Source organism: Campylobacter sp. MIT 12-5580 (genome assembly GCF_005406235.1).
Classification (GTDB): domain Bacteria; phylum Campylobacterota; class Campylobacteria; order Campylobacterales; family Campylobacteraceae; genus Campylobacter_D.
This window is the reverse complement of record NZ_NXLK01000003.1, coordinates 57,672-115,342: the sequence shown is the minus strand read 5'-3', so window position 1 is coordinate 115,342 and position 57,671 is coordinate 57,672. Positions and strand designations below refer to the sequence as shown.

The 57,671-nt window shown below is 34.8% G+C and carries 54 protein-coding genes and 1 tRNA gene (2 of these 55 cut by a window edge); 31 read left to right on the top strand and 24 right to left on the bottom strand.

The features are described 5' to 3' along the window. Both nusA and CQA38_RS04150 read left to right on the top strand, forming a co-directional pair. Positions 1-168, top strand: partial view of a transcription termination factor NusA gene (nusA, locus tag CQA38_RS04155; RefSeq protein ID WP_137632734.1) — the end only. The gene continues 939 nt to the left of window position 1, outside the view; 168 of the gene's 1,107 nt are visible here — the last part of the coding sequence; the start codon falls outside the window, past its left edge; the stop codon is at positions 166-168. 159 nt (positions 169-327) lie between these two features. Continuing rightward, the gene (locus tag CQA38_RS04150) at positions 328-789 is read left to right on the top strand and encodes a hypothetical protein (protein WP_137632733.1); all 462 of its coding nucleotides are present in this window, start codon (positions 328-330) and stop codon (positions 787-789) included. Between the two features lie 90 nt (positions 790-879). Here CQA38_RS04150 and lepA read toward each other — a convergent pair whose 3' ends face one another. Then, on the bottom strand, positions 880-2,670 hold the full coding sequence (lepA, locus tag CQA38_RS04145) for a translation elongation factor 4 (protein WP_137632732.1): 1,791 nt from the start codon (positions 2,668-2,670) through the stop codon (positions 880-882). A 3-nt stretch (positions 2,671-2,673) separates the two neighbouring features. Further along, the gene (locus tag CQA38_RS04140) at positions 2,674-3,135 is read right to left on the bottom strand and encodes a DUF1796 family putative cysteine peptidase (RefSeq protein ID WP_137632731.1); all 462 of its coding nucleotides are present in this window, start codon (positions 3,133-3,135) and stop codon (positions 2,674-2,676) included. Between the two features lie 158 nt (positions 3,136-3,293). On the opposite strand from CQA38_RS04140, the gene CQA38_RS04135 reads away from it, so the two are divergent. The 8 genes from CQA38_RS04135 to CQA38_RS04105 all read left to right on the top strand — a co-directional run bounded on the left by CQA38_RS04135 (position 3,294) and on the right by CQA38_RS04105 (position 14,947). After that, positions 3,294-4,565, top strand: coding sequence for a TolC family protein (locus tag CQA38_RS04135; RefSeq protein ID WP_137632730.1), 1,272 nt, complete (start codon positions 3,294-3,296; stop codon positions 4,563-4,565). After that, positions 4,562-5,299 (top strand): efflux RND transporter periplasmic adaptor subunit, encoded by a 738-nt coding sequence (locus tag CQA38_RS04130; protein WP_137632729.1) that lies wholly within the window; start codon positions 4,562-4,564, stop codon positions 5,297-5,299. Before CQA38_RS04135 ends, CQA38_RS04130 begins: the two co-directional genes overlap by 4 nt. Positions 5,300-5,302: 3 nt before the next feature. Beyond that, a complete protein-coding gene (locus tag CQA38_RS04125) occupies positions 5,303-8,323 on the top strand; it encodes an efflux RND transporter permease subunit (RefSeq protein WP_137632728.1) in 3,021 nt (1,006 codons plus the stop codon). 72 nt (positions 8,324-8,395) lie between these two features. Then, positions 8,396-8,524 (top strand): hypothetical protein, encoded by a 129-nt coding sequence (locus CQA38_RS09415; protein WP_283202090.1) that lies wholly within the window; start codon positions 8,396-8,398, stop codon positions 8,522-8,524. Next, positions 8,493-10,193 (top strand): glycosyl transferase, encoded by a 1,701-nt coding sequence (locus CQA38_RS04120; RefSeq protein WP_249355178.1) that lies wholly within the window; start codon positions 8,493-8,495, stop codon positions 10,191-10,193. Before CQA38_RS09415 ends, CQA38_RS04120 begins: the two co-directional genes overlap by 32 nt. A 144-nt stretch (positions 10,194-10,337) precedes the next feature. Further along, positions 10,338-11,129, top strand: a complete 792-nt coding sequence (locus CQA38_RS04115) for a sulfite exporter TauE/SafE family protein (protein WP_137632726.1) — start codon at positions 10,338-10,340, stop codon at positions 11,127-11,129. 57 nt (positions 11,130-11,186) lie between these two features. Further along, positions 11,187-14,021 (top strand): excinuclease ABC subunit UvrA, encoded by a 2,835-nt coding sequence (uvrA, locus tag CQA38_RS04110; RefSeq protein WP_137632725.1) that lies wholly within the window; start codon positions 11,187-11,189, stop codon positions 14,019-14,021. Continuing rightward, complete coding sequence (locus CQA38_RS04105) at positions 14,018-14,947, top strand: hypothetical protein (RefSeq protein WP_137632724.1); 930 nt, start codon at positions 14,018-14,020, stop codon at positions 14,945-14,947. The genes uvrA and CQA38_RS04105 overlap by 4 nt, the downstream gene beginning before the upstream one ends. Before the next feature lie 114 nt (positions 14,948-15,061). On the opposite strand, the gene CQA38_RS04100 is transcribed toward CQA38_RS04105, so the two are convergent. Then, positions 15,062-16,519 (bottom strand): ankyrin repeat domain-containing protein, encoded by a 1,458-nt coding sequence (locus CQA38_RS04100; RefSeq protein ID WP_137632723.1) that lies wholly within the window; start codon positions 16,517-16,519, stop codon positions 15,062-15,064. Positions 16,520-16,655: 136 nt separating this feature from the next. On the opposite strand from CQA38_RS04100, the gene CQA38_RS04095 reads away from it, so the two are divergent. From CQA38_RS04095 to motB, 7 genes are read left to right on the top strand one after another with little or no spacing between them, the layout of a single operon-like run. Further along, entirely contained in the window at positions 16,656-18,335 is a 1,680-nt protein-coding gene (locus CQA38_RS04095; RefSeq protein WP_137632722.1) for a hypothetical protein, read from the top strand. A gap of 23 nt (positions 18,336-18,358) precedes the next feature. After that, positions 18,359-19,498: a MalY/PatB family protein gene (locus tag CQA38_RS04090; RefSeq protein ID WP_137632721.1), complete on the top strand. Its 1,140-nt coding sequence runs from the start codon at positions 18,359-18,361 to the stop codon at positions 19,496-19,498. Between the two features lie 51 nt (positions 19,499-19,549). Then, positions 19,550-19,987, top strand: a complete 438-nt coding sequence (locus tag CQA38_RS04085; protein WP_137632720.1) for a VTT domain-containing protein — start codon at positions 19,550-19,552, stop codon at positions 19,985-19,987. Between the two features lie 3 nt (positions 19,988-19,990). After that, positions 19,991-20,317 (top strand): YnfA family protein, encoded by a 327-nt coding sequence (locus tag CQA38_RS04080; protein ID WP_137632719.1) that lies wholly within the window; start codon positions 19,991-19,993, stop codon positions 20,315-20,317. Between the two features lie 43 nt (positions 20,318-20,360). After that, entirely contained in the window at positions 20,361-23,000 is a 2,640-nt protein-coding gene (gene polA, locus CQA38_RS04075; RefSeq protein WP_137632718.1) for a DNA polymerase I, read from the top strand. Between the two features lie 15 nt (positions 23,001-23,015). Continuing rightward, the gene (motA, locus tag CQA38_RS04070; RefSeq protein WP_137632717.1) at positions 23,016-23,789 is read left to right on the top strand and encodes a flagellar motor stator protein MotA; all 774 of its coding nucleotides are present in this window, start codon (positions 23,016-23,018) and stop codon (positions 23,787-23,789) included. 13 nt (positions 23,790-23,802) lie between these two features. Then, complete coding sequence (gene motB, locus CQA38_RS04065; RefSeq protein WP_137632716.1) at positions 23,803-24,540, top strand: flagellar motor protein MotB; 738 nt, start codon at positions 23,803-23,805, stop codon at positions 24,538-24,540. Positions 24,541-24,751: 211 nt separating this feature from the next. Here the strand turns inward: motB and flhB are convergent, their stop codons facing one another. Beyond that, entirely contained in the window at positions 24,752-25,831 is a 1,080-nt protein-coding gene (gene flhB, locus CQA38_RS04060; RefSeq protein WP_137632715.1) for a flagellar biosynthesis protein FlhB, read from the bottom strand. A gap of 133 nt (positions 25,832-25,964) precedes the next feature. Continuing rightward, positions 25,965-26,561 (bottom strand): peroxiredoxin, encoded by a 597-nt coding sequence (locus CQA38_RS04055; RefSeq protein ID WP_137632714.1) that lies wholly within the window; start codon positions 26,559-26,561, stop codon positions 25,965-25,967. A 182-nt stretch (positions 26,562-26,743) separates the two neighbouring features. Between CQA38_RS04055 and ndk the strand changes: the two genes are divergently transcribed. From ndk to CQA38_RS04025, 6 genes are all read left to right on the top strand, one after another. Next, a complete protein-coding gene (gene ndk / locus CQA38_RS04050; RefSeq protein WP_034905851.1) occupies positions 26,744-27,157 on the top strand; it encodes a nucleoside-diphosphate kinase in 414 nt (137 codons plus the stop codon). Beyond that, positions 27,157-27,516, top strand: coding sequence for a DUF177 domain-containing protein (locus CQA38_RS04045; RefSeq protein WP_137632713.1), 360 nt, complete (start codon positions 27,157-27,159; stop codon positions 27,514-27,516). The genes ndk and CQA38_RS04045 overlap by 1 nt, the downstream gene beginning before the upstream one ends. Before the next feature lie 16 nt (positions 27,517-27,532). After that, positions 27,533-27,679, top strand: coding sequence for a 50S ribosomal protein L32 (gene rpmF, locus CQA38_RS04040; RefSeq protein ID WP_137632712.1), 147 nt, complete (start codon positions 27,533-27,535; stop codon positions 27,677-27,679). Beyond that, the gene (gene plsX, locus CQA38_RS04035) at positions 27,680-28,666 is read left to right on the top strand and encodes a phosphate acyltransferase PlsX (RefSeq protein ID WP_137632711.1); all 987 of its coding nucleotides are present in this window, start codon (positions 27,680-27,682) and stop codon (positions 28,664-28,666) included. Then, the gene (locus CQA38_RS04030; protein ID WP_249355188.1) at positions 28,656-29,636 is read left to right on the top strand and encodes a beta-ketoacyl-ACP synthase III; all 981 of its coding nucleotides are present in this window, start codon (positions 28,656-28,658) and stop codon (positions 29,634-29,636) included. Before plsX ends, CQA38_RS04030 begins: the two co-directional genes overlap by 11 nt. Positions 29,637-29,916: 280 nt before the next feature. Continuing rightward, positions 29,917-30,138 carry a hypothetical protein gene (locus tag CQA38_RS04025; RefSeq protein WP_137632709.1) on the top strand — a complete coding sequence of 74 codons (222 nt, stop codon included), beginning with the start codon at positions 29,917-29,919 and terminating at the stop codon, positions 30,136-30,138. Positions 30,139-30,522: 384 nt separating this feature from the next. On the opposite strand, the gene murD is transcribed toward CQA38_RS04025, so the two are convergent. Both murD and mraY read right to left on the bottom strand, forming a co-directional pair. Further along, positions 30,523-31,731, bottom strand: coding sequence for a UDP-N-acetylmuramoyl-L-alanine--D-glutamate ligase (gene murD / locus CQA38_RS04020; RefSeq protein ID WP_137632708.1), 1,209 nt, complete (start codon positions 31,729-31,731; stop codon positions 30,523-30,525). A 9-nt stretch (positions 31,732-31,740) separates the two neighbouring features. Then, positions 31,741-32,802, bottom strand: a complete 1,062-nt coding sequence (mraY, locus tag CQA38_RS04015) for a phospho-N-acetylmuramoyl-pentapeptide-transferase (protein WP_137632707.1) — start codon at positions 32,800-32,802, stop codon at positions 31,741-31,743. Positions 32,803-32,879: 77 nt separating this feature from the next. Between mraY and gpmI the strand changes: the two genes are divergently transcribed. Further along, positions 32,880-34,358, top strand: coding sequence for a 2,3-bisphosphoglycerate-independent phosphoglycerate mutase (gpmI, locus tag CQA38_RS04010; protein ID WP_137632706.1), 1,479 nt, complete (start codon positions 32,880-32,882; stop codon positions 34,356-34,358). Positions 34,359-34,406: 48 nt separating this feature from the next. Further along, complete coding sequence (fabG, locus tag CQA38_RS04005; RefSeq protein ID WP_137632705.1) at positions 34,407-35,150, top strand: 3-oxoacyl-ACP reductase FabG; 744 nt, start codon at positions 34,407-34,409, stop codon at positions 35,148-35,150. 22 nt (positions 35,151-35,172) lie between these two features. Here the strand turns inward: fabG and CQA38_RS04000 are convergent, their stop codons facing one another. After that, positions 35,173-35,439 (bottom strand): helix-turn-helix transcriptional regulator, encoded by a 267-nt coding sequence (locus CQA38_RS04000; RefSeq protein WP_137632704.1) that lies wholly within the window; start codon positions 35,437-35,439, stop codon positions 35,173-35,175. A gap of 95 nt (positions 35,440-35,534) precedes the next feature. On the opposite strand from CQA38_RS04000, the gene CQA38_RS09185 reads away from it, so the two are divergent. Next, positions 35,535-35,684 carry a hypothetical protein gene (locus CQA38_RS09185; protein ID WP_170999467.1) on the top strand — a complete coding sequence of 50 codons (150 nt, stop codon included), beginning with the start codon at positions 35,535-35,537 and terminating at the stop codon, positions 35,682-35,684. A gap of 205 nt (positions 35,685-35,889) precedes the next feature. Here CQA38_RS09185 and CQA38_RS03995 read toward each other — a convergent pair whose 3' ends face one another. From CQA38_RS03995 to CQA38_RS03980, 4 genes are all read right to left on the bottom strand, one after another. Beyond that, positions 35,890-36,555, bottom strand: coding sequence for a TenA family protein (locus CQA38_RS03995; protein ID WP_137632703.1), 666 nt, complete (start codon positions 36,553-36,555; stop codon positions 35,890-35,892). A gap of 66 nt (positions 36,556-36,621) precedes the next feature. Then, entirely contained in the window at positions 36,622-38,628 is a 2,007-nt protein-coding gene (locus tag CQA38_RS03990; protein ID WP_249355176.1) for an alkaline phosphatase family protein, read from the bottom strand. Beyond that, a complete protein-coding gene (locus tag CQA38_RS03985; RefSeq protein WP_137632702.1) occupies positions 38,625-39,236 on the bottom strand; it encodes a hypothetical protein in 612 nt (203 codons plus the stop codon). Before CQA38_RS03985 ends, CQA38_RS03990 begins: the two co-directional genes overlap by 4 nt. Next, positions 39,233-40,396, bottom strand: coding sequence for a sialidase family protein (locus CQA38_RS03980; RefSeq protein WP_137632701.1), 1,164 nt, complete (start codon positions 40,394-40,396; stop codon positions 39,233-39,235). The genes CQA38_RS03985 and CQA38_RS03980 overlap by 4 nt, the downstream gene beginning before the upstream one ends. A gap of 242 nt (positions 40,397-40,638) precedes the next feature. On the opposite strand from CQA38_RS03980, the gene acpP reads away from it, so the two are divergent. From acpP to CQA38_RS03960, 4 genes are all read left to right on the top strand, one after another. Then, entirely contained in the window at positions 40,639-40,875 is a 237-nt protein-coding gene (acpP, locus tag CQA38_RS03975; RefSeq protein ID WP_137632700.1) for an acyl carrier protein, read from the top strand. Positions 40,876-40,925: 50 nt separating this feature from the next. Continuing rightward, entirely contained in the window at positions 40,926-42,140 is a 1,215-nt protein-coding gene (locus CQA38_RS03970) for a beta-ketoacyl-ACP synthase II (protein WP_137632699.1), read from the top strand. Continuing rightward, the gene (locus CQA38_RS03965) at positions 42,141-43,079 is read left to right on the top strand and encodes an acetyl-CoA carboxylase carboxyltransferase subunit alpha (RefSeq protein ID WP_137632698.1); all 939 of its coding nucleotides are present in this window, start codon (positions 42,141-42,143) and stop codon (positions 43,077-43,079) included. A gap of 197 nt (positions 43,080-43,276) precedes the next feature. Continuing rightward, on the top strand, positions 43,277-44,914 hold the full coding sequence (locus tag CQA38_RS03960; protein ID WP_137632697.1) for a DUF2972 domain-containing protein: 1,638 nt from the start codon (positions 43,277-43,279) through the stop codon (positions 44,912-44,914). A 101-nt stretch (positions 44,915-45,015) separates the two neighbouring features. On the opposite strand, the gene CQA38_RS03955 is transcribed toward CQA38_RS03960, so the two are convergent. The 4 genes from CQA38_RS03955 to CQA38_RS03940 are packed head-to-tail and all read right to left on the bottom strand — an operon-like array spanning position 45,016 to position 47,801. After that, positions 45,016-46,863: a primosomal protein N' gene (locus CQA38_RS03955; RefSeq protein ID WP_137632696.1), complete on the bottom strand. Its 1,848-nt coding sequence runs from the start codon at positions 46,861-46,863 to the stop codon at positions 45,016-45,018. Next, positions 46,860-47,333 (bottom strand): prepilin-type N-terminal cleavage/methylation domain-containing protein, encoded by a 474-nt coding sequence (locus CQA38_RS03950; RefSeq protein ID WP_137632695.1) that lies wholly within the window; start codon positions 47,331-47,333, stop codon positions 46,860-46,862. Before CQA38_RS03950 ends, CQA38_RS03955 begins: the two co-directional genes overlap by 4 nt. A 5-nt stretch (positions 47,334-47,338) precedes the next feature. Continuing rightward, a complete protein-coding gene (locus CQA38_RS03945) occupies positions 47,339-47,581 on the bottom strand; it encodes a hypothetical protein (RefSeq protein ID WP_137632694.1) in 243 nt (80 codons plus the stop codon). Continuing rightward, complete coding sequence (locus CQA38_RS03940; RefSeq protein ID WP_137632693.1) at positions 47,571-47,801, bottom strand: cell division protein ZapB; 231 nt, start codon at positions 47,799-47,801, stop codon at positions 47,571-47,573. Before CQA38_RS03940 ends, CQA38_RS03945 begins: the two co-directional genes overlap by 11 nt. Positions 47,802-47,903: 102 nt before the next feature. Between CQA38_RS03940 and uvrB the strand changes: the two genes are divergently transcribed. After that, the gene (gene uvrB / locus CQA38_RS03935) at positions 47,904-49,874 is read left to right on the top strand and encodes an excinuclease ABC subunit UvrB (protein WP_137632692.1); all 1,971 of its coding nucleotides are present in this window, start codon (positions 47,904-47,906) and stop codon (positions 49,872-49,874) included. A 6-nt stretch (positions 49,875-49,880) separates the two neighbouring features. Here the strand turns inward: uvrB and CQA38_RS03930 are convergent, their stop codons facing one another. The 8 genes from CQA38_RS03930 to CQA38_RS03895 form a co-directional block, all read right to left on the bottom strand. Further along, a complete protein-coding gene (locus CQA38_RS03930; RefSeq protein WP_137632691.1) occupies positions 49,881-50,234 on the bottom strand; it encodes a hypothetical protein in 354 nt (117 codons plus the stop codon). Further along, positions 50,231-51,616, bottom strand: coding sequence for a cytochrome P450 (locus tag CQA38_RS03925; protein ID WP_137632690.1), 1,386 nt, complete (start codon positions 51,614-51,616; stop codon positions 50,231-50,233). The genes CQA38_RS03930 and CQA38_RS03925 overlap by 4 nt, the downstream gene beginning before the upstream one ends. A 6-nt stretch (positions 51,617-51,622) precedes the next feature. Next, the gene (locus CQA38_RS03920; RefSeq protein ID WP_137632689.1) at positions 51,623-52,759 is read right to left on the bottom strand and encodes a DUF829 domain-containing protein; all 1,137 of its coding nucleotides are present in this window, start codon (positions 52,757-52,759) and stop codon (positions 51,623-51,625) included. Between the two features lie 105 nt (positions 52,760-52,864). Next, positions 52,865-54,052 (bottom strand): capsular biosynthesis protein, encoded by a 1,188-nt coding sequence (locus CQA38_RS03915; RefSeq protein ID WP_137632688.1) that lies wholly within the window; start codon positions 54,050-54,052, stop codon positions 52,865-52,867. Positions 54,053-54,240: 188 nt separating this feature from the next. After that, on the bottom strand, positions 54,241-56,286 hold the full coding sequence (locus tag CQA38_RS03910) for a capsular polysaccharide biosynthesis protein (RefSeq protein WP_137632687.1): 2,046 nt from the start codon (positions 56,284-56,286) through the stop codon (positions 54,241-54,243). 14 nt (positions 56,287-56,300) lie between these two features. After that, positions 56,301-56,390 (bottom strand) — tRNA-Ser (locus CQA38_RS03905). Positions 56,391-56,562: 172 nt separating this feature from the next. After that, on the bottom strand, positions 56,563-57,114 hold the full coding sequence (locus CQA38_RS03900; RefSeq protein WP_137632686.1) for a hypothetical protein: 552 nt from the start codon (positions 57,112-57,114) through the stop codon (positions 56,563-56,565). A 173-nt stretch (positions 57,115-57,287) separates the two neighbouring features. Beyond that, positions 57,288-57,671 carry the 3' end of an ammonia-forming cytochrome c nitrite reductase subunit c552 gene (locus tag CQA38_RS03895; protein ID WP_137632685.1) on the bottom strand. Its footprint extends 1,434 nt past the window's final position, so the window shows 384 of its 1,818 coding nt (coding positions 1,435-1,818); the start codon falls outside the window, past its right edge; it ends in the stop codon at positions 57,288-57,290.

The following is a 57,671-nucleotide window of genomic DNA, read 5'->3' as shown; positions in this document are numbered from 1 at the left end:
CTCAATAGCGAGCAAAAAAGCAAAGCTATAGGCAAAAGTGGCATTAATATACGTCTTGCTTCTATGCTTACAGGCTATGAGATCAAGCTTGTTGAACTTGGCACAGCAAGCAATGCAAATAGCGAAGAAGCGATGAAAAATCTTGAAAATCTCTTTAAAAATGTCTAAAATAAAGATAAAAGCATAAAAGATTTTTTTGCGTTTTTTGCAATAATCCTTGTTTAATGTTTATAAACCTTAAAACTCTATAACAAAAAACGATGCTTTTAAACTGCAAAGTTTTATTAAGATATAAAAATATAAAGCAAGTCTTAGAAGGTTTTTACAATGAAAAAGATTGTTTTGATAGCTTTGATTAGTATTATATTTTCAGCGTGTGGAACGACTTTAAGCCGCTATCCTATGGAATATATAGGAGGTGCGTGCGTAAGAGGAACAAGCTCTATAAACGATAACGAACAAAAAGTAGGCATGCTTTATCATTTTAATCTGGTTAGAAAATACACTATAGATATACCCGTTTGTTTTATTGGTATATATCCTGCTTTAATCGTTTATGGTGCTGATATCGTGATTTATAGTAGAATATCAAGCAAACATGCTGATGAGGATATTTGCGAATTTAAATTAACAAAGTTTGAAAGAGTGCAGTGTTTAAGCGATTTTGCAATACAACAAAAAAACGAAAATACAAAATACTACACCGACAATAAAGAACGTTTAGATAGCTACATCAATGTAAATGATGAGAAATACCAAATGTTAGAAATAGATAAAAAACAAAAATAGCTCATCATAGCAATAAGATATGATTGTTTATTGAGTTTAACACTAAAAACATTTTTAAAGTTTAAGCCCAAACTCGCTACCCATCAGCATTTAATCTATCTTCAGCACACTCAAAAAAGCTTCTTGAGGTAAGCTTACCTTACCTATGGCTTTCATTCTTTTTTTGCCTTCTTTTTGCTTTTCAAGCAATTTTCTTTTTCTTGTGATATCGCCCCCATAGCATTTTGCGGTTACATTTTTACCCATGGATTTTATGGTTTCTCTGGCTATGATTTTTGAGCCAATGCTTGCTTGAATAGCCACTTCAAAAAGCTGTCTTGGAACTATTTCTTTCATGGCTTTTACAAGTTCTCTGCCCTTGCTTTGTGCCTTTTGGCTTGGCACTATAATGCTTAAAGCATCGACATTTTCTCCAGCCACCTTTATATCAAGCTTAACCAAATCCCCAACCCTAAACTCAATAGGCTCATAATCAAAGCTTGCATAGCCCTTCGTAAGACTTTTAAGCTTATCATAAAAATCCATAACAATCTCATTTAAAGGTAAATCATACTCAAGCAAAACCCGCACCGGCGTGATATAATCCATCTTAACCTGCACGCCTCTTTTATTGTTAAGCAAGGTGATGAGATTGCCTAAAAACTCGCTTGGAGTGATGATAGTTGCACGCACAAAAGGCTCTTTAATATGATCGATTTTATTTACCATAGGCAGTTCGCTTGGGTTTTGAATTTGTATCATAGAGCCATCTGTAAGATATACTTCATAAGTTACAGTTGGTGCAGTGGCTATCAAGTCAAGATTAAATTCTCTTTCAAGTCTTTCTTTAATCACTTCCATATGCAAAAGCCCTAAAAAGCCCACCCTAAAGCCAAAGCCTAAAGCTAAAGAAGTTTCTGGCTCATAAGTAATAGAACTATCATTAAGTTTTAATTTCTCTAAAGCATCTCTTAAGTCTTCAAATTTATCTGTTTCTATAGGATAAAGTCCTGCAAAGACAAAAGCCTTTGCCTTTTCAAAGCCTTCAATGGCTTTGCTTGCTTTGTTTTTGCTTAAGGTTATAGTATCGCCAACTTGCACATCGCCTAAGGTTTTAAGTCCTAAAACTACTATGCCAACCTCACCTGAGCTAAGCTGCTTCGTCTTTATAGGTGCTAGGGGATGAGGGTATAAAAGCCCTTGCACGAGGTGCTTTTTAGCTGTGCTCATGATAAAAACTTCATCATTTAGGGCAATTTGTCCCTCATACACACGCACTAAGGCTAGGGCTCCAAGATAATTATCAAACCAGCTATCATAAATTAAAGCCTTGCAAGGCGAGTTATCAGCCTCTTTTGGGGCTGGAATTTTTGTAATGATAGCTTCGATAAGCTCTTTAATACCCTGCCCGCTTTTTGCGCTCACGCAAAGCGCTTCATCGCAATTTATACCGATGATATGCTCAATCTCGTGTTTAACCTTATCAATATCAGCTGAAGGCAGATCGATTTTATTAATTACTGGTATAATCTCAAGATTATTTTCTAAGGCTATATAGACATTTGCTATAGTTTGAGCTTCCACACCTTGACTTGCATCAACGACAAGCAAAGCCCCTTCACAGCTTGCTAAAGACCGACTTACCTCATAAGAAAAATCCACATGTCCGGGGGTGTCTATGAGATTAAGCACAAATTTTTCATTTTCAAATTCGTATTCAAGCCTCACACTTTGAGCTTTTATGGTAATGCCTCTTTCTTTTTCTATATCCATAGTATCCATAACTTGAGCTGACATCTGCCTATCACTTATAGCCCCACATTCACTGATAATGCGATCAGCTAAGGTGCTTTTTCCATGATCAATATGAGCGATAATGCAAAAATTTCTTATGTTTTTCAAGTTTTACATTCTTATTAAAAAATCTTTAAAATTTTGCAAATTTTCTGAACGATTACATAAAAAAATTACACTTCTGGCTTTTAAAAGCTCTTTTTTCAATCTTTTAAAACGCTTTGTTTTTTGTTCGATAAAATGAGGATATTGCTCTTCTATACTCTTTTGCATGACAAAATCATGCATAGCAACCATATTGTTGCGTTTGTCTTTAACAACTCTCATATTATTATGCTCATACATTTGTTCATAATCTTTAAAAAAATATGCAAAATCCTCCTCAAACATATTATTTACAGCCTCTAATGAATAAGACATCATCCAATCAATAGGAGAAGAAAATTTTCTTAGTTTATATTTATGTAAATAATGTGCCACCCTACAAGCATTTCCACAGCTTAACACTAGATCAGCCTTAAAATCATTGTTTGTCCTACAAAATAACTGAAATATCTTTTGCAAAGCATTCAAAGCAAGCTCCTTTCGGTCATATTATGCAAAATTCAAAAAGCACATTGTAGCAAAAGATGAATTAATTTTCTTTGAAATTTCATACTAAAACTAAGTGAATTAAAAGTAAAAATGCTTTATACTTTAGCTTAAATTTAACCCACTAAGGAAAAGATTAAGTGAAAAAATGGCTCTTTGTTAGCATTTTGCCTTTATTTTTAAGCGCTTCAAATTTAAACGAGCTTATCGAATTGAGCTTGAAAAATGAAACATATTTAACTCAAGAATTACAAAGTCAAAAAGCTTATGAAGAAAAGCAAGCTGCATTTAGAGCGTATCTACCAAGCCTAAGCGTGCAAGGAGCGTATGTTGCAAACAACAAAGATCGTTTCATCATCGATCCTAAAGAAAGCTTGTATGCAAAACTTTCTTTAAGCGTCTTGCTTTATGATGCAGGAGGAAGGGAAGCAAAGCTCAAAAGCCTTGAAAGCTTACACAAACTTGCCAAGCTTAATCAAGAATACAGCAAAAACTATCTCTTTTTTCAAGCAAGCACCTTGTTTTTAAACTATCAAAGTGTGCAAGCGTTAATCAAAGCAAGCGAGCAAAAAGAACTCTTTTTAAATGAAAATCTCAAGCGCCTTGAAGCCTTTTATAAAACCGGCTTAAGCTCAAAAGAAGAACTTGAAAGCGTAAGAGCAAAAGCTGCTCTTGTCAAACTTGAGCTGGCTAAAAATAAACTTCAATTGCTTGAAATTTCAAAAAATATCCAAGAGCTTTGCGGACAAAACTTTATCCCGCAAGGCAATGCAAGCCTTAAAGAACCGGGTTATCAAAGCTCAAATTCGCTTGAAATCATCATCGCACAAGAACAAAGCATACTTGCAAAACACCAACTTCAAAGCGTAAGGGCTGAGTATTTTCCGCGTTTTTTCCTACAGAATAATCTTGGTTTTTATAAAAATAACTTTGATATTAACATACCAAATTCGCCTATCTTGCCTTTGCAAGACTTTGCTAACAAATACTTGCAAAAACATTCAACAAATAATCAATTCATACTTGGTTTTGAATGGAAAATTTTTGATTTTGGCGCAACAAAGGCTAAGGTTGAGGCTGCACGACTTGAAGTGCAAATGATGAGCTTAAATGCTACTTATACACAAAGAAAAAACAAGCTTGAACTCAACTATCTTATCGATGAACTCAAAGTTTTAAAAGAACAAATTAATGCTCTTGAGCTAAGCTTAAATGCAAGCAAGCTTGCCTTTGAAAGCGTGGATAAAAAATATAAAGCTGGTTTAAAATCTTATACTGAATACCTTCAAAGCTTAGAAAATCTTTTTCAAACAAGGGCGAATTTAGAACTTGTGAAAAATGAATTTGAAATCGCTAAGGCAAGGTATTATTTTAATGCTGGCATAAGCATAAAAAAAAGGATAGCTTCGTGAAAAAAGTTTTGTGTTTGTTTTTTGCTGTTTTAAGCTTAAAGGCTGAGGAAATTTATGCAAGCTTTGATGTGTATGCTCTTCATCAAAGCAAACTTGCCTTTGAAAGCGGTGGCATAGTCAAGGAGATCAAAATAGAGCCTTCAAGTGTAGTAAAAAAGGGCGATGTTTTAATCATACTTGAAAACTCAAGCGAGCTCATAGGCTTACAAAACGCACAAAATAAACTTGCACTTGCTGAAATAGCCTTTAAAAACGCACAAAGCAAGATGGATAAATTTAAAGAAGTGCAAAGCATGATCGATACACAAAGCTTTGAGGATATAGAAGCAAACTTTAAACGCGCAGGCTTAGAGCTTGAAAGTGCAAAGATCAATGTTAAGCATTTTGAAAACTTACTTGATAAAAAAAGCTTAAAGGCTCCATTTGATGGCATAATAGCGGCTAAATTTGTTGAGCTTGGACAAGGAGTTGCGCCCATTTCTCAAGCTGTGCTTGAGATTTATTCGTATCCAGAAGTAAAACTTGTGCTTAGTTTTGATGAGAAGTATAAGGACAAGGTTAAAGTGGGACAAAATTATCGTTTTAAGCTTAAAGGGCAAGATAAAGAACAAAGCGCAAAAATCAGCCTTGTATATCCTAGTATAGAGCCAAAAACAAGAAAGATTTTTGCAGAAGTAAAAAGTTCTCATCTTACGCCCGGACTTTTTGGAGAAGGCGTTATTATCGCTGAGTAAGACATGTATAAGCTAGCCATTAACCGCCCTATCACAACCTTGATGTTTTTTGTTGCTTTAATCATCTTTGGACTCATTTCAGCCTTTTCTATGCCTATAAATTTATATCCAAGAGTAAATATCCCTTTGATTAAGATCACAGCAGCTACGAGTGGGGATTTAAGTTTTATAGAAAGCAAGATCACTAAAGAGATTGAAAATGCTATCAGCGAGATTGATGGCATTAAAAATATAAGCTCGGCAAGTTATGATAATTTCAGCATTAGTGTGGTTGAATTTGAGCTTAGTAAAGATCTTGAAATCGCAGCAAATGATGTGCGTGATAAGATAGGCGCTTTAAGTCTTAGCGTAAAGCCAAAGATAGAAAAAATTTCATCAGATGCAGGAAGTATCATCAGTCTTTTTATCAGCTCAAAAAGTAAAGATAGCCTTCATTTAATGAGAAGCGTTGATGAAAAACTAAAGCCTTTTTTACAACGCATTTTAGGCGTTGGCAAGATCGAAACCATAGGCTTTTTAAAGCCTCAAATTCGCATAAAACTCGATCCAGAAAAACTCAGCAAATACCACCTCAACGCCCAAGATGTAGCACAAATCATTCAAAGCCAAAATTTCAAACAAGCCTTAGGCGAGCTAGAAAATGACAAAGAAAATTTTATCATCAAGGGCTATTTTGAAGCGACAAACCTTGAAGAATTAGGGCAAATCAGACTTATGCCCGGAGTTTTTTTAAGCGATGTTGCAAACATAGAACAAGGCTATGAGGACGCTAAACAAGATGCTTTTTTTGAAGGGCAAAATGGAGTTTTGCTTGAAATAAACAAGATCAGTGGCTATAACGCTCTTGAAGCGATTAAAAATGTCAAAGCTAAGCTAGGCGAGTTTGAAAAGCTTGCTGGGGCAGATTTAAGCGTAAAAGTGGTGTATGATAAAAGCGAAAATATCAGCAAACACCTTATGCAAGTGATCTTTGATCTTATTTTAGGTGTTATTTTAACGATGACTATCGTGTTTTTGTTTTTGCGAAATTTAAGCGCAACTATCATCGCAAGCATTGCTATACCTTGTTCTATCATCGCGACTTTTTTTCTTATCGATATGCTCGGCTTTGATCTAAACCGCCTAACTTTCATCGCTTTAACGCTTAGCATTGGCATTTTTGTTGATGATGCTATAGTGGTGATTGAACATATCTCAAAAAAAATCACTACTTTAAGCCCATTGCAAGCTGCTTTTGAGGGCATTAGTGAGATAGGTTTTAGCGTGCTTAGCATTAGCGTGGTGCTTTTGTGCGTTTTTATCCCCATTTCTTTTATGGACTCTGTGCCGGGCTTATTTTTTAATGCTCTTGGCATAAGTGTTGCATGTGGGATTGTAGTAAGCTTTTTAGTAGCGGTATTTTTAATCCCTAGCCTTTGTGCTCGCTTTTTTAACCCAGCTCAAAGCAAGTTTTATCAAAAAAGCGAACAATTCTTTGAAAATATAGAGCAAAGTTATCAAAACTTACTTGCTAAAATCCTTAAAAACAAAGGTAAATTCATACTTTCAAGCTTTGCTATCATTGCTGTGTGCTTTTTCTTAGCAAGCAGGCTTGGGCTTGATTTTTTGCCAGAAGAAGATGACGCAGAGTTTCAAATTCAGCTTGAACACAAGCAAAATGTGAGCTTAAACGCTATGCAAAATATCACCCAAGAAATACTAAGAACAATAAAAAGCGATGAAAGGGTGGAATACGCATATCTACTTTTAGGATATAATGATGCCAAAGAGAGTAAAAAAGCTAAAATTTATGTCAAGCTCAAGCCACTTAATGATAGGGATAAAAGACAGCCAGCCATTATCAATGAATACCGCCAAAAACTACACAATGAAAACTTAAAGATCAAAGTCTTATCCTTGCCTAAATTTGAAGGGGCTGGGGTTGATGAGCCGGTGCAATTTGTCTTGCTAGGAGATGATATAAACGAGCTTTTAAAAGCAAGTGAGCGAGCAAAGGCTGTGCTAGCAAGCAACAAAGATATCAGCGATATAGATGATAATGCAAATTCTAAAAAAGGCGAAGTAGCTGTAAGCATCAACAAAGAGCTTGCTAAAAAGCTTAATGTCAATCCTGAGTATGCTGCTGGTGTGCTTGCTTACTCTTTTGGGCAGCTTAGCGTAGGAAGTATGAGCGTTGGGGACTTTAAAGATGAAGTGGTGCTTTCTTTTGATGAGAAATTTAAGCAAAATATAAAGGCTCTTGATAAAATAGAGATTAAAAACAACGATGGGCTTGTTTTAAGCCTTGCGAGCGTAGCTGATTTTGTGTATAAAGAGGATTTGGGCGTGATAAATCGCTATAACAAAAACCGCAGTGTCAAGATCACAGCAAGCAATGGGGATTTGTCTTTAGGTGCTGTGCAAAACTTGCTTGTATCGCATGCTGATGAAATTCTAGGACAAAACTCAAATTTAAGCTATACCTTTTCTGGTTTTATCAGAATGCTTGGCGAAACCATTCATGGCTTTGTTATCGTTGTCGCTTTAGCTTTGGTGCTGATCTATCTTGTTTTAGCAGCTTTATATGAAAGCTTGATCTTACCTTTTATCATCATGCTTACCATGCCTTTAGCCTTTGCTGGGGCGTGCTTTGGGCTATTTATCACGGGAAATTCTTTCTCGCTTTTCGTGCTTGTGGCTATCATCTTGCTTTTTGGTATGGTGGGTAAAAATGCTATCTTGCTTGTTGATGTGGCAAATCAAAAATGCCATGAGGGCTTAAAAGCTGATGAAGCATTAATAGAAGCTGGAAAACAAAGGCTTAGAGCGATTTTGATGACAACTTTAGCGATGATTTTTGCTATGCTTCCACTTGCTCTAAGTAGAGGCTCAGGCTATGAGGGAAACTCGCCTATGGCTATAGCTGTGATCTTTGGGCTTATTAGCTCAACCATACTTACCTTGCTTGTGGTGCCAGCTTTGTTTTCTTTTGCATATAAGCTTGATTCGCGTTTAAGAAGGATTTATGAGAGAAAAAAGGTTTAAGCTAAATTTGAAATTTCATTTTTTTTTTTTTTGATATAATCGCTTTTGATTTTTAAATTTTAAGGATAAAAAATGAAAAAGAATGTCATCTTACTTGGTGGAAGCAATTCTGTAATGGTGAATGGCTTGCAAAAGGGGTTAAAAGAAGGCATCGATATCTTAAATACTAGTGGCTGGGGGGGGGGGCTTAGAGTTTTATAATCTTGCCTTAGGAGCTAATGATTCTTTACAAAAGCTCTTTGCTATTAAACAGTATGCAAATATTATAAAAAACACAGAATATATTATCATAGAAACAAATATTAATGACTATGATATGTTTCATTGGGGTTTTTCTTTAGATATCATTGCTAGAAATTTTGAATTTTTATGCAAGAGTCTTGCCAATCTTCAAGTTAAGGTTCTTTTTTTGATATTGCCACTTAAAGTTTTCAATAATGCTGATGAAAAGAAATTAAAAATAATTACTCAGCTTATAAGATTGAAAGTGAAGCAGTATAATTTTAATCTTATTGATATGCAAAAGTATTATCTCAATAAAGATTTAAATAGCTTTTTCGCAACAAGTGATCCCTATCATCAACTTGGCACCATAATGAAGGTATTAGGACAAAATATCATAAAAAATTTAGCCTTTTTAAAGCAAAATGTCCTCTCACAAAATTGGGAATTACCAAATTTTGTCATTGCAACACCAAAAGAAATTTTTGATTGTCCAGAAAAATTGCCAATGAAATATATTAAAAATTCTTTCATTGAACAATCCATATATAAAGTAGATGAAAAAACAAAACTTCATTTTAATCAAAATTTTCAAAAGTATCATATATTGGGTATGTCTATATGGAATGCACTTGAAGGTTTAGAAAATGAAAACACTTTCTCAAGCTATATCATAGAAAACAAGTCAAACAAAATAGTTAAGAACATAAAAGGACAGCATTGCTTTTTTCATTCTTTGGAAAGTCAATTTAAGATTGATGAGCAAAGTTGTTTGTATTTTAATGTAGATAATGAAAAATCAACTGAACCTAGTGTATGGTTGCTAAGAAATTTTAAAGCTAATTTAAGTGTCAGGTATTGCGGTTTAGTGTATTTTTTCTTGGCTAACTCTATGGAAAATTTTCACCAAGAACAAATTGATTTTAATGCTTTGGCTGAAGAAGGCATACAAATTCCCAAAGAATACAATTTCGATCATCTCATACCGCCTATTGAATTATACAAAGAAATCATCGATGAGTATTGCACCCGAATGGATCCAATAAAACTTGCTCCATTACAAGCTCAAATAAATGATTTGAATTCTAAACTACAGCATTTAAATCAAGAAAAAGAACAGCTTGCTACTCAGATTCATTCTCTCCCTCACCAAAAACAAATTCAAGAACTTGAAAATCTTAAATTTGATACAAATATCAAAAAACTTCAAGTAAAAAAGCTTGAAAAAGAACTTGGTTTAAAACTTAGCGAACTTGAGCCAAAACTCATCATCACACAAGATGAGCTAAACTCAGCCAAAGCAAGAGTGCATAAACATTTAGCCTATAAACTAGGACAAGCCTTAATTATCAATTCAAAGTCTTTACTTGGTTATCTTAGAATGCCTTTTATCTTAAGCTATATAAAAGCCCAGCACCATTTTGAACTTAAAAAATACCAAAATGCCATTGCTAAAAATCCAAATTTAAAACTTCCTCCTTTAGAAAACTATGCGGACTATAAAGAAGCTTTACAAAAAAAACAATGCCTGACTTATAAGCTTGGGCTTGCTTTAATGCAAGCTGATAAAACTTGGTATAAAGGTGGATATGCGAAGTTTTATTTTGAGAGTAAAAGATTGAAAAAAGAATTTAAGGGGAAGGGTTAGGTGTTTGATATTTAGTGAAAAAAATTAAATTTTATGATTGAAAATAAGGTTTAAGCTTAGCAAATTCACAAGTTTTTTGCACGCTTAAGTAGCTTTTTACTTTGACTGCGTTAGAATTTAGGCTTTGAATACATTGGAGTTTATATGGATTTTTTTGGTTTTGATCTAGCGTATGTTTTTATCGGTGTTATCTCAGGCATAGCTTCTGGGCTTTTTGGTATAGGTGGAGGTATGATTATCGTGCCTTTTGCTTTGATTTTGGGGCTTAGCTCTCATCATGCCATTGCTATGTCTGTGGTGCAAATGATCTTTGCTTCAGTTTTTGGCTCATATATCAACTACAAAAAAAAGAATTTAAATCTCAAAGACGGGCTTTTTGTCGGACTTGGCGGTATTATTGGGGCAAGTTTTAGCGGGGTTGTGGTGAATTTTTTCACAGATATTACCCTAACAGCTGTGTTTTTGTGTGTTAGCATAGTCTTTTTTCTTAAATACGCCTTTAGCGTGCAAAATCCTATCAATTCAGAACAAAAAGGGAAGCTTTTAAAGAATTTCATACTTGTGTGTGCTGGGATTTTCACGGGCGTTTTTGCCATATCTTTAGGTATAGGCGGTGGGCTTTTAATCGCTCCTATTTTAGGGTATTTTTTGGGTTATGATAGTAAAAGAGTAGTTTCTTTATCACTTTTTTTTGTGATTTTTGCAAGTGTTTCAGGCACGATAAGCTTTGTTACTCAAGGCGTTATTGATGAAAGCGTGGTAAAAAATGGTATCGTCATAGGCTTAGGCTCTATGTTAGGCGTTTATTTAGGTATTAAAATAGTCCAAAATATGAAACTTGATGCACATAAAAAAGCACTTTTAGCCATTTACACCCTTTCTATAAGCCTAACTGGAATTTCTTTACTTCGCAAGCTTGGTATTATCTCTTTTTAGCTTTAAAGCAAGGATTTTATGCTACAATAAAAGCTTTGAAAAATTAAGGATATTAAAATGAACGATAGCATAAAAATCATCGGTGCAAGGGAAAATAATCTTAAAAATATCAATCTTGAACTTCCAAAAAATCAGCTTGTCGTTTTTACCGGACTTTCAGGCTCAGGTAAATCAACGCTTGCCTTTGCTACTCTTTATGCAGAAGGACAAAGACGTTATATAGAGAGCCTAAGCGCCTATGCAAGGCAGTTTTTAGATAAGGTTGCTAAGCCAGATGTTGATAAGATAGAGGGCTTAACCCCAGCCATAGCCATAGATCAAAAAACCACTTCTAAAAATCCTCGCTCCACAGTTGGCACTATCACAGAAATTTATGATTATTTGCGTTTATTATATGCTAGAATTGGCACCCAACACTGCCACAAATGCGGTAAAATCATCTCTAGTATGAGTGCAGGGGATATTACAAATGAAATTTTAAAGCTTCCAAATGGAGCTAAAATCATCATTTACGCCCCACTTGTACGTGAAAAAAAAGGCAGTTTTAATGATTTGCTTGAAAGTCTTGTTGCAAAAGGCTATGTAAGGGCTTTAATAGATGGAGTTTTAGTTAGACTTGATGAAGAAATAGAGCTTTCAAAGACAAAAAAACACAGTATCAAACTTGTCATTGATCGCTTAGAAATTCAAGATGATTTGCTTGCTCGCTTAAGTTCTGATATAGAAAAAGGCTTACAAGAAAGTTATGGCGAGCTTGAAGTTGAGGTTTTAAATGCTGAAGAGCTAGGCATTAGCAAGCATTATCATTATAGCGAGCATAATGCTTGTTTTGATTGCAAAATTTCTTTTAATGAGCTTGAGCCCTTAAGCTTTTCTTTTAACTCCCCAAAAGGAGCATGTGAGGCTTGTGATGGGCTTGGGATTCGCTATAGTCTTGATATGAAAAAGCTTATTGATGAGAATTTGAGCATTGAGAATGGGGCGATTAAGACTATGTATGGCTTTAATAAAAGCTATTATTATAAGTTTTTACTTGCCTTTTGCGAGCAAAATGAAATCAGCACCAAAAAGCCTTTTGGCGAGCTAAGTGAAGATGAAAAACGTTTGGTGCTTTATGGTAATGCTAAGGAAATTAACTTTTTGTGGAAAAAACATCGCTTAAAACGCACTTTTGAAGGAGTTGTGAAAATCGCTTATGATATACTCAAAGATGAAAGAGATTTAGAAGACTTTATGAGCGAAAAAATTTGTAAGGATTGTGGCGGACATAGGCTTAAGCCTGAAAGCTTGGCTGTAAGAGTAGCAAATAAAGGCTTGGGCGAAATTTTAGATATGAGCGTGGAAGCTTGTGTGAGCTTTTTTTCAAATGAAAAGCATTTCAAGGCTTTAAACGCACAAGCAAAACTCATCGCAAGTCCTATTTTAAAAGAGATCAATGAAAGACTTTTCTTTCTTTTTGATGTGGGACTTGGCTATCTTTCTTTGGGACGCGATGCAAGGACTATTAGCGGAGGAGAAGCCCAACGCATACGCATAGCTTCTCAAATTGGCTCTGGACTTAGTGGAGTAATGTATGTTTTAGATGAGCCTAGCATAGGACTTCATGAAAGAGATACGCAAAAACTCATTAAAACGCTAAGAAATTTACAAGCTAAGGGCAATACCCTCATAGTTGTAGAACATGATAAGATGACTATAAAGGAGGCTGATTTTATCGTTGATATTGGTCCTAAGGCTGGTAAATTTGGTGGAGAGGTTGTTTTTGCTGGCACTTATAAAGAGCTTTTAAAAAGCAAGAGTGAAACAGCTTTATATATGAATGGTAAAAAAAGCATAGAACATGTTAAAAACCGCCCTCAAAAAGACTGGCTTGAGCTTAAAAATGTAAATATCAATAATATCAAGAATTTAAATGCTAAATTTCCTCTGCAAAATTTAGTCGCTATCACAGGTGTTTCAGGCTCTGGCAAAAGCTCACTTATCTTGCAAACCCTGCTTCCTTTTGCTCAAGAAGAGCTTAACCGCGCAAGAAAGGTAAAAACCTTAAGCGGAGTGCAAATTGAAGGACTTGACAAACTTGATAAGGTGATTTATCTTGATCAAAGCCCAATAGGACGCACACCTCGCTCAAATCCAGCTACTTATACAGGAGCGATGGATGAGATAAGAAATCTTTTTGCTAGCACCAAAGAAGCAAAGATGAGAGGCTATAAGGCTGGACGTTTTAGCTTTAATGTCAAAGGTGGGCGTTGCGAAAAATGCAGTGGAGACGGCGAGATCAAAATAGAAATGCATTTTTTACCAGATGTTATGGTCGTTTGTGATGTATGCAAGGGCAAAAGATATAATGAAGCAACCCTAGAGATCAAATACAAAGGCAAAAGCATAGCTGATATTTTAGCCATGAGTATAATAGAAGCCAATGAGTTTTTTAGCTCTGTGCCTCGTATCAAACAAAAGCTTGATACCCTTGTGAAAGTGGGGCTTGACTATCTTACCTTAGGGCAAAATGCCACGACTTTAAGCGGAGGAGAAGCCCAACGCATAAAGCTTGCAAAAGAACTTAGCCGAAGTGATACAGGAAAAACCCTTTATATCTTAGATGAACCAACAACAGGGCTTCATTTTGAAGATGTAAATAAACTCATCTTGGTTTTACAACACTTAGTTGATCTTAAAAACTCAGTTTTTGTTATAGAGCATAATTTAGATGTGATTAAAAATGCTGATTATCTCATAGATATGGGACCAGAAGGTGGGGTAAAGGGCGGAAAAATCATCGCTCATGGCAGCGTAGAAAAGGTGGCTAAAGAGCACATTAAAAGTGGCTCTTATACAGGAAAATTTCTTGCTCTTGAACTTAAAAACAAAAAGCAAAAGGCGGCTAAATGAGAGCTTTTTTAATCGATGCTGAAAATGTAAATTTTGATAATTTTATCACACAAAGAAGCTTTAAGAAAAAAGATCATTTTTATATCATCGGCAATTCAACCTTGAAATTTTCTCTTTTTACCTTGCGTTTTTTGCAAGATAAAAAGCTTAAAATTTATGATTTTAATGAATGTAGTAAGGATTATGCAGATAAGATTATTTTAAGTTTGCTTGGCTTTTTGCTGGCTAAAAAGAAGTTTAAAAAATGTTTTATAGTTAGCAACGATAAGATTTTTTCAAGGCTTGATTTTACAAAAGAACTTTACAAAAAACATGTAAAAATACTCTCGCCAAGCAATGATAAGATCAAAAAAATACAAGAATCAGCCTATCATATAGAGCTTTTTGAGAAAAATGAAAGGCTTATTAAGGATTTAAGAGAAGAAAGTGTGAATTTAGGCGAGTTTCACCGCCTTTTGCAAAAGCATTTTAAAATTCATGGAACCTTGATTTATAAGTATCTCAAGCAAGAAAAAAATGAGGAATTTTTCACGCTTAAAAAAAGCAAGCTTTTACTTGAAAAGCCGCATTCTTCAAAAGAGCTTCAAAACTTTTCAAAAAACGACGAACAAATACTTGATCTTACACCAAATATAAAGCTACTAAGCCATGATGACACGATTTCACAAGAAGATAAAAGCTTAAATGAAGCTCAAGAAGAAAATTCAAAAAAAGCACAAGAAGCAAACACCCAAAATTTCACTCAAAGAAAACAAACACACACTCAAAATAAACACAAAAAAAGTTTTAAAAACACTCAAAGCTTAAATTCAAACGAGGATAAAACCCAGCCTTTAAAAACCACTCACCCACAAACGCAAGAAAACGATCCTAAAGAAAAGTTTTTCAAACAGCTTTTTAGCCCGCTTAAACTCTTTAAAAAATAATTGCATTTAAGCAAGATAAACTCAAGCTCAGCCTTTTTTCTTTTCAAGATTAAGCCAAAGCACAGAGACTAACTTCACTTCACGCAATCAATGCTTTGCATGATAAATACGCTTTTAAACCTCCTCAAAACTTCGATCAAGCAAGGTTATAAGCTCGGTATTATTATTTGCTTTAGCATAATCAAGAGCAGTTTTACCCTGTGCATCTTTGATGTCTATATTCGCTCCAGCCTTAATGAGCTTGCTTGCTTTTTGCGTTAAATTTGCCTTAACAGCGACAATTAAAGGCGTATCGCCTTCTTGATCGATAAAATCAGTGCCGATTTTACAAAGCCTTTTAAATATCAAGTCATCAGTGCTATCAAACCATAGATAATAACACAAACACACTTCCTCAGCCCTTATTTTATAGCCATTTTTAAGCATATATTCAAGTATTGCCTCGCCTCCTTCGCTTACAGCCAAAAAAAGCTTGCCAGCAAAGCTAAAGCCAGCTTTCTCAATAAGAAATTTAAAGCTTGCAAGACTTTGAAATTTCATCGCCCTATCAAGCAAACTTAAATCCTCTTCATCTCTAAGCTCCTTCAAATAAGGTTTTGTTTGAAGCAAAAACTCAAGACTTTTGAGCTTGCCAAAACTCACAGCAAGGAAAACTGGGTGTTTATGCATATCTTTTATACTTTGGTTTTGATATTTTTCAAGCCTTGTTATATCATCGTTTAAAACAGCCAAAGAAAGCCTATCAAAACGTTCATCATCACTTAAAATTTGAAAATCAATCTTATCAAAATGTTCGCTTAGCCACTCAAAAGCTAAAAATTTGGCATTTAAAAGAGCAAAATGCCCCGCATATAAAGGGAATTTAAAGCCTTTCATCTGCACGTTTTCATCTTTTAAACCTTGTTTGCGTAAAAAATCAAGCATAAACAAATCCCCACACAAAGCACTAAAGCTTAAAAGCCCTACTCCATCAAGTCTTAAGCTCAAAACCCTTGTCCCACTAAAAGCCCTAAATTTAGCCTTCTTTCCACACTTCACATTTAAAGCCTGCTGTAAAAGCTCAGCACTCAAACAAGGCTTTAAAACCTGCTCTTTTTGAGTTTTTCTCAAAATATCAGCAAAAGAATCCTCATCATAAGCATTAAATTCAAGCTCTTGTCCTAAGATAGCTTTAAGCACATTTGCCTCTAATTTATACATCAGCGCATAATGAAGTAAAGCAAATCCCCTAAAATCCTTTGCTTCATACCATTTATCAAAATCAAGCAAATAAAGATAAAAAGCAAGATAATCTTTTTGTTGCAAATAATTTAAAGTCCTATAAAAAGGCGAGTTTAAAGCCCTTAAAAGCCAAATTGCAAAAGCTAAACAAATAATATCTAAAATTAAGCTTAAAAATCTGTCTTGATATAGGCTTAAACACATATCTACAAATACAAACAAAACAAATACCAAGCAAAGCTTTTTGTATAAAGCTATACTACCAACTTTTGATCTTAAAAGCTCTATGATAGCCACTAAAATCAAAGCAATCATTAAAACTGAATTTACAAGATATAAATAAGTCATCATGGCATTCCTTTGTAAGAAATTTTAGCCTAAAATTATCAATTTTTTTTAAAATTAGCTTTTAAATTTGCTATAATTTATCCTTTTTAAAGCAATTTTACTCTCAAATAAACAAAAAAAAAGGGGGGGGGGCATAGTAATGAATACAAAACTCATATTTTCGTCTTCAAACGCAAATAATTTGAATTACCTCGCCCTACTTAAAGGCTTTTTTACTTGGAACGCCAAAGAGTCTTTAAGTCGTAAGAATTTTTGGCTTGCTTTGGGGTGCAATTTTCTTTTATGGTTTAGCCTTTCTATTATCATTTTAATCTCTGGCTTAAATGTAGGCTTATTTTCTATAAGCATACAGCCAGCATTTGGTATTGGGGCAGCTTTTGTGAGTTTGTTTTTTTTCATCTTTTTCATCTATCTTGCGGCACGAAGATTAAAGGATTTAAGCGCAGATGAAGGCAAGCTTGCTTTTCTTTTTAAACCTAAAACTTTTTATATCTTTATGTTTTTATATGTTTTAATATTTGCAGGCTTTTTATATTTATGGGTTCAAACGCGGATAGCAGATATAGAATTTTTAATCCGCGCATTATTAATAGGAGAGCATGATTTTGACTCTTATCTTTTTTGCCTAGCATTAGCAAGTCTCACTCTTTTTAGTTTTATTTTTAATTTTTATTTATTTATATTTTTATTTGATAAAAATGCTTCCTTACTCAGCAAAAAGCCTTTAGGCTTTAAATTTGATGTATTTTCAACTTGCTTTTTTGCTCTTGCTTTAGCTTTGATTGTGTATTTCTTTCACTATGATTTCAAGTCTAGCTTTGATAATACTCAACTAGTGGAAGAAAATTCTTATACTTTTCTTAAGCTTTGTCTTGTTGTAGCTTTTATCGTTATATTTTTTTATCTGCCAAATTTCATTACTCGCCTGTTTGCAAGCTTTGTTTTGGGGCTTTATTGTATAAGTTTTATCGTGATTTTACTTACGCAAACCACTAAAGATTTAGATACCTTTTTTGAGATAAGCTTAATGAACGCAACCTTAATCTTTATACTCGGGCTTTTCTTTTGGGCTTTAAATTACAAAAATGCAGCGATTTTAATGCTTGTCTTTTTATTTTATAGCTCTTTTCGCATAGAAGATGATAAAACCGGCTTACTCTTAGATATAGGTTTTACGCTAGGGCTTTTATTTGCTGTGTTTGCAGGCTTATCTTTTTGGAAAAAATTTAATGATTTTGACAAAAATAAGGCTTATATACCTAGCTTAGTCCTTATTTTTATAGCTTTAATTATGTTAGATTTTTTATCAAAGCATTATTTCCTTCCTCGCTTTTCGAGTTTAGAATATAGTGTTTTAGGGCAATTAAAAGCCTTAGCTGCAGATGTTATAAACCATGCTTATACAGCCTTTTATATATATGTATTTTATTATTTTACTCATAAAAATTTAGCTAATAAAGCCTTAAAACTTAGCATACTTGGACTTATAGCCTTAAATTTGCTTTTTATGATATTTGTTGTGTCAGTTAGAACAAAAATTTTATCTGATATATTATCAGATTCAGTCTCCATGTCATTGGCATTTTCTTTTTACTTTTGTATGATTTATGCTTTATTTGCCATTTTACTTGCTCTTGCTTTAAAAAAAGAGCATAAACTCTTTGCTCTTGTTTTTGGGGTTCGTGCTTTAGTGTCTATGATTCAAGCTTTCTTTAACTTAAGTCAAGCTAACGCAGGAGAGTTTAACTCTAGCCTTATTGCCCTAGAGTATATAATACATTTTATATTTTATCATTGTAGCGAGCTTTGCTCTTTATAAAGAATACAAAAAAGGTTGGAAAAATGAATTTTGATGCGATCATTAACAGAAAAAACACCGATTCGCTTAAGTATAGCAATGATAATTTGCCTATGTGGGTGGCGGATATGGATTTTAAAGTTGCTCCTTGCATACAAGAAGCTATGCAAAAAAGGCTAGATCATGGTATATTTGGCTATACCTGCTTAGATGAAAATTTTTTTAAGCATATCATAACATGGTGGGATAAAAAGCACAAAGCAAAGCTCAAGCGCGAAAGTCTTGTCTTTAGTAATGGTATAGTGCCAACTTTAGGTGCTTTGCTAAGAATTTTAAGCGAAAAAGGCGATAAAATCTTACTTCAAAGCCCTGTTTATCATGCTTTTTTCAATGTTATCAAGCAAAATGAAAGAGTAGTTTTAGAAAATAAAATGCTTTATAAAAATGGAATTTACAACATTGATTTTAAAGACTTAGAGCAAAAACTTATCAAAGATAAGCCAAAAATTATGATACTTTGCAATCCGCACAATCCTATAGGCAAAATTTTTAGCCAAGATGAACTAAGGCTTATCAGCAAGCTTTGTAAGGCTCACAACACCATACTTATCAGCGATGAAATTCATTGTGATATAGTAGAAAAAGGCTTTGCCTACACAAGCATGGCGACAATCGATGAAAATGCCATCATCATGCTTTCAAGCACAAAGGCTTTTAACCTCGCAGCTCTAGCTGGCTCTTACAGCGTGATTAATGATAAAAGCGTGCGTTTAAAGCTTCAAAAAGAGCTTATAAAATCTGGCTTAAGTATGCCAAATCCTTTTTTCATCGTCGCAAACAACGCAGCTCTAAGCAAAGGACAAGCTTGGCTAGAACAAATGAATGCTTATATCAAGCAAAACAAAAGCCTTGCAACTGAGTTTATCGAAGCAAAAACACCTTGCAAAGTCGTGCGTGGGGAGGCTTTGTATCTGATCTGGGTAGATTGCTCGGCATTTTGCAAGGATACAAGCGAACTCTATGAGTTTTTAAAGTCAAATTTCAAGCTACAAGTTTCTAATGGTAAAGATTTTGGTGGCAATGGCAAGCTGTTTTTAAGGATAAACATAGCCTGCCCAGAAGCTACACTTAAAAAAGGCTTAAAACTCTTTGAAGCTGGCGTAAAAGCCTTTATCAAGCGTTGATTTTGCTTTACTTAAGCCTAGCCCTAAGCAAATTTAAAAAAAGCTATAATCATGCTTGAAAGCTTTTCTTATCTTGGACTTTTTGCGATCAGTTTTATCTCAGCAAGCCTTTATCCTTTGGCTTCTGAAGCCTTTGTAGTGGTTTTTTTGTTTCAAGACTTTTCACCTTTTTGGGTATTTTTCATCGCCACACTTGGTAATACACTTGGGGCTTTAAGCACCTATTTACTAGGCTTTTTAGGTAAAAGCTTTATACTTGAAAAATACTTCCATAAGAGCCTTTTAAAGCTTGAAACAATGAATTTAAACTTCAAACGTTTTGGCTGGGCTTTTGCCTTTTTTACCTTTTTACCTTTAGTAGGCGATCTTTTTGCCCTCGCTCTTGGGCTTGCTCGCTATAATATAGCTAAAACTATACTTTTTATCGCACTTGGTAAGGCTTTTAGGTATGGGATTTTGATTATTTTTGCTTTATATCTTAAGGGGTAAAACTTGAATATTTTTCAAAGCATAAGCTTTTTCTTTTTAGCCTGCTTGTTTGAAGTGGGTGGTGCGTATTTGGTGTGGCTTTGGCTTAAGGAAGGAAAAAGCTTTTATTTAGGGCTTTTAGGACTTGTGGCTCTTGGACTTTATGGAGTCATAGCAAGCTTTCAGCCTCAGAGTTTTGGACGCGTTTTTGCAAGCTATGGAGGCTTTTTCATCGTTTTTTCTTTGCTGTGGGCTATGATATTTGATAATTTCAAGCCTGATTTTTATGATATTTTGGGCTCAGCTTTAACCTTGCTTGGAGTAGCACTTATTGCTTTTGCACCAAGATAAGAATTATTTGTGTTATAATATAATATTTTTTTGAAAGAAGGATATGAAAACTTTAACGATTATTGATACTTTTGGCTTTTTTTTTAGATTGTTTTATGCTCTAAAGGGCTTTAGAAATTCTGAAGGCAAACCAAGTGGTATGGTAGCTGGTTTTGCAAATTTTATTTATAGCTTAAAAAACGAACACAAGAGTGATTATATCATCTTTGCACTTGATAGCAAGGGCAAAACTTTCCGCTCTCAAATCGATCCAAACTACAAGATCAACCGCACCCCACCCCCACCTGAACTTTTAGAACAAATCCCAATTTGCATTGAAATGATCGAAAAAATGGGCTTTTTAAGCGTTTCTCGCGAAGGGTATGAGGCTGATGACATCATCGCTTCTATGGTAAAAGAATGTGAAAATAAAGACATTTTTGTGCGTATTGTTACGCAGGATAAAGACCTATATCAACTTATCAAAGATGATAAAGTTAGCATTTATAGCCCTATTTCAAAAAATGATTATGATGAAGCTGCTTGCGTTGAAAAATACGGCGTCAAGCCCTCTCAAATCAAAGATTTTCTTGCTCTTTGTGGAGACACTTCAGATAACATACCCGGTGTTAAAGGCATAGGTGCAAAGGGTGCAAAAACCTTACTTGATGAGTTTAACTCTTTGGAAGGAATTTATGAAAATCTCACACTCATTCGCAATGAAAGGAGCAAAAAACTACTTTTAGAAGGCAAAGAAAACGCCTTTTTAAGCAAAAAGCTTGCCTCTTTGTATGAAAATTTAGAAGTTGCAAATTTGCTTGAAAATGCTTTATATCCAGATGATGAGCCACTTTTAAAAGTCTTTGATATACTTGAAGAATACGAGCTTAATGTTTTGCTGAAAAAACTTCGCCAAAGTCCAGAAAATAAAGACAAAAATTTAGGCTTTAAAGCTCGTTTGATCCTTGATGAAAATGAATTGTTTGAAATTTTACAAAGCCTTGATGAAGAAAGCATTATCGCTTTTGATACTGAAACAACAGGACTTGATACAAAAAGTGCGAAGATCGTGGGCTTTAGTTTTTGTATGAACGAACAAATGGCATTTTATGTGCCTTTAGCTCATTCTTATCTTGGTGTGCCAACTCAAATTTCACTTTTAAGCGCAAAAAAGGCTATAGAAAAGATTTTTACGCATTTTGTGGTAGGACATAACCTTAAATTTGACTTTAAGATCATCAAGCAAAACTTTGATCTCTTGCCCCCAGCAAAATATGCTGATACTATGATCTTAGCGTGGCTTTTTAATCCAAGCTTAAGAGTGAATATGGACGATTTAGCCCAAAGATTATTTGATTATGAAACCTTGCATTTTGAAAGTCTTGTTAAAAAAGGCGAAAGCTTTGCAAGTGTAGAACTTGAAAAAGCATGTTTGTATGCTGCTGAGGACGCGTATATTACGCTGAGATTTTATTTGTATTTTTTACAGAATTTAGAACCAAAGCTTTTAGATTTGGCTTTTAAGAGTGAATTTGAGTTTATCAAAGTCATTATGATGATGGAAGAAAATGGTATCAAACTTGACACACAAAGCCTTGAAGTGCTAATGAGTCGTTTTGAAAAAGACATTAAAGCACTAAGTGAAGAAATTTACACACTTTGTGAGGATAGATTTAACCTTAACTCGCCAAAACAAGTTGGCGATATACTCTTTGAAAAGCTTAAATTACCAAGTGGTAAAAAGGGCAAAACAGGGTATTCAACCGATGAAAAAGTGCTTAATGAGCTTATTGATAAGCACCCTTGTATCAGCAAAATCCTTGCTTACAGAGAGCTAGCCAAGCTTTATTCAACTTATTGCGAGCCGCTTTTAAAACTTGCTTTAAAAGATGAAAAATCAAGAATTTACTCAAGTTTTTTACAAACTGGCACCGCTACAGGACGTCTTTCTTCAAAAGAGCCAAATTTACAAAACATACCAGCTCACGGACAATACGCAAAAGATTATAAAACCTGCTTTGTGGCTGAGGAAGGCTTTAGCTTTTTAAGCATAGATTATTCACAAATCGAGCTTAGAATGCTGGCTCATTTTAGTGAGGATCAAAAGCTTTTAGAAGCCTTTGCAAATGATGAAGATATACACGCAAAAACAGCAATTATGATCTTTGGCGAGAGTAATTATGAAACAAGAAGCATTGCAAAAAGCATTAATTTTGGGCTGATTTATGGTATGGGTTATAAAACCTTAAGCAAAAATTTAAACATTAAAGCTGAACTTGCTAAAAGCTATATAGAGCGGTATTTTGAGAATTTTACGAGCATAAAAAGCTATTTTGAAAAGGTAAAAAGCGAAGCAAAAAAAGTTGGATTTATCAGCACGCTTAGTGGGAGGAAGCGGTATTTTAATTTTACTGATGCTAAACCCATGCAAGTAGCTATGTTTGAAAGAGAAAGCGTAAATTCTATACTTCAAGGCTCAGCAGCTGATATCATCAAGCTTGCTATGCTTGAGATTGCTAAAGTCTTAGATGATGAAAAAAGGCTCATTTTGCAAATTCATGATGAGCTTATTTTTGAGGTAAAAGATGAATTTGTAGAAAAATTTAGCGATTTTGCTCAAAATATTATGCAAAATATAGTAAAATTAAAAGTTAATTTAAAAACCTCAGCCAGCATTGCGAAAAATTGGGGTGATTTAAAGTAAAAAGGAGTATAGGATATGGATTTAACAACGATACTAGGTATGATACTCGCTACAGCAAGTATTTCTGTGGGCGATATTTTGGAGGGTGGAAACCCTTTGCATGTTATACATATTAGCTCCCTTCTTATCGTGATCCCAACAGCTGCGTTTTGTGCGATGACAGCAACACATAAAAAAATCGTCAAAGCTGCTTTTAGCGAACTTAAAATCGTCTTTACCGGTGCAAAGGTTAATCTTGGCGAAAGGATAGCTCAGCTCATTGAGTTTTCAATCATCGCAAGAAGAGATGGCTTACTCGCACTTGAATCAAAAACAAATGATATAGAAAATGAATTTTTAAGAAATGCCTTGATGATGCTTGTTGATGGCAAAAGCTTTGATGAGATCAGAGAAACGATGGAAATTCAAACTGAAGAGCTTGAGGAGCATTATAAAGAGTGCGGTGAGTATTGGTTGCGTTTTGGCGAAACTTGTCCTACAATGGGACTTGTTGGAGCGGTTATGGGGCTTATGCTAGCTCTACAAAAACTTGACAATCCTCAAGAAATGGCACTTGGTATCGCAGGGGCTTTTACAGCAACGGTTACGGGTATCTTTGGTTGTTATGCTCTTTTTGCACCTTGGGGCAATAAAATGAGAGCTAATGGTATGGATTTGGTTAAAGAACAAAGAGTGATCACTGAGGCTATCAAAGGCATAGCAGAAGGAGCCAACCCAAGAGACTTAGAAGCTAAACTTTTTAACTTCTTAAGTCATGGCGATGTGCGAATTTCACAATTTGAAAAATAATAAAGGGTAAAAAATGGCTAAAAAACATAAATGTCCAGAATGCCCAGCAGGCGAAAAATGGGCTGTGCCGTATGCGGACTTTTTGTCCTTGCTTTTAGCACTTTTTATCGCACTTTGGGCGATTAGCGAAAGCAATCCAGCCAAAGTAGAAGCCTTAAAAACTGAATTTGTCAAAATCTTTGACTTCACACCAAGTCATACCATAGAACAAGAAAGTCAAAATCAACAAAGATTTCAAGGTGCTTCAAAACAACCTCAAGATCAAATCGAAGCTCTAAAAGCCCTTACTATGACGCAACAAGAAACTATACAAAAACTTAAAGCCGCTCTTGATCAAAGCGAAAATCAAGTCGCCCTTCATCTACCAGCTCGCGTGCAGTTTGAAAGAGGAAGCGCACAAATCACTTCAGCTGATATTCAAGACTTTTTAAAATATATGATTGACTTTTCTTTACAGCAACCACCTCAAGTCAAGATCGAAATTCAAGGCTATACAGATAATAGCGACACAGCCCAAAGAAGCTTTGCCTTAGCGTATGAAAGAGCTCAAAGTGTGGCGGAGTTTTTTATGAATGGTGGAGTGAATGTAAAAAATATCAGCTTGAAAAGCTTTGGTTTAAACAACCCTTTAAACAACGATGCAAGCTCACTTGAAAATAATAGAGTTGAAATTTATTATAAAATCGACACAAGCGATGAGCAAACGCAAAAATCAGTGCTTGAAAATCTTAAAAACTTTCAAGGTAATTGAAAATAAAAGAATATAAGTGCTTTGCATGTAAATTACAAAGACAGATGAGAATATGAAAAAGTGAATTTTTGCGCTTTTTGCATGCTCGTATTTACTTTTTTTTAATTCTAGCAAGAAAATTTATCATTGCAAGATCCATCTTAAGCACGTAGCAAAAAACCATCTACTTCGTGCTTTCTCTTGCTTCTCACAAATGCATATAAATTTACGCTTAGCCTTTCAAACGATCGCCGTATTTTTGTTTATTTGAGGTATAAACAAAGCTTAAAACCTCAGCCACAGCCCTAAAAAGCTCTTTTGGGATAAGATCATTCACATCACAAACCTTATAAAGCTCTCTTGCAAGAGGTGGATTTTCATAGACTAAAACCTTATGCTCATAAGCGATTTCTTTGATCTTTAACGCTAAAAAATCCACTCCCTTAGCTACTATCCTAGGAGCTGGTTCTTTGCTATTATCATACCTTAAAGCCACAGCATAGTGGGTAGGGTTGGTAATCACCACATCAGCCCCAGCCACATCTTGCACCATTCGTCTGCGAGCTGCTTCCATTTGCAAACGGCGAATACGTCCTTTAACCTGTGGATCTCCTTCCATTTGCTTGTATTCATCTTTAACTTCTTGTTTAGACATTCTCAAACCCTTAAAATACTGAAAACGCACCAAAAGAATATCTAAAATTCCTATCAAAAAAAAGGCGATGATCACTATAGCAGCCAAGATGATAGCCTTTTCTCGCAGCCAATAAAGCTGAGAAACTATATCATAAAGCTCGACACGAGGAAGTTCTGTCATAAACTGAAGTAAAAATACAAAAGCTATACTAAAAACTATGCCGACTTTAAGCACTATTTTAACGGACTCTACAGCTTTTTTTAAGGAAAATAAATTCGCAAGTCCTTTGATAGGATTGATTTTGTTAAGATTTGGCGTTATGGGCTTTGTGGTAAAGATGAAGCCAAATTGCATTAAATTTCCCAAAACCCCAGCGATCATAATGCTTAAAACTATAGGCAAAAGCATAATCACAGCTTCAAAAATCGTTTTAATAGTAATGGCTTGTAAAATTTTAATATCAATTTCCACACCGATAAAGCTTTGATAATAGCGATATAAGTTCATAATCCTTTCACCCAAAAAGCCCACCAAAAACAGCACTACAACAACGCCGACGATCAAGGTTACCACTGCAGCGGCATCTTGAGACTTTGGGACATTGCCATCTTTTCTGGCATCCTCTATCTTCTTACTCGTCGCTTCTTCTGTCTTTTCTTGATCATCAGCTGCCATTTTTTGCCTTTATGAAAAGTATAAAGTGCATTTTAACATAATTTAAGTAGTTTTATAAAGAATTTGCTTTGTAAATGTAGATTTTGTAAGTTTAAAGAGTAAAAGCCTCCTTTTACAGAGGCTTAAAAAGAGCTTATAAATCTTTTCCGTGTTTGCCTAGATAATCAGCCACGCCCTTAGGATCAGCTTTCATACCTTCATCGCCTTTATTCCAGCCAGCTGGACAAACTTCGCCGTGTTCATTTGTGAAAAGCATAGTATCAACCATTCTTATCATTTCATCAATGTTTCTACCAAGTGGCAAGTCATTGATCACTGCATGACGGACAGTGCCATCTTTATCAAGTAAAAATGAACCACGAAGAGCTACAGCTTCATTAAAAAGCACATCAAAGCCTCTTGCGATTTCTCTTGTTAAATCAGCTACAAGAGGGAATTGCACTTGTCCTATACCGCCTTCATTCACTGGGGTATTTTTCCAAGCAAAGTGTGAAAACTCATTATCACCTGAAATACCAATCACTTCAATACCTCTTGCTTTAAAGTCCTTATATCTTTTATCAAAAGCGATGATTTCAGACGGACATACAAAGGTAAAATCTTTTGGGTAAAAGAAAACTACGGCACCTTTTTCACCGATATTTTTGTAAAGATTAAAATCTTCAACGATTTGGTTATCGCCTAAAACTGCAGCAGCTGTAAAATCTGGTGCTTTTTTGGTTACGATCATTGTTGTTCTCCTAGATAATAAATTTTATTAGCAATGAAATTATATCATTTAATGTTTAAAATAAACTAAAAACTCATTTTTCACTTCTTTACAGCTTGTTTTAAATCTTTTTTAAAAAAAAATTGCTATAATTTCACTTTTTAGCATAAGGCTAGAAATTGATAAATTTCAAGGGGAACACTTTGCAACGCACGCTTTCCATTATCAAACCAGACGCTGTTAAAAAGGGCGTTATAGGTGAAATTCTTGCTCGTTTTGAAAAAAATGGCTTAAGAATAGCTGCTCTTAAAAAGCTAAAACTCAGCAAAGAACAAGCTGCTGAATTTTATGCTATCCACAAAGAGAGACCTTTTTTTAAAGATTTGGTTGAATTTATGACAAGTGGTGCTGTTGTTGTTTCTGTTTTAGAAGGTGAAAATGCCGTCTTAAAAAACAGAGAATTGATGGGAGCAACCAATCCAAAAGAAGCTGCAAAAGGCACTATAAGAGCTGATTTTGCCCAGAGTATAGACGCAAACGCTGTTCATGGTAGCGATAGCTTGGAAAATGCTCAAAATGAGATCAAGTTCTTTTTCAAAGAAGATGAAATTCTTTAATGAAAATCGCTTTTTCTAGGCTTAATCAAACCGCTTATCCTTTTAAGCTCAACCTTGAAAATATGATCTTTGAAGGAGAGCTTACAAAGACAAAGCCAAATTTAGCTGAACTTAAGATGAATATGCAAGGCTTTGTATATAGACCTTGTGATTCATGCGGGGAAGAACTTGAGCTTCACATCGATGAAAATCTAAAGCTTTTTTTAAGCGATGGAATTTTCAAAGACAAAGATAATAAACTCAGCGACACACTTGAGTTTTTTGACGGACAAATTGATTTGCTTGAGCTTGCTATAAGTGAGCTTGAGAGTTATTTGAGCGATTATTTTTATTGCCAAAAATGCAAAAATAAATTTTAAAAAGGAGAAAAAGACAATGGCAGTTCCTAAAAGAAGAGTGAGCAAAACTAGAGCTGCAAAACGCAGAACTCACTATAAAATAGAGCTTGCAAAGCCTATCAAAGACAAAGATGGCAGCTTTAAAATGCCTCATAGAGTCAATCCTGTAACCAAGGAATACTAATTGATAAGCGTTGCTGTTGATGCAATGGGTGGAGATTATGGCGAAAAGCCTATTATGCAAGGTTTGGTGCAAGCCTTGCGTGAAAAAGCTTTTAAGGCTATTTTAGTCGGTGATGAAAAACGTTTAAAACCTCTTATCCCAAACGATCTTATGCAATACATTAGCTTTGAACAAGCTGATGAAATTTTTCCTATGGAAGAAAGCGCAACTGAAGCTTTAAAACACAAACAAAGCACTATTTATAAGGCTGTTGAACTTGTGCGAGAAAAAAAAGCTCAAGCTGTCGTTTCGGCAGGACATAGTGGAGCGACTATGTCTTTAGCAACTTTGCGTATAGGACGCGTAAAAAATGTAGCGCGTCCAGCCATAGCCACACTTATGCCAAACACACATTCTAAGACGCTTTTTTTAGATGTTGGAGCGAATGTAGATTGTAAAAGCGAGCATTTGTTTCAATTTGGCGTTATGGGTGAAGCTTATGCTAAGGTGCTGATGAATATAGCCAAACCTAGAGTCGCCCTACTTTCAAATGGCGAAGAAGAAACAAAGGGAAATGAACTTACCAAAGAAAGCCATTTACTCTTAAAACGACTTGAAAGCTTTGTTGGCAATGCTGAAGGTAGAGATATTTTCAATGGCAGCATTGATGTGTTAGTATGTGATGGCTTTAGTGGCAATGTGATCTTAAAAGCCTGTGAAGGCACAGCAACAGCTATTTTTAAAATTTTAAAAAGCGAAGTCAAACAATCCCTACTCGCAAGCCTTGGAGCTATGCTGATGAAAGGTGTTTTTTCAAAACTTAAAAAGCATATTGATTGGCAAGAATACGGCGGAGCTCCTTTACTTGGTATAAATGGTTGTGTAATCATTTCACACGGAAAAAGCGACGCAAGAGCGATTAAAAACGCTATGCTTCAAGCCCTACTTTTTAGCGAATCAAACATCAACAAAGTCATAGAAGATGAGCTTGCAAAATATGACAAATAAAGCCAGTCTTAAAAGCATCGCTGCATATATACCTGAGCAAATTTTAAGCAATAAAGACTTAGAAAAACTCATCGATACTTCAGATGAATGGATACAAAAACGAACCGGTATCAAAGAACGGCACATCGCTCAAGATGATGAAAAATCAAGCGATTTAGGCACTAAAGCTGCGATTTTAGCCATTCAAAGAGCAAATTTAAAGCCTGAAGATATCGATGCCATAGTCGTTGCAAGCTTAAGTCCGGATTATTTTACTATGCCTTCAACAGCGTGTGTTATCGCTTCAAATTTAGGTTTGAAAAACATTACAGCCTTTGATATAAGTGCGGGCTGTGCAGGTTTTATATACTTGCTTGAAGTGGCTCGCTCACTCGTTGAAAGTGGAGCAAAGAAAAATGTGCTTATCGTGGGAGCTGAAAAAACAAGCTCAGTAATGGACTATGAGGATAGAAGTATTTGCATTTTATTTGGCGATGGAGCTGGTGCAGCAGTGATTGGCAAAGATGAAGGTTATCCTATACTTGATGTACATACAGCAAGTGATGGCAGATACGGCGAGCTTTTAAAGATAGACAGAGCCAAAAAATCAAGCCTTTGCTCGCCTTTGGCTATGAAAATGAAAGGTAATGAAGTCTTTAAAGTCGCCGTGCAAATGCTGCAAAATGATGTTGTTGAAATTCTTGCTAAAAACAAAATCAGCCCCGACAAAATAGACCTTTTCATACCTCATCAAGCTAATCTAAGAATCATCAAAGCCGTGCAAGAAAGGCTTAATTTTAACGATGATAAATGCGTCTTAACCGTACAAAAATACGGCAATACCTCATCAGCGTCCATACCAATGGCGATGAATGAAGCTTACGAGCAAGGCAGGCTCAAACAAGGAAATTTGATCTTGCTTGATGCCTTTGGCGGTGGCTTTGTGTGGGGCTCTGCTCTACTTTATTTTGGTGGAAAAAACTTTTCTTAAATTTCTAACTTTGAAAATACATTTTTTTGATATTATGCAATTCTTATTTTTTAAAAAAAAGGAGAAAATAATGGATACAACCACCATTTTAATGTCGTTACAAAATAAATTGCCAAGAAAAAATCCTCTTATTTTTACTGATATAAAAGAAATTTGAGGCTTTAAACGAAGGGCAAAAAAGGGATTTTGTAAGTAGGATCGCTTTATCAAAGCTTGGTAGTCCTACCCTGACTTTTTGGATAGGAAGCTTTTTATTTGGGGCTTTTGGTGTTGGTTTTTTATGGCTGGAGCTAAAAAATTAGGTTTTATTTGGCTTGGAATTACGATTGTTAATATAATAATTGCATCACTTTTTGTAGAGCCAGGTTTTGTTTTAGATAAATTTACTACAATTATCCCTACAACTTTATGGGTGACAAGTATGGTAGAGGCTGGTAAAATTTTAAGAAAAAATAATCACGAAAAAATCATACAAGCCCTAGAAGAAAGCAAGAAAGTATAAGCTGTGGATTGTAATAAGTTTTCGTTTCATTATAAAGACTATTTGCCAAATGATTTTTTTAAACTAAAGATTTTACGAGATAAGAAAGAAAGCAAAGACTTAAGCCTTAAACTCAACATGCTTGAATTTATAGCCTGAATGCATTTTTTGGTTAGTGGTATATTATTTGGTATGTTTAAAGTAGATCGTTTTGTAATCAAAAGCGTTTGACTTGGAATTTTGAAGCTTGCTTTATCCATTACTTGCTTTTATTCTATTTTGTAGAATGTATAAAGCTTAGTCAAAGAATTGACATTAGGGTTTTAGAAGGAAACGAATTTACAGGTGGGGGATTGAAAATTCCTTGCTTTTTAAGATATAAAACAAAGCAAGCTATTTTTCAAATCACAAAGCCCTCACAAGCTCCTTAAATACCTCGCCTCTTTGAGCATAAGAGCTAAACTGATCAAGACTAGCACAAGCTGGGCTAAGTAAAGCCACTTCATCTTTTAAAAGCTCTTTTGAAATTTTTTCTACCGCTGTTTTGAGTTCATAGCATTGCTCTAATTCAAGCTTAAACTCACTTGCTTTTGTGGCTAGTTTTTGAGTGCTTAAGCCTATGATATAAAGCTTTATTTTTTGTTTCTCGCAAACTTTGAAAAGCTCACTTAAATCCACGCCCTTATCATCGCCTCCTATGATAAGATGAATTTTCTTGCCCTCAAAACGTTTTAAAGCCATTAAACAAGCGTCTAAATTTGTCGCTTTTGTATCATTAACCCAAAGTCTGTTTTGGCTGTCTTTAAGTTCTTCTAACTTGTGTGCTTCTATCTTAAAGCTATTGATTTTTTCATAACTTATGCGATCAAGTAAGATTTTTTCTATACTTAAAGCCATAATGGCATCAAGTAAAAAAGGGCTTTTAAAACTTACTTTTTGAATGTCTATGTTTAATTTACTTGCTAGATCAACTTCATCTTTATAGCTGATGATATAGGCTTTGCTTGGCGTTTTTGCATAACTTTCAGGAAGCAAGGCTACATCGCCTTCATTCATACGTTCTAGTACGCTTAACTTTGCCTTTTCATAGGCTTTGAAAGAACCATGCCAAGAAAGATGATCCTCAGTGATAGGTAAAAGTGCGTAAATTTCAGGCTTAGCTGTGTGGGTATAGTGTAAAGTAAAGGATGAGGTTTCAAGTATCCAAAGCTTCGCATAAGGATCAAGCTTGGCTAGTGGTGTGCCTACATTGCCTCCCATTTGGGCTTTTATATCGCTTAAAAGGTGCCCCGCCATCTGTGTGGTAGTAGTTTTGCCATTTGTTCCGCTGATCCATACACTTTTTGGCATAGCATCATAAAAAAAATCATACTCGCTTGTTAAATGCTTAGCCTTTAAGACAAGCTCGTGATTTGGCAAAAAGCCTGGCGTTACGATCTCAAGCTCGCTTTTTAAAGGATCAAAAAGGCTATTTTCAAGCAAAGAATTTCCAAACTCATCTTTAGCCTCGCCCTTAAAATGATCATCATAAATATCAAAAGCTCCAAAACGATCAAAAAGCTCTTGTGCTATGGCTTTATTTGTCTTGCCGTATCCAAAAAGTGAAATTTTCATTTTAGTTCCTTAGCGAAGTTTAATCGTCGCAAGAGCAAGCAAATTCGCAAGCAAGGCTATAGTCCAAAAACGCACGATGATTTTATTTTCCACCCAGCCTATCTTTTCAAAATGATGATGAATAGGCGCCATTTTAAACACTCTTTTGTGAAAAATTTTAAAGCTTCCTACTTGCAAAATCACAGAAATAGTCTCAAGCACAAAGACAAAGCCTATAAGTAGGAGCAAAAACTCGTTTTTTGAGATGATAGCTAAATACCCCAAAAACGCGCCCAAAGCTAGACTTCCACTATCACCCATAAATACTTGTGCTGGATAGCAATTATACCATAAAAAGCCAATTAAAGCACCTATTAAAGCACAGCATACGATGACAACCTCGCCTAAATTTGCAATCTTAGGCAAAAAGAGGTATTCACTATAAATGATATTGCCACTAAGATACATAAAAACAGCTAAGGTTGTCAAAGAAAAGATAGAAGGCACGGTTGCAAGCCCATCAAGCCCATCTGTTAAATTTACAGCATTTGAGCTTGAAATGATCACTAACACCCAAAAAGCAAGAGCAAAAACCCCCATATCAAAAAGCGGATATTTATAAAAAGGCACAAAAAGCTCAGTAGATAAGGCAGAACTTAGATACAAAGGCAAAACACAAACAAAGGCTGCTAAGATTAAAAAACACATCTTTGCTCTTGGGCTTAAGCCTGAGTGATTGTCCTTTTTAAGCACCTTTCCTAGATCATCAACAAGCCCAATGGCACAAAAAAGAAAGAGCACAAGCAAAGCCATCATCACAAGCAAACTATCAAGCTTAGCACACAACAAACTTGCTACTAAAGTTGCAAAAATAAACACCAAACCACCCATAGTTGGCGTTTCACACTTGCTTTTGTGAGAGCTTGGAGCATATTCATAGATAGGCTGTTTGGCATTTTTAGCCTTTGCCCATTTGATAAATTTTGGCATTAAAAACAAAGATAAACACAAACTGATAAAAAACGCAAAGCCAGAACGCACGCTGATATAAGTAAAGAAAGCATAGTCGCTAAAATAAGAAAGATAATACAAAATTTTTGCCTTTTTTGCTTTTTGAAAGCAAAATTATAGTAAAATCTGCCCTAAAATTTCCTTATAAAAGAGTAAAAATGAAACAAAAATGTATTTTAGTCATCACAGATGGCATAGGACATAATGAAAGCTCGTATTATAATGCTTTTGCAAAGGCAAAAAAGCCAAATTATGACAAACTTTTTCAAGAAGTGCCTCACACGCTCATTAAAACAAGTGGCTTAGCTGTGGGCTTGCCAGAAGGGCAAATGGGTAATAGTGAAGTAGGACACATGTGTATAGGAAGCGGACGCATTATCTATCAAAACCTTGTGCGTATTAATAAAGCCATAGAAGAAGATACTTTAAAGCACTCAAAAGAACTTGAAAAGCTTTTAAACACTTGCAAAAAAGTGCATATCATAGGGCTTTACAGCGATGGAGGCGTGCATTCGCATTTAAATCATTTTAATGCTGTGGCTGAAATTTGCAAAGATCAAGGTAAAGAAGTGATTTTGCACGCCATTACTGATGGACGCGATGTTTTACCAACAAGTGGGCTTGAGTTTATCAAAGAGCTAGAACGTTTTGCAAAAAACAAAGAAATGAAACTTGGCACGCTTGGGGGCAGGTTTTTTGCTATGGATAGAGATAAACGTTATGAAAGAGTGAAAAAATACTACGATACGCTTTTTGGGCACTCTTTAAAGGTGCAAAGCTTAAGTGCTTATGTGGCAAATTCCTATGAAAAGGGCATTACTGATGAGTTTATCGAGCCTGTAAGCACGCTTGATTTTAAGGGCATAGAAGCTGATGATGGCGTGATTTTAATCAATTTTAGAAACGATAGAATGAAACAGCTTGTGCTTGCCTTAAATAGCAATGATTTTAAAGAATTTGATCGCTCTTGTATCATCAAAAAAATCCTTACTATGACGGTGTATGATGATGCTTTTAATCTGCCCGTGCTCTTTGAAAAAGAAAAGATAGAAAATACCCTAGCCGCAACCATAGCAAAAGAGAATTTAAGCCAGCTTCACACCGCAGAAACTGAAAAATACGCTCATGTAACCTTCTTTTTTAATGGTGGCAAAGAAGAATTAGTGCTTAATGAAAGCCGTATTTTAGTGCCAAGTCCAAAGGTAAAAACCTATGATGAAAAGCCTGAAATGAGTGCTTATGAGGTGCTTGATGGGGTGTTAAAGGGTATTGAAAAAGGCGAGGACTTCATCGTGGTAAATTTTGCAAATGGCGATATGGTAGGACATACAGGCGATTTTGAAGCTTGTGTAAAGGCTGTTGAAGCTGTAGATGAATGCTTAGGAAAACTTATAGAAAAGGCAAGAGAGCATAAATACGCCTTTATTATCACAAGCGATCATGGAAATTGTGAAGCTATGCAAGATGAAATGGGTAATAAGCTTACCAATCACACAACTTTTGATGTATTTTGTTTTGTGGAAGCTTTAGGAGTGCATAAGCTCAAAGAAGGCATGGGCTTAAGCAACCTTGCAGCTAGCGTGCTTAAAATCATGGATATAACAAAGCCAGATGAGATGAATGAGGCTTTGTTTTGATTAACTAATGACAAGTATAATTGTGAAAACTCTCAAAAAGGAAAAATAATGAAATTTAGTGGAAAAAATGTCTTAATCACTGGAGCGAGCAAAGGCATAGGAGCAAGCATTGCAAAGGTTTTAGCTGGTTTTGGCTTAAAAGTATGGATCAACTACCGCTCAAAGCCAGAACTTGCCGATGCTTTAAAAGATGAACTTGTGAAAAATGGAGCAAATGCAGCTGTGATTTGCTTTGATGCAAGTAATGAACTTGAGTTTAGCGCTGGTATAAAAGCTATCATTGAAAGCGATGGAGAATTAAGCTATCTTGTCAATAATGCTGGTATAACAAATGATAATCTTGCTCTAAGAATGAGCTTAGATGATTTTAACAAAGTCGTTAATACCAACCTTGATTCAGCCTTTCTAGGCTCAAAAGAAGCCTTTAAAGTGATGAGTAAAAAACGTTTTGGAGCAGTGGTTAATATCGCTTCTATAGTTGGTGAAATGGGAAATGCTGGACAGGTAAATTATTCTGCAAGTAAAGGCGGAATGATCGCTATGACAAAAAGCTTTGCCAAAGAAGCAGCCAGCAGAAACATACGTTATAACTGCGTCGCACCAGGCTTTATCAAAAGCGATATGACAGAAGGCTTAAGCGAAGAAGTGAAAAAAAGCTATGAAGAAAATATCCCTTTAAAACGTTTTGCCGAGCCTGAAGAAGTGGCAAATGTCGTAGCTTTTTTGCTGAGTGATTATGCAAGTTATATCACAGGCGATACCATAAAAATCAACGGCGGATTGTATATGTAAGCAAATTTAAAGCAAAGTTGCTTTAAATTTCGCCCTTAAAAAACTCACAAATATCCACTTTTAAAATCTTAGCGATTTTATACAAATGCTCTAAATTAAAGTGGATATTTTTATATCCAGCCTCAGCACCAGCAACCAATGAAACACTTTTATATCCCATACTTAGGCTTAAATCAAGCTGAGAATACCCCTTTTCTTTGCGAATTTTTGCTACATTTTGAGCGATTAAAAGATGAAAATTATTGATCTCATCTTGCCTAATCTCGCTGAATTCATTCTCTTTTTTCATACACTCACTTTTATAAGTTTTTATTAAGTGTATTTTGTTTATAATTTTATTTCACTCTATTATATTAGAGTTAAAATACTTACGGAGGAGAAAAAATGGCAAATTCAAACATAAAGCCAAGTGACAATGCTTCAAACATGCAAAATGCAAATAAAGGAAGCAAAGGAACCAACCAGCAATACGCACAAAATCAAGGCAATAGAGGCAAGCAACTTAATCCAAACCAAAATAAAGGTAAAAAATAAGTCGCCATTTCAATCTATATGGAAATTCTCTTGTGAAATTCGCAAAATGCTTGTTTCGCTGCTACGCTTTTTGCAAGATAATGAAACAAAAAGGGCAAAAGAAACAATAGCTTCTTGCCCTTCAAAGGTAGTCTTTCTTCAAAAGATACAAAAAAATACTTAAAAAATGAGTTTTTAAGAACCACAAAAACTTTAAAAAGCTTAATTAAATTTGCATTTGCAAAGTTAAAGCATGTTGCCAAAAGGCTGTTTCAAGGCGTGTTGTGGTGTTAAAAATTTCGCTGAGTTTTTTAAATTTACACTCATCAACGGCGTTTGTGTAGCTATTTACAAAGTCTTCAAAATCCTTTACCTCAGCTTGAAATTCCTTGCCCGCATAGGTTAAAATCCACTCTTTATAAGGATGATTGACAAGCCCTTGATCGCCCAAACGCTCATAAATTTCCCTACCTATATAGCCATATCCTGTTGCACAAGCACTTAAAGCCACAAGCATATCCAAAAAGTCCCCACTATCGCCCACGCTTAACACATATCTTGTATAAGCGATATTGGTAAAGCTTTCATCTTTTACGCTTAATTTATCAGCTTCTACGCCAAGAGCAAGTATGCTTTTGTGAAGTTCTAGCTCGCCATCTACGATATAGTTTTGAAATTTCATCGCAAAACGAAGCTCTTTGGCTGTATTGGCATTTAAGGCAAGTCTTGCAAAAGCCTTAGCATAATTAATCAAAAAGATATAATCTTGCTTAAGATAAAACAAAAAATTTTCTTGTTTGAGCGTGCCATTTTCTAGCTCTTTGACAAAGTCGTGGTGCAAATAAGCGTCCCATTCTTTAGCATTTGTTTCAAGTAGTTTTTGAAAAAGCATATTTGTCCTTTAAAATTTAAGATAAGAGAGGTATTTTAAATCAAAAAGGCTAAAAACAAGCTAAATTTATTCGCTTACTTCATAGCCTTTTGTAAAAATCCACCAGCTTAATGCCTTAGCTCTTTGAAGCTGTTTAAAAAGCTCTTTTGCCTCCTTTTCATCATCATCTAAAGCCTTTTTATCTTGAAAATACTCAAGCTTAAAACCATCATAAATAAAACGATCATTACTCACAGCAAAATACCCCAAATTCTCTTTTTGTCCTATTTTTACCGCTTTATCATTGCTCAACAAACTCTGCCCAAAACTTGCGAATTTATACCCTTTTGGCGCGACAAGCTCTGTTATGGTTGGCGTGATATCAAGATGAGAGCCAGCTTTAAATAGCACCTTTGGTTGTAGTTTTGGCGAATACACAATCAAAGGGATAGAATTACTTGTTTTTATAGAAGCAAGTGGATAAGGGTATTTCATATCATAATGATCACCTGTGATGATGAAAAGGCTATCAGGTAGGATTTTTGAGGTTTCATTAATAAATTTTGCAATCATTTGATCTTGATAATAAATGTGTGAAAACACCTTTCTTGCGAGCTCTTTGTTCGTAATTTCTTTATGTGTATTAACAAAAGTATCAATTCTTTGCCAAGGAATGTCAAATTCATCTAAAGGCAGATCATAGGGTGGATGATACGAGGTTGTAAGTATCATAGAAAAACTTTTTTCATCTTTGTTTTTAAGCGTATAATCTTTAATAAAATCATAAGTATAATGATCAAACGCTCCCCAAGCATTAGCATAAGGAGCTTTAGCCCCATTTTCTTTGGCATTTTGAATGATTTGAGTATTGTATAAAATTTCATCAAAGCCTTGTGAAGCTGTATAAACATCGATCTTTTGCCAGGTGCCAGAACCTGCATAATAAAAACGCGTCTTATAGCCTAAATCCTTAAAGATAAAACCGGGCGAAGTTTTAAAAACAGGACTTTTGCCAACACTAAGATTAAAAGGAATTTCAATCTGAAAAAGCCCGCTGATTTGCACATCAAGGCTTTTGATAGTTCCGGGTGCATTTTGGATAAAAATATCGGCTTTAAAAGCCTTTTTATCGTTAATGAGTGCGTTAAGATTATGCATCAAATCAAGCTCTTTAAATTCCTCATCAAAATGCCACTCACTCAAGCTTTCAGCGATGATATAAAAGATATGATTGATTTGTGCTTGATTGTTGCTCTGCACTTCCTTTTCTAAAAGCTTGTTTAGATCAAATCTCGTTTCATTGCTATCAAGCTTAAAGAAATTTTTCGTTGTTTCAAGCACACTTTCATCATTATAATCGCTAAATTTAGAATTAAAAATTTTTACATAGCCCTTATATACATACAAAAGATCTCTAAAACTTCCTACGCTAAGCTTTCTTAAAAAAGCATTTTCCACAGGCACAAGCTCTTTTCCTAAAGAAATGCCCTTAAAGCCAAAATGTCCGTTGATAGCAAATAAAGCACAAAAGAAAAAGAGTAGAAAAAGCACGCTATTTTTTACAAATTTAAAACTTGCAAAAGAAGTTTTACAATGTCTTTGTAAAGCCTTAAAACAAAGTCTTAGCAAAAGATAAAATGCAAAACTTAAGATAAGCCAAAGTAGGATTTTAAAGCCTAGATTAAAATCCCCGCTTTGAGCTGTTTTTAAAATCGCAGCCCTATCATCAAAGATAAGTCCTAGCAAAGTCGCATTAAACATATCTGCATAAATTTCATAAAAGCCTATATTTGCCACCACCACAAAAACACTGACTAAAATCACCAAAAAAGTATAAATTTCAAGCACAAAAAAGCGGTTTTTAAACAATAAAGCCAACACAAAATAAAGCACACTAAGCACACCAATGATCTGCCCATCATACCAAAAAGCATTATGAAAAGCCAGCATAAACTCATCAAAACTTGCTTCTTTTACAGCAGAAAAATAAAAGCTGATAAAAAGCACTCTTAAAGATAAGAATACTGCGTATAAAAAGATCATAAAGATCAAAGAGCGAAGCACGAGGATTTTAAAGCTAAAATTGTATTTCATTGTCTAAGTCTTTTATAAAGAATTTGTAAAGAAAAAACGAGCAAAAATGCAAAACTATATAAAAAAAGATATATATCAACAAAGCTTTCAAATAGCCCACTAAAGCCAGATACAAAGCCACAAAGCGAGACTAAAGCTAAAAAAGCATAGCTTTGATTACATAAAAATAAAAGCATTAAAAAAAGCAAAACAAAGCCAGCTTGCATAAAATAAGAACTATGATATAGATCAAAAGGGATTAAATTTAACTCTCCTAAAAAGACAACAAGTGAGGCAAAAAAGATCAAAGCAAAGCTTAAAGCTTGTTGTAAAGGGTGCTTAAACGCCTTTTTTGTGTCGGCTTTACATATACCAAAATCAAATGAAAAATCCTTACTTAAACCCCTAAATACAAAAAGTGCACACAAAAGCATACAAAATAAACTTGGAGTGTCAAAAAAAGAATACAAAAGCGTGATAAAAGAGTAATGTCTCTCATAAAAAGGCAAACAAGCAAGGATAAAAAATACCAGCAAAAGAGTGTATTTTAGCCTTTTGCTTAGAGTAAAAAAGCTCAGTAAATAAAACAAAGCCGTAAAAACTAAAAAAGCATTGGATAAAACACTCATTTTTCGCCCTCAAATTCAAGCAGATTTTGCAGATAAGATAGCTCAAGCTTTTGAATTTTAATCTTTTGGCGATTAAAAGTATAGCTGATATATAAATTTTCATCTTTTATCATCACAGCTGGATAGCTTAATTCCTCGCCCTCATCAAGACTAAGCAAACGCACAAATTCGCCTTTGCTAGCGTCCTTAAGATGATATAAAGAAAGCCTTGAACGCGTGCTTTTCTCACCATCATTATGCAAAAGCAAAACTTGTGTTTTAGCGTTTTGATCTTTAAAAACACTCAAAACACTTGAGCTATCATAGTTTTTAAGCGAGCTTTTAAAAGGTTCTTGCCACTCTTTTGCACCTAAAGAGCAAGTTTGCATAAAGGCTGTGTTTTCATAGTTTTTGTAGTTGCGAAAAAAGGCTAGGCATTGACTTTCATTTAAAGCAACAATACTTGGCTGAAGCTGTCCTTTAAGCGAATTTAAACGCTTAGTGTGAGAAAATTTTCCTTCTTGATCGAAAAAGGCGACTAAAGGATATTTGTCAATAAGCTCATGATATATAGGCAGAGCAAATGCTCCATTTTCATAGATTAACGCAGGCGTTCTTACAAGATGAGAAAAATTTGCAAAGGCTGAGAGTTGCAATTCTTGCCTAAACACAAGCTTTTCAAGACTCTCATCAAAAACAAATTGATAAATTTTGCTCGTCGCCCAACCCCCAAGACTCACGCCTACGACAAAAAAATGCACGCGATTTTGACTATCTTTAAAAACGACAGGATTACCAAGCTTTTTGATAAATTTGTGATTAAGATGAGAGAGTTCTTCTGCGTTTAAAATAGCTCTTGGCTCACTCCATTCTTGTTTTATCGTATCAAAAAAGCTTTGATAAATTTTTACATCTTTATGTCCTTCTCTTGATCCAGCAAAAAAGACGAGCATAAGCCCTTTTTGTGTATCTACAAGCGAGCTTGAATGCGCGCTTTTTTCAGGTGGATTGATAAAAAAACTTTGCTTTGTTTTTGCACTTTGTGTTTTATTTGCTTCAGGCACGCTTATGAATACATTTTCTATGCTTGTTGTATGCCTTAGATAAAAACCAAGAATAAGCAAAAAAATGCCAAGCAGAACAAAACTAAGAAAACGAAATAACACACTCTTTTTTATCATAAATTTAATTTTTCCATTTTTGTATTTTAAGTTTTAAAGTATAACAAAAAGAACTTAAATTTATGTCATATTGGGTTTAAATCTATCCTTAAAACGCCTATCATTGCACTTTTATAAAAGTTAAAATCAAACATATAAATAGGCTTTAAATGTAAAAATAGCAAAAAAAATATCAATATTTGGCAATTTTAAGCAAAGTTATTATAAAATACGCTTTATTTTAATTTTTCAAAGGAGAAAAAATGGCAACTTTTGATGATGTAAAGAGTGTCGTTGTAGAGCAATTAAGTGTAGATGGTGATTCTGTAAAATTAGAATCTAAAATCATTGAAGATCTAGGGGCTGATTCTTTAGATGTGGTTGAGCTTATCATGGCTTTAGAAGAAAAATTTGGTGTTGAAATTCCAGATGGCGATGCTGAAAAACTCATCAAAATCGAAGATGTAGTAAAATATATAGACGAACATTTGTCAAAATAATTTAATTTTATCTTAAAAATTTTAAGATTGTAAATTAAAAGGAGTAAAATTTGGCAAGGGTTGTAGTTACGGGCATTGGAATGATCAATGCTTTAGGCTTAGACAAAGAGAGTTCTTTTAAGGCGATTTGCGAAGGCAAAAGCGGTGTAGATAAGATTACGCTTTTTGATGCAAGCGAATTTCCAGTGCAAATTGCAGCTGAAGTAAAGGGTTTTGATCCTTTAAAAGTGATTGATCCTAAGGAAGTAAAAAAGCTTGATCGCTTTATACAGCTTGGCATAAAAGCTGCCAAAGAAGCGATGAGTGATGCAAACTTTGATGAGAATTTGGATAAAGAAAGCTTTGGAGTCGTTTCTGGTGCTGGTATAGGTGGTTTGCCAAATATAGAAAAAAACTCAGTTACCTGCTTTGAAAGAGGCGCAAGAAAAATTTCACCTTTTTTTGTGCCTTCTGCACTAGTAAATATGCTAGGTGGAGTGATCTCGATAGAACACGGCTTAAAAGGACCTAATATAGCCTGCGTTACAGCTTGTGCGGCTTCAACTCACGCCATTGCTGAAGCGTATAAAAGTATAGCCTTAGGCGATGCTGAAAAAATGCTAGTTATTGGTGCTGAAGCAACAATCTGCCCTGTGGGTATAGGTGGCTTTGCAGCGATGAAAGCTCTTTCTACGAGAAATGATGATCCACAGCACGCCTCACGCCCTTTTGATAAAGAAAGAGATGGCTTTGTGATGGGCGAAGGTGCTGCGGCTTTGGTTTTTGAAGAATACGAAGCAGCCAAAAAAAGAGGGGCAAGAATTTATGCCGAGCTTGTGGGATATGGCGAAAGTGGAGATGCGCATCATATCACTTCTCCAAGCCTTGATGGACCGCTTCGTGCTATGCAAAAAGCCTTGAAAATGGCTGGGGGCATAAAGATAGATTATATCAACGCACATGGCACTTCAACTCCAGCAAATGACAAAAATGAAACAGCAGCGATTAAAGAGCTTTTTGGTGCGAATATTCCGCTAATCAGCTCTACAAAAGGACAGCTTGGGCACTGCTTAGGTGCGGCTGGAGCTTTGGAAGCCGTGATTTCTTTAATGGCTTTAAATACTGGCATAGTTCCACCAACTATTAATCAACTTGTCAAAGATGAGGATTGTGATTTAGATTATGTGCCAAATGTAGCTAAGAAAGCCGAATTAAAGGCTGTGATGAGCAATTCTTTTGGCTTTGGTGGCACAAATGGCTCGGTGATTTTTAAAAAGTTGGATTAAATGGCTGCGTATTTGGATTTTGAAAAGAGCATTCAACAAATTGATGATGATATTGTTAATGCTCAGATTAAAGGCGATATCGACGCTGTAAATATACTTAAGAAAAATTTAGAAAAAGAAATCGCTAAAGTATATAAAAATTTAAGCGACTTTCAACGCCTCCAACTAGCTCGTCATCCTGATCGCCCTTATGCGCTTGATTACATCGAGCTTTTACTAAGCGATGCTTATGAAATTCACGGCGATAGAACCTTTAGAGATGATCCAAGTATAGTGTGTTTTATAGGCTATCTTGGTGGAAAAAAGCTTATGATTATCGGCGAGCAAAAAGGGCGAGGTACAAAAGATAAAATCGCTAGAAATTTTGGTATGCCTCATCCTGAAGGCTATAGAAAGGCTTTAAGAGCCGCAAGATTGGCTGAAAAATTTGGCTTACCTATACTCTTTCTTGTCGATACTCCGGGAGCATATCCAGGTATTGGAGCTGAAGAAAGAGGACAGAGCGAAGCTATAGCTAGAAATTTATACGAGCTGAGTGCCTTAGAAACTATCACGCTTGCTGTAGTTATAGGTGAAGGTGGAAGTGGCGGGGCTTTAGCCATAGGTGTAGCTGATCGTTTGGCGATGATGAAAAACTCTGTATTTTCTGTCATCTCTCCTGAAGGCTGTGCGGCTATACTTTGGAACGATCCAGCCAAAAGCGAACAAGCTGCCAAAGCCCTTAAAATAACAGCTGATGATCTTAAATCTCAAGGCTTGATTGATGCAGTGATTGATGAGAGTATCAATGGAGCTCACAGAAACAAAGAAATCGCTGCAAAAAATATCGCTACTTATGTAAGCAAAGCCCTAGAAGAACTTGAAAATACAAACAAAAAAGAACTCGTTGCAAGTAGAATGCAAAAGATTCTTTCTTTGGGTGCCTTTGAAGAAGCTTGATCTTTGGAGTATTTGTATTATACACAAATTTTGCTCCATATTTAAAAATAAGGTCTTAAATGAATTCTTTTAACTTTTGTTTAAGTATATTTCTAGGGGGGGGGGGCATTAAACTCTAAATCATCTTTTTTCAAACAAAGTCTTTTTTCTTTCCCTTTAGCTTCTTTATTTATACCAAATTTGCAAAGGGTGTTTTAATGTTTAGCTTAATTCACACTCTTTATCTTTTTTTTGCTCATACTTATAGTGCTTTTAAAAAAAGTAAAACTATTTACAAAGGCTTAAAAAGACTGCCTAAAAATACACAGCTTCAATTTAAAATTCTTGACATTAAGCCTTCTTCTTTGTTTTTTCTCTCTAGGGAAGAAATAGGAGCTTTTTTTGAGTGTTTTCAGGATGTAAATGCCATTCTTTTTCAAAGAGCTTCTTTTTCATTTAAGCATATAGCCCCTTCAAGTTTGTATTTTATCTTTATGCATTTAGAAGAAATCCAAAATTGGTTAGCTTCAGCTAAATTTAAAGAAAAATACCTTGATACTAAACATCCTTATCCTCCTTTGCTTGATTGCGAACTTTTACAAACCCAAAATGGGGGGGGGGCATTAATAAATGAATCTTTAAGCTATGTTGATATAGAAGCTGAAATAGCTTGGGATTTGAATTTGGCTTTGCCTAAAGGATATAAATTTACTTATATTACCTTTGGATCAAGTGGTTCTGAGGCTATGGTAAAATTTTTTAATTATTGTAAGGTGAAAACCTTATTTCACTGGACTTTGGATAAGGATAAATTTGCATATTATTATAGAGTCTTACAAGATAAAAATAATTTTTGTGCATTAACGCTTTGTTGTATCAATGAAGGTATTTGGGCTAAGTCTAAATTACCCTATCTCATCGATGAAAAAGTTCCTCTGATTTTTGTTACCAGAGATATTATAGAAATGATTAGAGTTATTGTCAATCATACAGGGCAATTACATATTGATCCTTTAATGAAAAAGTTCAATTTAACTTGCGATTATACCAAGCTTTTTCCAAAGATGAATTATGCTATATCAAATAATGAAAAGCCTAAAATTATCATTAAAAACCTAGTCCATCGCCTAGCTTTTCAAACTAAAATCAAACAATGGCAACACTTCATCAAAGAAGTCATTTGCATAGATTTTAACGATATAAAACCTGATAAAGCCTTTAAAACTTTTAAAAATTTAGCCTTAAAATTTGGCTTTGAAAGCCCAAAAGATGAAGCTATTTTTAAAGAAAAAATTAGCGTAGCTTCTAGTGGGCGTTTGGCAACTTTGCCTGTTGTTTTATATGCTCATGAAGATGATTTAAATAATATTTTTACAAAAAATGCAAAAAATCAAAGCCAAAATTTGCAATCACTTCAAAAAGAAGGCGGTATAAGCTTCATTATAGGGGTTTATTTACAGCTTAAAGCTAAGCTTCAAAGCGGCTATATCGATATAAGTAAAGAAATTTTAGATCAAAAGATTATCATTAATGATAGGGAGTTGATAGTATGTATAGAAAAAGCAGAATATAAAACATTAAAACATAATGAAAAACTTATGAATACTAGCAAAGCTTATATTCAAGGCTATATTAAAGCTTTGATTGAAAATGATAAGCAAATAGTTTCAAACTTAATAACTTGCGAGCAAATTTTAGAGTATTTAAGAGAAAATGAAGCTGAACGCAAAGCGGTTAAACAAACCTTAGATCAAGAATATAGCTATATTACAGAACATTATTCGCATTTTTTTAAATCTTGGAAGTATTATAATGAATTTGAAAAAATGTGTGAAGAGTTGGATAAAAAAGATTAAAGCACATAAGTAAGAGAGCTCAAATATAAAAATTTAAAGCAAACTTGCTAATAATCAAGCTAGCTTTAATAAAAACTTTTCAAACTAAAAAAGCTAAAATACTAAGAAAAATCATTTGGGTCTATATCTGCACTGACTTCTTTGTATTGCTGGGCAAACTGAGCAATTTTGATCAAATTTGTATGCGTATGGCTTCTTAGTAAAAGATAAAAACGCCATTTTGCGTTGATGAGCTCTATAGCACAGCTTCCAAAGCCTATAAGTTCAGCACTTTTAAGTTTTTTAAACTCTCTAGCTAAAAACTCGCAAAGCTCTTTTGCCTTTCTTTGCTCTTTATGCTCGATAACAAGTCTTAAAAGCCTTTTAAAAGGCGGGTAAAGGTTTTTTCTGTTTTCAAGCTCATCTTGCAAGAATTGATCATAATCCTTAATATAAGTTTGAAAAAAAGCCTTTTGCTTGCTTTGTATAAGCACCCTGGCTTTTCCCTTGCGTCCAGCCCTTCCAGCTACTTGCATAGCAAGAGCAAGACATTCTTCACTGGCTTTATAATTGGGACGAAACAAAAACTCATCAAGCCCTAAAATCACGCTTAAATCCACACTATGATAATCATGTCCCTTAGCTAGCATTGAAGTGCCAACTAAAATATCAATCTTTTGCTCGTTAAAGTCCTTAAGTATGGCATTAAGCTTAGTCATACTTGTGATTTTATCGCGATCAAACTGAGCAATATTTGGGCTAAACTCACTTAAAGCCTGTTTTAATTGCTCGCAAAGTTCTGCTGTGCCTATCTTGCTTGCCTCAAGCATGACGCCTTTGCAATGAGGGCAGCTTTGATCTATGGGCTTTACAAATGAGCAATAATGGCATTTTAAAAGATTTTTATTTTTATACATGCTCATGGCTATGCTACAAAATGGGCATTTGATCCTCTCACCGCAGTTTTTACACTGCACTTGGCGGAAATTTGCACGACTTGGTAGAAAAATCACGGCTTGTTTTTTTGCTCTTAAACTTGTTTTAAGCTCTCTTAAAACAAGGCTTGAAAGCCCTAAATCACTCTCATCAAAGATGAATTCTTTTTCACTTTCATAAAAGGTGCCTTTGAGCCTAAAATGCTTTTGCTTATAAAAGCTGGTTAAACTTGGCGTGGCTGAGCCTAAAAGCACTTGTATATTATGCTTTTGTCCTAAAAAAACAGCCAAATCCCTTGCATTGATATAAGGCTTGTTATTTGCCTTATAAGAATTATCATGCTCTTCATCAACGATGATAAGCCCTAGTTTATGAAAGGGTAAATTTAAAGCTGATCTTGCCCCAGCAACAAGTAAAATTTCACCATTTTGCAAGGCTTTTAAAGCCTCATCTTTTTTCTTTTTTGAAATTTTTGAATGCCACATGATGAATTTATCTTCAAAATACACACTCAAACGCTTTTGCATTTGTGGGGTAAGTGAAATTTCTGGCATTAAAAGCAAAGCTTGCTCGCCTTTTTGCATATATTTTTCAATAAGCTTTATGTAAATTTCAGTTTTTCCACTGCCTGTATCTGCAAAAAGAAGGCTTGAGCTTTGAGCTTGTAAAAAATCATAAGCCTTGCTTTGTAAAGGACTTAAACTCACGCTTTTTAGAGGGTTAAAAGCATGGGTTTCATAGGGCTTTAAAAGCTCAAAAGAAGCCAAAACAAAGCCAAGCTTGCAAGTATAATAATAACTTATAAAGCAAGCTAGCTCAAATTGAGTTTTGCTTAAAACGCATCCGGTTTTTTCTACAATAGCCTTAGTCATAAAATTTGGCTTTGAAAGTTCTTTAAGAATGATAGCCCTATGAGGCTTATTTTGCTTGCCAAAAGGTACGATGACCTCGCTTAAAAGCTCGCATTCAAACTCGCTTTCATAAGTAAGATTATCAAGATAAGAGCCTATAATGGCAAGTTCATAATAATTCATAAAAGCTCTTTGCAAATACTTGAACTTACACACTCAAAACTCATAGTGCTAGGCTCATATATAAAATCCACAAAGCTTTTGCTACTAAGATAAAAACGATAGGTTCGCTTTCCTGTTTTCATCCATGCTTTAGAATTTGAGTAAATTGGACTTGCCAGTACACTTTTTGTGCAACAATCGCCCCCATTACATGCTTTAATCTCACTTAAAGAGCAATAAAATAAAGTCTGCTTTTCATTCATTATGCTTGCTTCATCAAGCACGGCTAAATTTTGTGCTTGAGTGAAAATATCTTGATTTTTATGAAAAGCTAAAGCACTTTGTATAGTTGTAAAATCAGCCTTTAAACGCAACAAATTCGCATCTTGCTTGTTAAGATGAAAATACGGCAAAGCAATACCCACAAGCAAGGCTAAGATAAGTATAACTAAAACAAGTTCAAGTAGGGAAAAAGCTTTTTTAAAAGCCATAAGTTTTACTTTAGCGGTGTTTCGTTGATCGTTTTTAAAAGCTTATTAAGTTCTTTTTGCAACATATAATAATCATAACTTTTCTTCACAAAGGCATTAACGAATTGTTTGAGTTCTATTTTTTTTGTTCCATTTGAAACAAGATCAATATCTGTTTCAAGATAGTTTGCAAAATCCTCTCCGCAACGAACGGTAAAATCTTTTGCTGAAACATTGACGATGACTTCTTTTATCCCATCACTTGCCAAGTACAGCCTCTATTTTCTTAGTAATATCTTCGCTGACTATGTTTTTGCTTTTTAGCTCTTCTTCAAGTCTTAAAATTTCATTACTTTTAGCTTCATTTTGAGCTTTTACACTCACAAGTTCATTTCTTAAATTATCGCAGGTTTCTACGAGTTCATTATAACGCTCTAAAAGCTCATTAACCTTATCTGTAAGTGTGTTGATAATCTTATCATCATACATTGATTTTGCCTTTTTGAAAAATATTTTTCTAATTGTAGCAAAAAAGTTTTAAATTTTAAGCATTTTTTTGTAGAATTTGGCTTTTTAAAAGGAAAAAAGTCTATGAAACTCACCAGCGAATTTAGCCCAAGCCCTGATCAAAAACAAGCCATTGAAGGTATAGTTAAAAGCATAAAAGCAGGCAATAAATACCAAACTTTACTCGGTGTTACAGGCAGTGGAAAGACTTTTACTATGGCAAATGTGATTGAAAAACTAAACATGCCAACCTTGATTATGAGCCATAACAAAAGCTTGTGTGCCCAGCTTTATAGTGAATTTAAGGGCTTTTTTAAAGAAGATTTTGTGGAGTATTTTATCAGTTATTATGATTATTATCAGCCAGAAGCGTATATCCCACGCACTGATGTTTTCATAGAAAAAGATAGCTCAGTAAATGAGGACTTAGAAAGGCTGCGTTTAAGTGCTACAGCCTCACTTTTAAGCTATGAAAATGTGCTTTGTATAGCTAGTGTTTCAGCAAATTATGGTTTAGGCAATCCAAATGAGTATGTAGGCATGGTTTTAATCCTTGAAGAAGGTATGAAGCTTAGCCAAAAAGAGCTTTTAAAAAAGCTTGTGGATATGGGCTATAAAAGAAATGATGCCTTTTTTGATAGGGCTGATTTTAGAGTAAATGGCGATACTATAGATATTTATCCAGCTTATTTTGAAGATGAGGTGGTAAGGCTTGAGTTTTTTGGCGATGAGCTTGAAAGAATGTATCATGTTAATGCGCTTGAAAACAAAAAAGGTAAAGGGCTTAAAAAATTCATACTCTATCCAACAAGCCAGTTTAGTGTTGGTGAAGTAAGGCTAAAACAGGCTATTAAAGACATTAAAAAAGAACTTGCCTCCAGACTAGCTTTTTTTGAAAATGAAAATAAACTTGTGGAGTATCAACGTCTTAAACAAAGGGTTGAGTTTGACTTAGAAATGCTTGAAAGCACGGGTATGTGTAAGGGCATTGAAAATTATGCCTTACATTTAACGGGCTTAAAGCCAGGAGATACGCCTTATACGCTCTTTGATTATCTTAATATAAATGATAGAAAATTCCTTGTTATTGTCGATGAAAGCCATGTGTCTTTGCCTCAGTTTAGGGGTATGTTTGCAGGTGATAGAAGCAGGAAGCAAACCTTAGTAGATTATGGTTTTCGCTTGCCCTCAGCCCTTGATAATCGCCCCTTAATGTTTGATGAGTTTATCAACAAAAATTGTCAATTTCTCTTTGTTTCAGCAACCCCAGCACCCCTTGAGCTAGAACTAAGCAAAAATCAAGTCTTTGAGCAAATCATGCGTCCAACAGGCTTACTTGATCCTTTAATAGAGCTAAAAGATAGCGACAATCAAGTTGAAATTCTCTTTGATGAGGCAAAAAAAGTTATAGCTAGAAATGAAAGAGTTTTAGTTACTGTACTAACTAAAAAGCTAGCTGAAGAACTTAGCCGCTATTATATAGAGCTTGGCTTAAAGGTAAAATACATGCACTCTGACATCGATGCTATCGAGCGAAATGAGATTATAAGAGGGCTTAGAACAGGGCTTTTTGACATACTCATAGGCATAAATTTGCTCCGTGAGGGACTTGATCTGCCTGAAGTTAGCCTTATTGCTATAATGGACGCTGATAAAGAAGGCTTTTTAAGAAGCACAACAAGCCTTATTCAAACCATGGGTAGAGCAGCTAGAAATGTCAATGGCAAGGTTTTACTCTTTTGCAAAAAAATCACAAAGTCTATGCAAGAAGCCATGGACATCACAAGTAAACGCAGAGCCTTGCAAGAAGCTTATAATAAAAAGCATAATATCACCCCAACTTCAGTCAAAAGAAACTTAGAAGATAGTCTTAAAAATGATCTTAATGAGGCTGAAATTTATCGCAAGGGCAAAAGCTTAGAAAAAATGCCAGCAAGTGAAAGAGCAAAGCTTGCAAAAGAGCTAAGAAAGCAAATGCTAGAAGCTGCTAAAGCACTTGAGTTTGAAAAAGCAGCCGCTTTAAGAGATGAGATAGCCAAGCTTCGCACTTTATAAATTGCTTTAAATTTGCTTACCTATACTTTGCTTGTCAAGTCCTTTTTCAAGCATAAGATCGATAATGGGCTGTTCTCTTTTATTGGCTCTTTTGCAATGATCTTTTTGAAAAAAATCAGTGATTTTTATCACCACCTTAGCCCAAGTTTTTTTTCTTTCTCGCCACGCATGCGAAGAGAGGCTTTCCCACGCATAGCCATTAAATAACGTTGCATTCACAAAATGATCCATAGCGCGCACACCTTGACGCACCCTTGCTACACTGATGAAAATTCCTACAAAAACGATAAAAATATACCCTATGATAAACAAAGGCACCACAGCACATAAAAGCAAGGTGCCAGCTAGCTTTTCTTTCATTCACTCTTTCTTTTACTAAACTTGATATACATTCCATTTGCCGTGCGTATAGTAAGACGTCCAACGACATCTGGGATAAAATTCTCTTGTAATTCTAGCTTATATTTGCTTAAAATATAACTAAGTATAATCATAGCCTCTTGCATAGCAAAGCCCTGCCCTATACACACCCTTTCTCCCATACCAAAAGGCATATAAGCGTCTTTATTTTCAAGCTTTTCAAACCTTGAAGGATCAAAATCATCTGGCTTGTGCCAAATTTTGCGGTGGCGATGTATGAGCCAAGGAGCAACAACCACACCTGAACCTTTTTTAACCTCTTTATCACGAATTTGCGTATCTTTTCTAGCACTTCTAGCAAAAAATCCAACCGGTGGATAAAGTCTTAATGCCTCTTTAAAGCAGTAATTAAGCCATTTAAGCTTTTTAATATGCTCGATTTTTGGCTCTTTTTCATCTTGTAGAATTTCTTTTAACTCCTTATAAGCTCTTTCTTGCTCATCTTGATATAAAGAAAGCAAATATAAGGTCCAAGTTAAAGAACTTGCCGTGGTTTCATGTCCTGCTAAAAAGAGCATGGAAACTTGATCAAGGATTTCCTTAAAAGAAAAACGCTCATTCGTATCGCTATCAACAACCTTAAGCAAAGAAGCTAAAATATCATTTCTCTCTCCTGCTAAGCCCTTGTTTTCTTCTTCATAGCGAGGTTTGATGATGTCGCTAAGCACCTTTCTTATCACTTCTCCAGCTTCCAAACGCTTTTTCTCGCCAAGTAAATTTGAAAGCCATTTTGGAAAGCAAAACATTTGTCTCATCGCTGTTCGCACGCTTTGTTCTTGAAAAGTCACAAAGGCATCAAGTATGATTTTACCTTTTTGCTCATCAAGTTTTTCACTCATTATAGTGCGGAAAATCACATCAGCTGTCACAAAGGTCATCTCCTCATCAACTTCGATAATGCCATCTGCTTGCTTGTCAAGCTGCTTTTCAAGGCGAGTGATTAAGTCCCTAGCTGCTGCACTCATAAGCTCAAAAACCTTATCTATCCTTGTCATCTCAAAGCTTGGACGCAAAAGCTCTCTTTGTTTTTTCCATACCTCATCATTTGTGGTAAAAATGCTTTGTCCTAAAAGCGGCTCTAAAAGGCGGTGCAAAAGCTCACTTTTTGGGAATTCTTTGACCTCACTTACCATGATTTTTTTCACTTCTTGGGGATTATTTACCACAAAAAGATCAAAGCCAGGCATTTTTACCCTGCCTGTTTGCATGCTATAACTTCTCTCATATAGTCCATCAAGCCATGATCTGCGTTTAAGCAAAAAAGTCATTAAATTTGACGCCTTATTTTTGTGGGGTTTTGGATAGAAAGGACATTGTGCCATAGTGTTTTACCTCGCTTTGATTTTGTTTTCAAGCAAATTTTCATCAAGCACAAAAGCAAAAAAGTCATATTCGCCTTTGTGCTGGCTTGCTTCTAAATATAAAAAATGGGCTCTATACCAATCACGCCTTATTTTAGCGTATTCTTCTTTGCTATAAAGCTTATAAAAATGTGTGGAAAGAAAAGAAGGCGCAATTTGCATATCCTCAACTCCGCTTGTTTTAAAAAAATCAACCTTATAAAAACATGCTCCATCAATCTTGGAAGTAAAATCAAACCAAATAAGCTTAAATTGAGCTAAAAAGGCAAGATTTTGTTTGTATAAATTATCGTGTTTATGATAGCTCATCAAAGGCACGCATTCGCCCAAAGTAAGCACCTTAAGCTTATCAAAAGGGATATTTTCATCAAGGCTTTGCTTAATCAAGTCTGCAAGCACATTGATGATTAAAATCGTGCCTACACTATGTGCGCAAAGTATGAGTTCGTAATTTTCTTTTTGTGCGTTTGCTTTCAAGGTTTTAAAAACAATTTTAGCAAATTCAGCCGTTCTTGCGTCAATATCTTTAATCTCACCTCTAGCCCAACGAGAGCAAAACGCACAGATTCGCGAGAGCCAAAATGCTGCTGTTTTATTGCCTATCTTAAAAATAAGCTTGCTTGAAAAATATAGCACAAGCAAGGAAAATATCACAGCTACAATCTCATGACTTACATTTGCTATAGGTTTAAAGCTCAAAAAGATCAAAGCAAAGATAAACAAATAACTAAAAAGCACATAAAAAAATGGATAAAATCCAGCTACTAAAGGAGCTTTGCACGCCTTTGCAAAACGCACAAACAAGCCCGTAATCACATAAATTTTAAAAAAATCAAAAGCATCAGCAAGTATAGAAAAGATATTTTTATGCCAATTTGCCTTGACTATGTCATTCCATGCTAAAAAATGATAATAATTTTGCGAATTTTCACCTTGAATACTCCAAGAAGTGTGGAATTTACTTTCTTGTTTATTCTTAGAGAGTATGAATTTTTTTTGTGCTCTTTTTTCATAAAAGGCTAAATTTTTTTTAAACATTAAATAATAATATCTAAAGCCTCTTGGATCATATCCTGCTATGTAAAAAATATCTCTTTTTTGCATTATAGCTCTTTGTTTTTTTAAGAATTTAACTAAAATTAATTAATCAATTCCTAACATTTATAAGAGCAAAAAAGCCCAATTTATAGTGATCTTGCGAGTTTATTGTTAAAGATCTAAAAAAGAATTTTTGTAAAAATTACCATTGATTTGATTGTTTTGTATGAGGTAGCTTCTAAAATTTGTATAGAGTTTATAATTTGGCTTAAACGCATGGGCTTCTTTCCAAAATATATCTAAAGGTTTTTGATAGCTCAAGCCCTCTATATCATAAAATGCCTTACCGCACACCTTAAGCGGGCAGTTATGATACAAGGCTGAAAGCCCTACGGTTGAATTCACCACTACACAACCCAAAGCATCGTTTAAAAGACTTGGCAAGTGAGCATCGTGTATATAAAACACTCTTCCTTCAAGCTTGTATTGCCTACAAAGCCTATCTATCAAAGCACCATAATGAGTATAACCCCTATCCATAGGATGATGCTTAAATACAAGGCAGTGTTTATCTCTAGTGTTTAAAGCAAAAGAACTTAGCGTTTGAATGATGAAATGCTCAACACTCCTGCCCTTATAATGCTTTAAAATTTGTGTATCATTAAATACCTGCAAAACAGCGACGAAATACTTCCCTTTGAGCTTTTTAAGCTCTTCATTCGTCTTTTTTTCACTCAATTTATACCAAAATTTCCTATAAAAAGCTCGTATCCAAGGGATAAGTTCAAGAGGACTTAAAGAACGATGATGTAAGCGGTTATTGTAAAATGGGGCCAGCAAAAAAGCAAAAAGCCAATACCAAAAAGCAAAAAATGCCATGCACTCAAAAGCACCCTCAAATTTCTTATTCGCAGCACTTACAGGAATTTCAAGATCAAGATAAAAATTCTTATCCCTAGGAAGCTGAGAATTTGCATTAACGCCGTTTTTCTCAAAAGTGATGAAATTTGGGCGAAGATAGCCTTCTTCGAAGATATAAACGCCTATTTTAAGGCTTTTAGCAGCCCTTATAGCTATGCTATGCAAAGGACGGCAGTCATTGTAAGTGATGATATAATCGATCTTGTGTTCTTTGCAAAAATTTTTAAAAAAGGTTTTGAAATTTTTAAGCTCGCCTTTATATTTATGAGCGTTAAAAGGATAAAAAAACTTATCTCCGCCGTTAAAATTAAGCTTAAATACCCTAGTGTCATTTTGTTTGAGTTTTTTTGCGAGCTTGCTGAAAAAAGGACCGATTGGACCTTGCAATAAAAGAACATTTTTACCAGCAAATTCTTTCATCTTTTGCTTAAAATTCATAATGACTAATGTATCCTCGCCCTATATTTTTGAAATAAAATATTGATTTTTACAAAATTTTAATTATAACAAAAAAATAAAAATTTAACTTGAAATAAAGTCTAAAAAGCGACATTTTTTTAAATTTTCTTTATGCTCTATCTTGGCTTTAATGCAAGAATTTATTAAGGAGAATTTCTAAATCAAATTTAATTTTTTATGAAAAAATATTCATACACTCGCCTTATCTTTCTTAGGCTAGTATTTCTTAAAGTCAGCAAAAACCTCAGCCATTTTTTAGAAAAATACGCATTTTGAAGCTTAAGCAAACTCTTAAAGGCTGGCTCAAACTCGCAAAGTTCTTTATCTTTAGCATTAATATATCTTGGATATATAAGCAAAACTCCTGCGACAAGCTCTTCAAGGCTAAGCTTTCGCTTCCTGCGAGCACAGACAAGTTTATCTGTGCTTAAGCCCCAGCCCGCATAAAAAGGAAGTCCATACACCACCACTTTTTTAGCTCTTAAAATCGCCTCAAAACCAACGGTTGAAGTGATAGTATGCACCTCATCAACGCTATCTAAGCAAGAATGCAAACTCACATCACTTACAATCTCATCACAATACTCAAGTATGATTTTTTCATCTTTTAGCCCTTTTCTGTTGCCACTTAGCACATCAGGGTGGGGTTTAAAGACTATATAAGCGTCTTTGTTTTCAAGCCTTGCTTGCTTGATAAGCTCTTGAGTGCTTAAGTTAAAGCCACCAAGTAACATAGAAGCATCATCTTCAACTTGAGCAGCGATGAGGAGGATTTTTTGTCCTTCTTTGGCGTTAAATTTTATATTTTTATGAAAATCGTTGTTGTATTTTGAGAATTTGTGTTTAATGATCTTTGCGATGATTTTTTGCGCTCTTTTAATATGACTGTGATCAAACTCATAATTTTGCAAGAGGTATTCTAAATCACTTTCCTTACTTGGATCGATATAAAGCCCTTTGCTATCAACCACCAAAGAAAAAGGGCGCGTCAAATCAGAACCCAAAGAAACCGAGCGGATAAAGCCATCTTCAACTCTAAAAATTCGCACCCTTTCGCCAAAAACTTCTTTGATTTTTTCATCACTAAAACTTGCTCCCCACACAAAAAGCTTATCATTATCTTTAAAATTTATAGGCTTTTTAAGGGAATTTAAAAAAATGAGCCTATTTTTTTTAGCCTTAAAAAAAGGCTTGATAAAAGGGTGTTTCCAGAGCGAAAAACCTAGGAAAAACAAAGTATTTGAATTTATTTGCTCGATCGTTTTATACTTGTAAAGCGAGTTTATAGTATCTAAAATATCGCTTTTTTCTTGTGAGTAGGGATTGAAATACTCGCTATAAAGTATATACGCTCCTGCAAAAAGCTCCTCAAGTGTAAGCTTTTTCTTGCGACGAGCGCAGACAAGTTTATCTGTAGTTAAACCCCAGCCCGCATAAAAGGGCAAGCCATAACACACGCACTCACAACCACACAGCAAGGCTTCAAAGCCCATTTGAGAAGTCTTTGTATAAACCTTATCAAAATGCTTAAGCAAGGCTATGGGATTAAAATTTTCTTTAAGTAAAGTGCAGTTTGGGGGCAAATTATCAAAGTCAAAATCAGCTTTTTTCTTTTTACTCAACACATCTGGGTGAATTTTTATATAAATTTGAGCGTTTGGATTTTCTTTTATAGCATCATTTATCATCTCTTGGGTGCTAAACTGCAAGGCTAAGCCGTATTTTAAGGACGCATCATTTGCACTTTGAGTGATGATTAAAATGCGTTTTTGCTTTGTTTTTTTAAAAAAATCAGCTGGTAAATCAAGTGCGTTATTGTATTTGCTTAGTTCGTATTTTTTGATAAGCTGTATGGATTTTTGAGCGATTTTAAGCAAATTTTCATCTTGTTTAAAATCATATTCATTGAGTATGTTTTCAAGCCTTGAAGGCGAGGTAGCATCATAATAAATCCCTACATCATCACGCACCAGACTAAAACTAGGCGAATGCTCAAGCCCTAAACCAACAGAGCGTAAAAAACCATCTTCTAAAAGCTCAAATTGAGCCTTATACTTTTGTGCTTGTTTTAGCGCCCAAAGTCCAGAATTCTTACGCCCCCAACCATAAAATACACTTGCTTTATCAACCTTAGCACCTAGTATAAAAGGATTAAGATTTAAAAAAGACTTGACATTGTTTATAAGGCGTTTGGAGTTTGCGTATCGTTTCATAAGAGCCTTGAAGGTGGCGGACAGAGAGGGATTTGAACCCTCGAGACCCGTTAAGATCTGCACCCTTAGCAGGGGTGTGGTTTCAGCCACTCACCCATCTGTCCTTTGTAGTTTTAAAGCTGTAATTATAACGAATTTAGCTTGAATTTAACTTAAAAAACTCAAGGGGCTTAAATCCGCTAACTTTATTTTTAACCCAAAAGCAAAATAAACATACCAAAAAACAATAAAGAAATTTAAATATTTCTTAAGCTCAAAAAGCCTAAAGAAGCTGTGTTATAAGCTAAGATAGGCTAAGATAAAAGTTATCACAAAAGCAAAAGCAAGGGTTAGAAGCTGTTTTTGCCTGTCTTTTTTCATCGCTACAAGCGTGATCATCAGCCCTGAGATGTAAAGAGTGATCAAAGCTAGTCCAAAACCCACAGAAAGCACAGCAAAATACCATTTGCCCTTATCCTTATGAAGCATGATCATATCGCCAAGCAAACTTCGCTCTTTTGTAGTAATAATAACTTGATCACTTTCTTGCTTGATATTTACACTATAATGCACCCCACCCATACTCATACCACCTTCTCTTTTATCATTTTTAAGCTCGGTATGACTTGGAATTTTAAGTTTGAGCTCTTTAAGCAAAGTAAGAAGTTCTTCTTTTTCTTTGCCTATAGTAAGCGTTTGTTTTACGCTAAAGCTTTGTTCTTTAAGTCCTATATCTTGATTTGCTCCAAAGATATAAGCTATACCTGTAATAGCATACATCAAAGCAAGTGGCAAGAAAAATAAACTCACATAAATATGAATTTGACGAAAAAATTTATTTTTATTCATATCAAAATCCTTTCATTTTATGTATCAAAATTTAATATTTTTTAATAAACAAAATGTAACAAATAATGATAATTCATTAAAAGCGAACAGCAAAAAAATAAGTTTAAATCAATATAAAAAACAAGAAAAATAGCAAGTTAAAAATATAAAAGCCCCGAAGTGGGGCTTTAATTTTAGTATTTATCAATCACTTGATAATTATATGGCTTAGTGTTTTTATCAAACTCAAGATATTCAGCTGGCGGGTTGCCGTTAATCTCTTCGTGTTGATAGTATCTATCGCCTGCTTTATGTCCGTTCATATCCACTTTATAGCGAATTTCGCCCGGATTGAGCTTTTGTATATCTTCAAAACCAAGATTTGAGGTTTTAAAGTCATTTATACCATTAGCTGCAGCGATTTGCACGAGTTTGGTTTGTCCTTCTCTTGCCATTTCAACAGCTTGTAAAAGCATTCTTGAAGCTTCTCTTGGGTTGTGAAAGCCTGTTGAGTTTTCAGCACCTACAAAATCGCCTCTCATTTGAGCTTTTCTGTGAAGTTCTAACACTTCTTTAAG

What these genes read in the sequence shown, in the direction of transcription:
- CQA38_RS03950 (WP_137632695.1), bottom strand. Translation starts at nt 47,333, where the DNA reads ATGGCTTTTAAAAAAGCTTTTTCCCTACTTGAACTTGTTTTAGTTATA.
- CQA38_RS03955 (WP_137632696.1), bottom strand. Translation starts at nt 46,863, where the DNA reads ATGAATTATTATGAACTTGCCATTATAGGCTCTTATCTTGATAATCTT.
- fabG (WP_137632705.1), top strand. Translation starts at nt 34,407, where the DNA reads ATGAAATTTAGTGGAAAAAATGTCTTAATCACTGGAGCGAGCAAAGGC.
- murD (WP_137632708.1), bottom strand. Translation starts at nt 31,731, where the DNA reads ATGAAAATTTCACTTTTTGGATACGGCAAGACAAATAAAGCCATAGCA.
- CQA38_RS03980 (WP_137632701.1), bottom strand. Translation starts at nt 40,396, where the DNA reads ATGATAAAAAAGAGTGTGTTATTTCGTTTTCTTAGTTTTGTTCTGCTT.
- CQA38_RS04150 (WP_137632733.1), top strand. Translation starts at nt 328, where the DNA reads ATGAAAAAGATTGTTTTGATAGCTTTGATTAGTATTATATTTTCAGCG.
- CQA38_RS04115 (WP_137632726.1), top strand. Translation starts at nt 10,338, where the DNA reads ATGGATTTTTTTGGTTTTGATCTAGCGTATGTTTTTATCGGTGTTATC.
- CQA38_RS04025 (WP_137632709.1), top strand. Translation starts at nt 29,917, where the DNA reads ATGGCTGGAGCTAAAAAATTAGGTTTTATTTGGCTTGGAATTACGATT.
- CQA38_RS03940 (WP_137632693.1), bottom strand. Translation starts at nt 47,801, where the DNA reads ATGTATGATGATAAGATTATCAACACACTTACAGATAAGGTTAATGAG.
- uvrA (WP_137632725.1), top strand. Translation starts at nt 11,187, where the DNA reads ATGAACGATAGCATAAAAATCATCGGTGCAAGGGAAAATAATCTTAAA.
- CQA38_RS03965 (WP_137632698.1), top strand. Translation starts at nt 42,141, where the DNA reads ATGGCTGCGTATTTGGATTTTGAAAAGAGCATTCAACAAATTGATGAT.
- uvrB (WP_137632692.1), top strand. Translation starts at nt 47,904, where the DNA reads ATGAAACTCACCAGCGAATTTAGCCCAAGCCCTGATCAAAAACAAGCC.
- CQA38_RS04000 (WP_137632704.1), bottom strand. Translation starts at nt 35,439, where the DNA reads ATGAAAAAAGAGAATGAATTCAGCGAGATTAGGCAAGATGAGATCAAT.
- motB (WP_137632716.1), top strand. Translation starts at nt 23,803, where the DNA reads ATGGCTAAAAAACATAAATGTCCAGAATGCCCAGCAGGCGAAAAATGG.
- CQA38_RS03930 (WP_137632691.1), bottom strand. Translation starts at nt 50,234, where the DNA reads ATGAAAGAAAAGCTAGCTGGCACCTTGCTTTTATGTGCTGTGGTGCCT.
- CQA38_RS04085 (WP_137632720.1), top strand. Translation starts at nt 19,550, where the DNA reads ATGCTTGAAAGCTTTTCTTATCTTGGACTTTTTGCGATCAGTTTTATC.
- CQA38_RS04055 (WP_137632714.1), bottom strand. Translation starts at nt 26,561, where the DNA reads ATGATCGTAACCAAAAAAGCACCAGATTTTACAGCTGCTGCAGTTTTA.
- CQA38_RS04095 (WP_137632722.1), top strand. Translation starts at nt 16,656, where the DNA reads ATGAATACAAAACTCATATTTTCGTCTTCAAACGCAAATAATTTGAAT.
- CQA38_RS03925 (WP_137632690.1), bottom strand. Translation starts at nt 51,616, where the DNA reads ATGGCACAATGTCCTTTCTATCCAAAACCCCACAAAAATAAGGCGTCA.
- CQA38_RS03960 (WP_137632697.1), top strand. Translation starts at nt 43,277, where the DNA reads ATGTTTAGCTTAATTCACACTCTTTATCTTTTTTTTGCTCATACTTAT.
- CQA38_RS04100 (WP_137632723.1), bottom strand. Translation starts at nt 16,519, where the DNA reads ATGATGACTTATTTATATCTTGTAAATTCAGTTTTAATGATTGCTTTG.
- CQA38_RS04105 (WP_137632724.1), top strand. Translation starts at nt 14,018, where the DNA reads ATGAGAGCTTTTTTAATCGATGCTGAAAATGTAAATTTTGATAATTTT.
- CQA38_RS09185 (WP_170999467.1), top strand. Translation starts at nt 35,535, where the DNA reads ATGGCAAATTCAAACATAAAGCCAAGTGACAATGCTTCAAACATGCAA.
- CQA38_RS03995 (WP_137632703.1), bottom strand. Translation starts at nt 36,555, where the DNA reads ATGCTTTTTCAAAAACTACTTGAAACAAATGCTAAAGAATGGGACGCT.
- CQA38_RS04125 (WP_137632728.1), top strand. Translation starts at nt 5,303, where the DNA reads ATGTATAAGCTAGCCATTAACCGCCCTATCACAACCTTGATGTTTTTT.
- CQA38_RS03920 (WP_137632689.1), bottom strand. Translation starts at nt 52,759, where the DNA reads ATGCAAAAAAGAGATATTTTTTACATAGCAGGATATGATCCAAGAGGC.
- motA (WP_137632717.1), top strand. Translation starts at nt 23,016, where the DNA reads ATGGATTTAACAACGATACTAGGTATGATACTCGCTACAGCAAGTATT.
- flhB (WP_137632715.1), bottom strand. Translation starts at nt 25,831, where the DNA reads ATGGCAGCTGATGATCAAGAAAAGACAGAAGAAGCGACGAGTAAGAAG.
- gpmI (WP_137632706.1), top strand. Translation starts at nt 32,880, where the DNA reads ATGAAACAAAAATGTATTTTAGTCATCACAGATGGCATAGGACATAAT.
- CQA38_RS04090 (WP_137632721.1), top strand. Translation starts at nt 18,359, where the DNA reads ATGAATTTTGATGCGATCATTAACAGAAAAAACACCGATTCGCTTAAG.
- CQA38_RS04045 (WP_137632713.1), top strand. Translation starts at nt 27,157, where the DNA reads ATGAAAATCGCTTTTTCTAGGCTTAATCAAACCGCTTATCCTTTTAAG.
- CQA38_RS03900 (WP_137632686.1), bottom strand. Translation starts at nt 57,114, where the DNA reads ATGAATAAAAATAAATTTTTTCGTCAAATTCATATTTATGTGAGTTTA.
- CQA38_RS03990 (WP_249355176.1), bottom strand. Translation starts at nt 38,628, where the DNA reads ATGAAATACAATTTTAGCTTTAAAATCCTCGTGCTTCGCTCTTTGATC.
- rpmF (WP_137632712.1), top strand. Translation starts at nt 27,533, where the DNA reads ATGGCAGTTCCTAAAAGAAGAGTGAGCAAAACTAGAGCTGCAAAACGC.
- acpP (WP_137632700.1), top strand. Translation starts at nt 40,639, where the DNA reads ATGGCAACTTTTGATGATGTAAAGAGTGTCGTTGTAGAGCAATTAAGT.
- polA (WP_137632718.1), top strand. Translation starts at nt 20,361, where the DNA reads ATGAAAACTTTAACGATTATTGATACTTTTGGCTTTTTTTTTAGATTG.
- CQA38_RS03915 (WP_137632688.1), bottom strand. Translation starts at nt 54,052, where the DNA reads ATGAATTTTAAGCAAAAGATGAAAGAATTTGCTGGTAAAAATGTTCTT.
- CQA38_RS04030 (WP_249355188.1), top strand. Translation starts at nt 28,656, where the DNA reads ATGACAAATAAAGCCAGTCTTAAAAGCATCGCTGCATATATACCTGAG.
- CQA38_RS09415 (WP_283202090.1), top strand. Translation starts at nt 8,396, where the DNA reads ATGAAAAAGAATGTCATCTTACTTGGTGGAAGCAATTCTGTAATGGTG.
- CQA38_RS03910 (WP_137632687.1), bottom strand. Translation starts at nt 56,286, where the DNA reads ATGAAACGATACGCAAACTCCAAACGCCTTATAAACAATGTCAAGTCT.
- CQA38_RS03985 (WP_137632702.1), bottom strand. Translation starts at nt 39,236, where the DNA reads ATGAGTGTTTTATCCAATGCTTTTTTAGTTTTTACGGCTTTGTTTTAT.